This window comes from Saccharopolyspora shandongensis (assembly GCF_900106995.1).
GTDB classification, from domain to species: domain Bacteria; phylum Actinomycetota; class Actinomycetes; order Mycobacteriales; family Pseudonocardiaceae; genus Saccharopolyspora; species Saccharopolyspora shandongensis.
This window is the reverse complement of sequence record NZ_FNOK01000004.1, coordinates 172,598-227,530: the sequence shown is the minus strand read 5'-3', so window position 1 is coordinate 227,530 and position 54,933 is coordinate 172,598. Positions and strand designations below refer to the sequence as shown.

Annotated in this window: 60 protein-coding genes, 1 tRNA gene and 2 pseudogenes (2 of these 63 only partly in view); 43 read left to right on the top strand and 20 right to left on the bottom strand. The window is 68.1% G+C overall.

All coding sequences use genetic code 11. The features are described from left to right. Positions 1-376, top strand: partial view of a UdgX family uracil-DNA binding protein gene (locus BLW84_RS06005; RefSeq protein WP_093262204.1) — the 3' portion only. The gene continues 254 nt to the left of window position 1, outside the view; the window shows 376 of its 630 coding nt (coding positions 255-630); its start codon lies beyond the left edge, outside the window; the stop codon is at positions 374-376. On the opposite strand, the gene BLW84_RS06000 is transcribed toward BLW84_RS06005, so the two are convergent. Further along, complete coding sequence (locus BLW84_RS06000) at positions 359-1,693, bottom strand: phenylacetate--CoA ligase family protein (protein WP_245760959.1); 1,335 nt, start codon at positions 1,691-1,693, stop codon at positions 359-361. The two genes, BLW84_RS06005 and BLW84_RS06000, sit on opposite strands and share 18 nt — an antisense overlap. Positions 1,694-1,842: 149 nt before the next feature. Here BLW84_RS06000 and BLW84_RS05995 point away from each other — a divergent pair. After that, positions 1,843-1,915: transfer RNA gene (locus BLW84_RS05995), tRNA-Ala, on the top strand. 82 nt (positions 1,916-1,997) lie between these two features. Here BLW84_RS05995 and BLW84_RS48905 read toward each other — a convergent pair. Then, positions 1,998-2,339, bottom strand: coding sequence for a tyrosine-type recombinase/integrase (locus BLW84_RS48905; protein WP_281247367.1), 342 nt, complete (start codon positions 2,337-2,339; stop codon positions 1,998-2,000). 24 nt (positions 2,340-2,363) lie between these two features. Beyond that, the gene (locus BLW84_RS48900; protein WP_245760958.1) at positions 2,364-2,828 is read right to left on the bottom strand and encodes a site-specific integrase; all 465 of its coding nucleotides are present in this window, start codon (positions 2,826-2,828) and stop codon (positions 2,364-2,366) included. Positions 2,829-2,845: 17 nt separating this feature from the next. Here BLW84_RS48900 and BLW84_RS05985 point away from each other — a divergent pair. Continuing rightward, positions 2,846-4,055, top strand: a pseudogene (locus BLW84_RS05985) (IS30 family transposase). A 448-nt stretch (positions 4,056-4,503) separates the two neighbouring features. Beyond that, positions 4,504-4,695: a helix-turn-helix domain-containing protein gene (locus tag BLW84_RS05980; protein ID WP_093262202.1), complete on the top strand. Its 192-nt coding sequence runs from the start codon at positions 4,504-4,506 to the stop codon at positions 4,693-4,695. Positions 4,696-4,962: 267 nt separating this feature from the next. Here the strand turns inward: BLW84_RS05980 and BLW84_RS50270 are convergent, their stop codons facing one another. Beyond that, positions 4,963-5,721, bottom strand: coding sequence for a GbsR/MarR family transcriptional regulator (locus tag BLW84_RS50270; protein ID WP_425441680.1), 759 nt, complete (start codon positions 5,719-5,721; stop codon positions 4,963-4,965). A gap of 95 nt (positions 5,722-5,816) precedes the next feature. Here BLW84_RS50270 and BLW84_RS05970 point away from each other — a divergent pair, with 95 nt between their 5' ends. Continuing rightward, positions 5,817-6,953: a serine hydrolase domain-containing protein gene (locus tag BLW84_RS05970; RefSeq protein WP_143060869.1), complete on the top strand. Its 1,137-nt coding sequence runs from the start codon at positions 5,817-5,819 to the stop codon at positions 6,951-6,953. Between the two features lie 549 nt (positions 6,954-7,502). On the opposite strand, the gene BLW84_RS05960 is transcribed toward BLW84_RS05970, so the two are convergent. From BLW84_RS05960 to BLW84_RS48320, 4 genes are all read right to left on the bottom strand, one after another. Beyond that, positions 7,503-8,165, bottom strand: coding sequence for a tyrosine-type recombinase/integrase (locus BLW84_RS05960; protein ID WP_245760957.1), 663 nt, complete (start codon positions 8,163-8,165; stop codon positions 7,503-7,505). Positions 8,166-8,252: 87 nt separating this feature from the next. Next, on the bottom strand, positions 8,253-8,519 hold the full coding sequence (locus BLW84_RS50265; protein WP_093262198.1) for a helix-turn-helix domain-containing protein: 267 nt from the start codon (positions 8,517-8,519) through the stop codon (positions 8,253-8,255). A gap of 165 nt (positions 8,520-8,684) precedes the next feature. Beyond that, the gene (locus BLW84_RS05950) at positions 8,685-9,875 is read right to left on the bottom strand and encodes a YncE family protein (RefSeq protein WP_177226306.1); all 1,191 of its coding nucleotides are present in this window, start codon (positions 9,873-9,875) and stop codon (positions 8,685-8,687) included. A gap of 324 nt (positions 9,876-10,199) precedes the next feature. After that, a complete protein-coding gene (locus BLW84_RS48320; protein WP_093262196.1) occupies positions 10,200-11,183 on the bottom strand; it encodes a helix-turn-helix transcriptional regulator in 984 nt (327 codons plus the stop codon). Positions 11,184-11,466: 283 nt separating this feature from the next. Between BLW84_RS48320 and BLW84_RS05940 the strand changes: the two genes are divergently transcribed. From BLW84_RS05940 to BLW84_RS46005, 3 genes are all read left to right on the top strand, one after another. Beyond that, positions 11,467-12,915: an amidase gene (locus tag BLW84_RS05940; protein WP_093262410.1), complete on the top strand. Its 1,449-nt coding sequence runs from the start codon at positions 11,467-11,469 to the stop codon at positions 12,913-12,915. A gap of 78 nt (positions 12,916-12,993) precedes the next feature. Next, positions 12,994-13,410: an amidohydrolase family protein gene (locus tag BLW84_RS46010; protein ID WP_143060868.1), complete on the top strand. Its 417-nt coding sequence runs from the start codon at positions 12,994-12,996 to the stop codon at positions 13,408-13,410. Further along, on the top strand, positions 13,397-13,558 hold the full coding sequence (locus BLW84_RS46005; RefSeq protein WP_245760956.1) for an amidohydrolase family protein: 162 nt from the start codon (positions 13,397-13,399) through the stop codon (positions 13,556-13,558). Before BLW84_RS46010 ends, BLW84_RS46005 begins: the two co-directional genes overlap by 14 nt. Positions 13,559-14,012: 454 nt before the next feature. Here BLW84_RS46005 and BLW84_RS05930 read toward each other — a convergent pair whose 3' ends face one another. The 3 genes from BLW84_RS05930 to BLW84_RS05920 all read right to left on the bottom strand — a co-directional run bounded on the left by BLW84_RS05930 (position 14,013) and on the right by BLW84_RS05920 (position 16,633). After that, positions 14,013-14,630 (bottom strand): polysaccharide deacetylase family protein, encoded by a 618-nt coding sequence (locus BLW84_RS05930; RefSeq protein WP_177226305.1) that lies wholly within the window; start codon positions 14,628-14,630, stop codon positions 14,013-14,015. 132 nt (positions 14,631-14,762) lie between these two features. Continuing rightward, complete coding sequence (locus BLW84_RS05925) at positions 14,763-15,743, bottom strand: aldo/keto reductase (protein WP_093262190.1); 981 nt, start codon at positions 15,741-15,743, stop codon at positions 14,763-14,765. Beyond that, positions 15,743-16,633, bottom strand: coding sequence for an EamA family transporter (locus BLW84_RS05920; protein WP_093262188.1), 891 nt, complete (start codon positions 16,631-16,633; stop codon positions 15,743-15,745). The genes BLW84_RS05925 and BLW84_RS05920 overlap by 1 nt, the downstream gene beginning before the upstream one ends. Here BLW84_RS05920 and BLW84_RS05915 point away from each other — a divergent pair. The 6 genes and pseudogenes from BLW84_RS05915 (at position 16,547) to BLW84_RS05890 (ending at position 22,967) form a co-directional block, all read left to right on the top strand. Continuing rightward, positions 16,547-17,203, top strand: coding sequence for an Lrp/AsnC family transcriptional regulator (locus BLW84_RS05915; protein ID WP_342743105.1), 657 nt, complete (start codon positions 16,547-16,549; stop codon positions 17,201-17,203). The two genes, BLW84_RS05920 and BLW84_RS05915, sit on opposite strands and share 87 nt — an antisense overlap. Positions 17,204-17,320: 117 nt before the next feature. After that, positions 17,321-17,545: pseudogene (locus BLW84_RS05910) on the top strand (helix-turn-helix domain-containing protein); the annotation flags it as partial. 343 nt (positions 17,546-17,888) lie between these two features. Beyond that, positions 17,889-18,752 carry a DUF4097 family beta strand repeat-containing protein gene (locus tag BLW84_RS05905; RefSeq protein WP_245760955.1) on the top strand — a complete coding sequence of 288 codons (864 nt, stop codon included), beginning with the start codon at positions 17,889-17,891 and terminating at the stop codon, positions 18,750-18,752. A 107-nt stretch (positions 18,753-18,859) separates the two neighbouring features. Next, positions 18,860-21,136, top strand: coding sequence for a S9 family peptidase (locus BLW84_RS05900; RefSeq protein WP_093262183.1), 2,277 nt, complete (start codon positions 18,860-18,862; stop codon positions 21,134-21,136). Positions 21,137-21,291: 155 nt separating this feature from the next. Beyond that, the gene (locus tag BLW84_RS05895) at positions 21,292-22,227 is read left to right on the top strand and encodes an ATP-binding cassette domain-containing protein (protein WP_093262181.1); all 936 of its coding nucleotides are present in this window, start codon (positions 21,292-21,294) and stop codon (positions 22,225-22,227) included. Beyond that, positions 22,224-22,967: an ABC transporter permease gene (locus tag BLW84_RS05890; RefSeq protein WP_093262179.1), complete on the top strand. Its 744-nt coding sequence runs from the start codon at positions 22,224-22,226 to the stop codon at positions 22,965-22,967. Before BLW84_RS05895 ends, BLW84_RS05890 begins: the two co-directional genes overlap by 4 nt. On the opposite strand, the gene BLW84_RS05885 is transcribed toward BLW84_RS05890, so the two are convergent. Beyond that, entirely contained in the window at positions 22,951-26,091 is a 3,141-nt protein-coding gene (locus BLW84_RS05885) for an AfsR/SARP family transcriptional regulator (RefSeq protein ID WP_093262177.1), read from the bottom strand. The two genes, BLW84_RS05890 and BLW84_RS05885, sit on opposite strands and share 17 nt — an antisense overlap. Positions 26,092-26,314: 223 nt before the next feature. On the opposite strand from BLW84_RS05885, the gene BLW84_RS05880 reads away from it, so the two are divergent. Continuing rightward, entirely contained in the window at positions 26,315-27,541 is a 1,227-nt protein-coding gene (locus BLW84_RS05880) for a cytochrome P450 (protein ID WP_093262176.1), read from the top strand. A 92-nt stretch (positions 27,542-27,633) separates the two neighbouring features. On the opposite strand, the gene BLW84_RS49815 is transcribed toward BLW84_RS05880, so the two are convergent. Further along, positions 27,634-27,768 (bottom strand): hypothetical protein, encoded by a 135-nt coding sequence (locus tag BLW84_RS49815; RefSeq protein WP_281247364.1) that lies wholly within the window; start codon positions 27,766-27,768, stop codon positions 27,634-27,636. Positions 27,769-27,787: 19 nt separating this feature from the next. On the opposite strand from BLW84_RS49815, the gene BLW84_RS49810 reads away from it, so the two are divergent. The 5 genes from BLW84_RS49810 (at position 27,788) to BLW84_RS05860 (ending at position 30,589) form a co-directional block, all read left to right on the top strand. Further along, entirely contained in the window at positions 27,788-27,922 is a 135-nt protein-coding gene (locus BLW84_RS49810) for a hypothetical protein (RefSeq protein ID WP_281247363.1), read from the top strand. A 164-nt stretch (positions 27,923-28,086) separates the two neighbouring features. Continuing rightward, positions 28,087-28,461: an SAV_915 family protein gene (locus tag BLW84_RS05875; protein ID WP_093262174.1), complete on the top strand. Its 375-nt coding sequence runs from the start codon at positions 28,087-28,089 to the stop codon at positions 28,459-28,461. Then, positions 28,462-28,758 carry a hypothetical protein gene (locus BLW84_RS05870; RefSeq protein WP_093262172.1) on the top strand — a complete coding sequence of 99 codons (297 nt, stop codon included), beginning with the start codon at positions 28,462-28,464 and terminating at the stop codon, positions 28,756-28,758. It begins immediately after the preceding gene. 26 nt (positions 28,759-28,784) lie between these two features. Then, on the top strand, positions 28,785-29,975 hold the full coding sequence (locus tag BLW84_RS05865) for a hypothetical protein (protein ID WP_143060867.1): 1,191 nt from the start codon (positions 28,785-28,787) through the stop codon (positions 29,973-29,975). A gap of 80 nt (positions 29,976-30,055) precedes the next feature. After that, positions 30,056-30,589, top strand: coding sequence for a hypothetical protein (locus BLW84_RS05860; RefSeq protein ID WP_093262168.1), 534 nt, complete (start codon positions 30,056-30,058; stop codon positions 30,587-30,589). A 138-nt stretch (positions 30,590-30,727) separates the two neighbouring features. On the opposite strand, the gene BLW84_RS05855 is transcribed toward BLW84_RS05860, so the two are convergent. After that, the gene (locus BLW84_RS05855; RefSeq protein WP_093262166.1) at positions 30,728-30,976 is read right to left on the bottom strand and encodes a hypothetical protein; all 249 of its coding nucleotides are present in this window, start codon (positions 30,974-30,976) and stop codon (positions 30,728-30,730) included. A 150-nt stretch (positions 30,977-31,126) separates the two neighbouring features. Between BLW84_RS05855 and BLW84_RS05850 the strand changes: the two genes are divergently transcribed. Continuing rightward, positions 31,127-31,486 (top strand): VOC family protein, encoded by a 360-nt coding sequence (locus BLW84_RS05850; protein ID WP_093262406.1) that lies wholly within the window; start codon positions 31,127-31,129, stop codon positions 31,484-31,486. Between the two features lie 279 nt (positions 31,487-31,765). Here the strand turns inward: BLW84_RS05850 and BLW84_RS05845 are convergent, their stop codons facing one another. Together BLW84_RS05845 and BLW84_RS05840 are read right to left on the bottom strand one after the other, a co-directional pair. Beyond that, positions 31,766-33,145 carry an MFS transporter gene (locus tag BLW84_RS05845; RefSeq protein WP_245760954.1) on the bottom strand — a complete coding sequence of 460 codons (1,380 nt, stop codon included), beginning with the start codon at positions 33,143-33,145 and terminating at the stop codon, positions 31,766-31,768. Between the two features lie 197 nt (positions 33,146-33,342). Further along, positions 33,343-34,230, bottom strand: coding sequence for an alpha/beta hydrolase (locus BLW84_RS05840; RefSeq protein WP_093262164.1), 888 nt, complete (start codon positions 34,228-34,230; stop codon positions 33,343-33,345). A 76-nt stretch (positions 34,231-34,306) separates the two neighbouring features. Between BLW84_RS05840 and BLW84_RS05835 the strand changes: the two genes are divergently transcribed. From BLW84_RS05835 to BLW84_RS05825, 3 genes are all read left to right on the top strand, one after another. Continuing rightward, on the top strand, positions 34,307-34,939 hold the full coding sequence (locus tag BLW84_RS05835) for a TetR/AcrR family transcriptional regulator (protein WP_093262162.1): 633 nt from the start codon (positions 34,307-34,309) through the stop codon (positions 34,937-34,939). Between the two features lie 31 nt (positions 34,940-34,970). Continuing rightward, positions 34,971-35,336 carry a hypothetical protein gene (locus BLW84_RS05830; RefSeq protein WP_093262160.1) on the top strand — a complete coding sequence of 122 codons (366 nt, stop codon included), beginning with the start codon at positions 34,971-34,973 and terminating at the stop codon, positions 35,334-35,336. 86 nt (positions 35,337-35,422) lie between these two features. Then, positions 35,423-36,031, top strand: a complete 609-nt coding sequence (locus tag BLW84_RS05825; RefSeq protein ID WP_093262158.1) for a uridine kinase family protein — start codon at positions 35,423-35,425, stop codon at positions 36,029-36,031. On the opposite strand, the gene BLW84_RS05820 is transcribed toward BLW84_RS05825, so the two are convergent. Next, positions 36,028-36,393 (bottom strand): hypothetical protein, encoded by a 366-nt coding sequence (locus BLW84_RS05820; RefSeq protein WP_093262156.1) that lies wholly within the window; start codon positions 36,391-36,393, stop codon positions 36,028-36,030. The two genes, BLW84_RS05825 and BLW84_RS05820, sit on opposite strands and share 4 nt — an antisense overlap. A gap of 173 nt (positions 36,394-36,566) precedes the next feature. Here BLW84_RS05820 and BLW84_RS05815 point away from each other — a divergent pair, with 173 nt between their 5' ends. The 3 genes from BLW84_RS05815 to BLW84_RS05805 all read left to right on the top strand — a co-directional run bounded on the left by BLW84_RS05815 (position 36,567) and on the right by BLW84_RS05805 (position 38,986). After that, entirely contained in the window at positions 36,567-36,992 is a 426-nt protein-coding gene (locus BLW84_RS05815) for a Fur family transcriptional regulator (protein WP_093262154.1), read from the top strand. Positions 36,993-37,025: 33 nt separating this feature from the next. Continuing rightward, positions 37,026-38,489, top strand: a complete 1,464-nt coding sequence (locus BLW84_RS05810) for a catalase (RefSeq protein WP_093262152.1) — start codon at positions 37,026-37,028, stop codon at positions 38,487-38,489. Positions 38,490-38,599: 110 nt separating this feature from the next. Next, the gene (locus tag BLW84_RS05805; RefSeq protein ID WP_093262150.1) at positions 38,600-38,986 is read left to right on the top strand and encodes an ankyrin repeat domain-containing protein; all 387 of its coding nucleotides are present in this window, start codon (positions 38,600-38,602) and stop codon (positions 38,984-38,986) included. Positions 38,987-39,039: 53 nt separating this feature from the next. Here the strand turns inward: BLW84_RS05805 and BLW84_RS05800 are convergent, their stop codons facing one another. Continuing rightward, entirely contained in the window at positions 39,040-39,624 is a 585-nt protein-coding gene (locus tag BLW84_RS05800; protein WP_093262148.1) for a TetR/AcrR family transcriptional regulator, read from the bottom strand. Positions 39,625-39,711: 87 nt separating this feature from the next. Here BLW84_RS05800 and BLW84_RS05795 point away from each other — a divergent pair, with 87 nt between their 5' ends. Together BLW84_RS05795 and BLW84_RS05790 are read left to right on the top strand one after the other, a co-directional pair. Then, positions 39,712-40,380 (top strand): FMN-dependent NADH-azoreductase, encoded by a 669-nt coding sequence (locus BLW84_RS05795; protein ID WP_093262146.1) that lies wholly within the window; start codon positions 39,712-39,714, stop codon positions 40,378-40,380. Then, positions 40,377-40,700 carry a DMT family transporter gene (locus tag BLW84_RS05790; protein ID WP_093262144.1) on the top strand — a complete coding sequence of 108 codons (324 nt, stop codon included), beginning with the start codon at positions 40,377-40,379 and terminating at the stop codon, positions 40,698-40,700. The genes BLW84_RS05795 and BLW84_RS05790 overlap by 4 nt, the downstream gene beginning before the upstream one ends. 57 nt (positions 40,701-40,757) lie before the next feature. On the opposite strand, the gene BLW84_RS05785 is transcribed toward BLW84_RS05790, so the two are convergent. Then, a complete protein-coding gene (locus tag BLW84_RS05785; RefSeq protein ID WP_093262402.1) occupies positions 40,758-41,498 on the bottom strand; it encodes a PQQ-binding-like beta-propeller repeat protein in 741 nt (246 codons plus the stop codon). On the opposite strand from BLW84_RS05785, the gene BLW84_RS05780 reads away from it, so the two are divergent. The 10 genes from BLW84_RS05780 to BLW84_RS05735 all read left to right on the top strand — a co-directional run bounded on the left by BLW84_RS05780 (position 41,476) and on the right by BLW84_RS05735 (position 50,295). Beyond that, positions 41,476-43,293: a RiPP maturation radical SAM C-methyltransferase gene (locus BLW84_RS05780; RefSeq protein ID WP_093262142.1), complete on the top strand. Its 1,818-nt coding sequence runs from the start codon at positions 41,476-41,478 to the stop codon at positions 43,291-43,293. The genes BLW84_RS05785 and BLW84_RS05780 overlap by 23 nt on opposite strands. Continuing rightward, complete coding sequence (locus tag BLW84_RS47255; protein ID WP_177226303.1) at positions 43,290-43,889, top strand: DUF5825 family protein; 600 nt, start codon at positions 43,290-43,292, stop codon at positions 43,887-43,889. The genes BLW84_RS05780 and BLW84_RS47255 overlap by 4 nt, the downstream gene beginning before the upstream one ends. A gap of 23 nt (positions 43,890-43,912) precedes the next feature. Then, positions 43,913-45,130: an MFS transporter gene (locus BLW84_RS05770; protein ID WP_093262138.1), complete on the top strand. Its 1,218-nt coding sequence runs from the start codon at positions 43,913-43,915 to the stop codon at positions 45,128-45,130. A gap of 86 nt (positions 45,131-45,216) precedes the next feature. After that, positions 45,217-45,729 (top strand): toxin-antitoxin system HicB family antitoxin, encoded by a 513-nt coding sequence (locus BLW84_RS05765; protein ID WP_093262136.1) that lies wholly within the window; start codon positions 45,217-45,219, stop codon positions 45,727-45,729. Positions 45,730-45,803: 74 nt separating this feature from the next. Next, entirely contained in the window at positions 45,804-46,664 is an 861-nt protein-coding gene (locus BLW84_RS05760) for a DUF4097 family beta strand repeat-containing protein (protein ID WP_093262134.1), read from the top strand. Positions 46,665-46,870: 206 nt separating this feature from the next. Next, entirely contained in the window at positions 46,871-48,064 is a 1,194-nt protein-coding gene (locus BLW84_RS05755) for a cytochrome P450 (RefSeq protein ID WP_093262132.1), read from the top strand. A gap of 106 nt (positions 48,065-48,170) precedes the next feature. After that, on the top strand, positions 48,171-48,605 hold the full coding sequence (locus BLW84_RS05750) for a type III secretion system chaperone family protein (RefSeq protein ID WP_093262130.1): 435 nt from the start codon (positions 48,171-48,173) through the stop codon (positions 48,603-48,605). Positions 48,606-48,646: 41 nt separating this feature from the next. Then, positions 48,647-48,889, top strand: coding sequence for a hypothetical protein (locus BLW84_RS05745; RefSeq protein ID WP_093262128.1), 243 nt, complete (start codon positions 48,647-48,649; stop codon positions 48,887-48,889). A 173-nt stretch (positions 48,890-49,062) separates the two neighbouring features. Beyond that, positions 49,063-49,518: a MarR family winged helix-turn-helix transcriptional regulator gene (locus tag BLW84_RS05740; protein WP_093262126.1), complete on the top strand. Its 456-nt coding sequence runs from the start codon at positions 49,063-49,065 to the stop codon at positions 49,516-49,518. 6 nt (positions 49,519-49,524) lie between these two features. Beyond that, positions 49,525-50,295, top strand: a complete 771-nt coding sequence (locus BLW84_RS05735; protein ID WP_093262124.1) for a protein phosphatase 2C domain-containing protein — start codon at positions 49,525-49,527, stop codon at positions 50,293-50,295. Here the strand turns inward: BLW84_RS05735 and BLW84_RS05730 are convergent. Further along, positions 50,261-50,752, bottom strand: coding sequence for a Pycsar system effector family protein (locus tag BLW84_RS05730; protein ID WP_143060865.1), 492 nt, complete (start codon positions 50,750-50,752; stop codon positions 50,261-50,263). The two genes, BLW84_RS05735 and BLW84_RS05730, sit on opposite strands and share 35 nt — an antisense overlap. Before the next feature lie 145 nt (positions 50,753-50,897). On the opposite strand from BLW84_RS05730, the gene BLW84_RS05725 reads away from it, so the two are divergent. The 4 genes from BLW84_RS05725 to BLW84_RS05710 form a co-directional block, all read left to right on the top strand. Continuing rightward, entirely contained in the window at positions 50,898-51,581 is a 684-nt protein-coding gene (locus tag BLW84_RS05725; RefSeq protein WP_281247362.1) for a Crp/Fnr family transcriptional regulator, read from the top strand. A 99-nt stretch (positions 51,582-51,680) separates the two neighbouring features. After that, positions 51,681-52,628, top strand: coding sequence for a hypothetical protein (locus BLW84_RS05720; protein WP_143060864.1), 948 nt, complete (start codon positions 51,681-51,683; stop codon positions 52,626-52,628). Beyond that, positions 52,618-54,675 carry a hypothetical protein gene (locus BLW84_RS46000; RefSeq protein ID WP_143060863.1) on the top strand — a complete coding sequence of 686 codons (2,058 nt, stop codon included), beginning with the start codon at positions 52,618-52,620 and terminating at the stop codon, positions 54,673-54,675. The genes BLW84_RS05720 and BLW84_RS46000 overlap by 11 nt, the downstream gene beginning before the upstream one ends. After that, positions 54,669-54,933 carry the beginning of a hypothetical protein gene (locus tag BLW84_RS05710; protein ID WP_143060862.1) on the top strand. 1,139 nt of this gene lie beyond the right edge of the window, so only the first 265 of its 1,404 coding nucleotides appear in the window; it begins with the start codon at positions 54,669-54,671; its stop codon lies beyond the right edge, outside the window. The genes BLW84_RS46000 and BLW84_RS05710 overlap by 7 nt, the downstream gene beginning before the upstream one ends.

Genomic DNA, 54,933 nt, shown 5'->3' with positions numbered 1-54,933 from the left:
CGCCGTCTACGTCACCAACACCACCAAGCACTTCAAGTTCGAGCGCACCAGCGGGAAGCGGCGCATCCACCGGAAGCCGTCCCAGGCCGAGGTCGACGCGTGCCGCCCGTGGCTGGACGCCGAACTGCGGGTCGTCGCGCCGCGGCTGGTGATCTGCCTCGGGGCGACCGCGGCGCAGGCGATGCTGGGCACGTCGTTCCGCGTCACGAAGGAACGCGGCACCGTGCTGGACCTCCCGGACCGCGACGCCCACGTGCTCGCCACGATCCACCCGTCGGCGATCCTCCGCTCCGAGGACAGGGAGGCGATGTACCAGGGGTTCGTCGCGGACCTGCGGGTGGCGGCGCGGGCCCTGCGCTCACTCGATGCCGGGTAGCGGGCTGACCCCGTGCTCCCACCGCACCAGGCGCTGCGCCTTGCCGGTGGCGACCCGCGGAACGTGGTCGAGCACCCGGACGATGCACGAGATGTCGAGCCGGGCGAGCAGCGCGGCCGTCAGCTCGCGCGCGAGGAGCTCGGTGTCGCCGTTCGGATCCCGCGGCTCGACCGCGACCCGCAGTTCCGGGCGCGACCGGTCCCGGCGGTCCTCGACGATCAGGTAGTGCGGCGCCACCCGCCGATCGGCCAGCAGCACGGCCTCGATCTCCGACGGGAAGACGTTGACACCGCGGATGACCACCATGTCATCGGTGCGCCCCACCACCCGGCTCATCCGGCGCAGCGTCCGCGGCGAACCGGGGGCGGGCCCGCTCAGCGACGCCACATCGCCGGTCCGGTAGCGCAGCAGCGGGGTGCCGGACTTCGTCAGCGTCGTGAACACCAGCTCGCCGACCTCGCCGTCGGGCAGCGGCTCGCCGTCCGGGCCGACGACCTCGGGGAAGAAGTGGTCCTCGGCGATGTTGAGCAAGCCCCCGGAGTCCAGCGACTCGCAAGCGACGCCCGGCCCGATCACCTCGGCGAGCCCGTAGATGTTGAGCGCCCGCAACCCCAGGAGCCCCTCGATGCCCTGCCGCATCTCCGCGGTCCAGGGCTCGGCCCCGAACAAGCCCACCCGCAGCGACAGCTGATCGGCGGTGATCCCGGTCGAGGCGAGCGCCTCGCCGAGGTAAGTCGCGTACGAAGGTGTGCAGCACAACACGTCAGGACGCAGATCGAGCAACAACCGCAGCTGCCGATCGGTCGCGCCGCTGGACACCGGGAGCACGGTCGCGCCCAGTCGCGTCGCCCCGTGGTGCACGCCGAGACCGCCGGTGAACAGGCCGTACCCGTAGGCGCAGTGCACGGTGCTGCGTCGCGTCACGCCGGCGCCGCCCAGCGCCCGGGCCATGACCTGCGTCCACACCTCGATGTCGTGCGCGGTGTAGGGCACCAGCGTCGGCCGGCCCATCGTGCCGGACGTGCCATGCACGCAGACGATGTCGTCCTCGGCCGCTGCGCGAAGCCCGAACGGGTACTGGTCCCAGAAGTCCTGCTTCGAGACGAACGGCAACCGGTGCAGGTCGTCGAGCCGCACGTCGGAGCCGGCCGAGACGCCGCGCTCCCGGAGCCGCCCGGCCTGCAGGCCCCCGGCAGCCAACAGCCGGTCGACCAACTGCCGCAACCGGCGTTCCTGCAGCTCACGGCGTTGCTCGGAGGTGACCCCCTCGGCCTCGGGAGCCACCAGCGGAGGATGCACGCGCTGTGCTGTCGCCACGACCCACGGTCTAGCAGCTCGACCGAGCCCGTGGGTAGATCCATCAGGGGGGACCCCCCTGAAAACTCCGCCGAAGGCCTGTTGTACTGTTATGGCACACGAGATGAGCGGGGCGGAAACGAACCGAACACCTCGGGAAAACAGCATAAGGGGCTGTGGCGCAGCTGGTAGCGCACTTGACTGGCAGTCAAGGGGTCACGGGTTCGAATCCCGTCAGCTCCACCCATTTCAGAGGGCCGATTACCGAGGAGAAATACCAGGTAACCGGCCTTTTTGATGCTCGATCGATGATCACGTTGCTGCGCTAAACGGCTCGGAGCTGGGGACCACTTGGGGACCGGCGCAGGTGTTTGGAGAGCAAAGCGCCGGCATCGGTGACCGATTGCTCGTTGCTGTGTAGGTACCGCTGTGTGGTCGTGAGCGACGCGTGACCGGCGATCTTGCGGAGGTCGTGCACCTTAACTCCGGCATCGGCAAGCCATGTCAGCCCCGTGTGTCGCAGGTCGTGCCGACGCAGGTGCTCGTAGCCGAGCTTGGTCACCACCTCATCCCAGTGCGTCGCGTCGCGCAGCACGGCGGTGGTGATCCGGCCGCCGCGTGGCCCGGTGAACAGGCGCGCGTCGGGGCTTCCGTCGGTCTTGGCGATTCGCCTGCTGACCAGTTCGCGGATCTACTCGATGATCGGAACTGTCCGAGCGCGCTTGCCTTTGGTTCCCTTGTCGACGAGCCCGCCGGGTGCCGTGGTGGTCTGCCGCCGGATCTTCCACTTCCACTCCGTGGTGTCGAGGTCTTTGACCCGGCAGCCGGACACCTCGCCGATGCGGGCGGCCGTGCAGGCGGCGAAGAGCACCACGTCTCCCCAACCCACGTACTCATTGGACGAGCGGGCGACAAGCGCGTCGGCTAGACGCTTCAGCGACTTCCAGTCCGGAAGTGCAAGGGAACGCGGGTCATCGAGTTCGTCTTCGGCCTGTCGAAATTCGTGCTGCCAGCCCGTGACGCGCGCCGGGTTGATGTCAATGATGCCGTCGCGCACGGCCTGTTCCATGACGCGAACGAGCACGGCAAGGGTGTTCTTGATGGTGGAAAGGCTGTGCTCGTCGGCGATCCAGCCGTGAACAGCTCGATCGACCACGCCGTTCAGGGGTTGCAGTGTTCGAGATCCGCAAGGACCGGTCACCTCAGGGCCGTAAGAAGTTGCTTGCTGAGCGTCAGACTTATCTTGATCTTGTGGCGCAGGGTGTGGGCACGGCTGAGGCGTGCCGGATCGTAGGGATCAACCGCAAGACCGGGCACCGGTGGCGATTCGGTCGGGCAAGTCAGGCGGGGCGGAAGACCACCAAGTCTTCCGCCCCGCCGTCACGTCCAGTCCCTGCCCGGCCCGAGGTGTCGTCCCGGTTCCTGTCTCAGGACGAGCGGCTGGTGATCGCCGACCGGCACCGGGCAGGAGTCGGTGTGCGAGCCACCGCCCGCGAGCTGGGTCGTGATCCTGGCACGATCAGCCGGGAGTTGAGACGGAACAGTCATCCCGGCAGCGGTGACTACCGGCCGTACGCCGCCCAGATCCGCGCCGAGGCTCGTCGTACCCGGCCGAAGACCAGCAAGATCGCTGCCAACCCCGAACTACGCGAGCGCGTGCAGGGCATGCTCGATGACCAGGCAGCCCGGAGCAAATCAGCCGCCGGCTGCGCCGGGACCATCCCGACCGCCCGGAGCTGCACGTGACCCACGAGACGATCTACCAGGCCCTCTACGTCCAAGGACGCGGCGAACTGCGTCGTGAACGCACCGGCCGCACCGTGCGTAAACCCCGCCGGACCGGCGAGCAACGCCAACCCCGTTTCACCGCCCCGATGGTGATGATCAGCGACCGTCCGGCCGAGGCCGAGGATCGGGCCGTACCCGGCCACTGGGAAGGCGACCTGATTATTGGTGGTGGCGGGACGTCCGCGATCGGCACCCTGGTCGAGCGCACCACTCGCTAGCTGCTAGTGCACCTGCCCGGACGCCACGACGCCGAAACCGTCCGGGACGGTCTCATCGCCACCATCCAGACACTGCCCACCCAACTGAAACGGACCCTGACCTGGGACCAAGGCGTTGAGATGAGCCGCCACCACGAGTTCACCATCGCCACCAACATGCCGGTCTACTTCTGCGACCCGCATTCGCCCTGGCAACGTGGCAGCAACGAAAACACCAATGGCCTGCTCCGCCAGTATTTCCCCAAAGGCAGCGATCTCTCCGTCCACACCCCGGACGACCTCGCCGCCGTCGCCGTCCAACTCAACCGCCGCCCACGCAAAACGCTCGGCTCACCCCAGCCGAGCGCTTGGCTAAACTCCTGACCGAAGCCAGTTGATCACTTGTGTTGCAACGACCCCTGGAATCCGCCCAGATCAGTTCTGAGGGGCCTTGCTTGTAGCGATCGCTATTCGGTTGCTCTGCGGAATGATCGGCCGGGAGATGTCCCCTCAAGAGGCGCTGAGATCGCCGTAGAGGGCATTGTCACGCTCGGCCGAAGTTCAGGGTTCGCGTCGTCATGGCGCAGCACGGACGCGAGCTCGACAAGTTGGTCAGCGAGGAGGTGCCGCTCGTCCTGCGTGTATCGGCCGCCTCCCAGCTCGAACGCGGCTTTATCGAGCTCCCACTGTGCGGTGCGAAGCAGGACGGCAAGCGCGGTGCGTCCAGAGGTCATGTGCCATCTCCCTAAACAGGACATTGAGGCCAGGCAGGCCAGGATGTAGGCCAGTGAGGCCGCTGAGGCCAGACAGGCAGCACAGGACAGCACCCGGTCATACGTTCAGGGCATGCGGCTGCTCTCATCCGGTGAACTGGCGAAAGAGCTTGGGATCTCTCGCCGGTCGATCAGCCGCTACGCGGACGAGGGCCTCATCTCGGTCGCCTTGGTGACGCCAGGTGGTAAGTACCGATTCGACCTTGAAACGGTCCGCGAGGAACTCCGCCAGCTCGCTAAGAAGCACCGCGAGGAGCGCAGCTAGCGCCAGTCGCTGCCAGTTCAGCCGCGAGGACGGGCTGCTCGACTGGCTGACCCGCTTCTACGTGGTCGCGTTCGCGCCGACCCGCTTCGAGATCCCGCGCCCGGCCGACGCCACGGCCGGTGGCAAATCGTCTGCAGCTCCTGCTGGGCTGGCGAGTACGGCATCACCAAACGGGCCGCGGTGCGCGAGCTCGCCGCGTACCACACCCGAGCCGACTGCGAAGAACGAATGGGGCACGCGCGGTGTTCGAGTGCGCAGCGCGAGCTGTCAGCGGGTGAGGATGTGACGGTAACGTTGGGCCACGGCGATGGTTTCGCGTCCCACCTGCTCGAAGAATTCGCTCATGGCGTCCATCCGGGCTCCGGCCGGAGTCGAACGGCCGAGGGCTTCGGCGTTTTGGCGGGCGACCTCGGCGATGTTGGTGTTGAATTGCGCGCTGGCCAGGAGTGACCGGTACCAGATCTCCTGGTCGACGATGTAGTGGTCTCGTCGTTGGCGGTGATCTCGTTCCCGTCCGATCAAGTTCATTGTCTCAAGCTCGGCGACGGCTTTGGAGATGGAGGCCGGGCTTACCTGCAGGCGTTGGACGAGGTCGGTGGCGGTGAGGCCGCCGCTATGCGTGGTGCAGAGGCAGGCCAGCACGCGTGCGGACATTCGCGTCAGCCCCGACGCGACGAGAACGTCGGTGAGCTTGTCCTCCGCCTCTTGCGTTCCGGCCGCAGGAGGTCGTTGTGGTGATTCGACTGCTTGGGGGCATTGACGCCGAGCGCGCTCTCGCGTCGCCTCGTGCGCCTGATCCGGGCGATAACCGCCGGCGCCGCCGTTGCGGTTCACCTCGCGGCTGATCGTGGACGTCGGCCTGCCCAGTCGCCGGGAGATCTCGGCGAACCCGAGCCCTTCCGCCAGGCCGTGGGCTATCCGTTCGCGATCCTCACGCGTCAACCGGCCTTCCGGCACCAGCCGCACCCCCTTGCTGCGCATTCCGTTCTTGCATTCAACCACACTCACTGCAACAAGCTGTTGCATTCATCGTCATAGTCATCGCAACAATGTCTTCTATCAGCGAATTTAATGTTGACCCTTTCGCAAACGCAACGTAGCGTTTCTTCGCGTCGAAACGATTGAAGACGACCGAAAGAGACCCAATGGCAGCGACAAGCAACCCCGGAACCACCCACGAGGCGGTGCAGCGCGTATTGGACGGCGCAGTGTCGTCGGGCGCGACGCCGGGCATCGTGACCGAGGTCTGGCAGGACGACTCCCGCTGGTTCGCGTCCGCAGGCAAAGCCGACATCAGCACCGGCCGCGAACGCGCACCGCAGGAGTTGTTCCGTATCGGCAGCGCCGCCAAAGCGTTCACCGCCGCCACCACGCTGAAATTGGTCGGTGAAGGCGTGCTCAGCCTTGACGACACGGTGGAGAAGTGGCTACCCGGCTTGCTCGATGACAGTCAGTACGACGGCGACAAGATCACGCTGCGGCAGCTGCTGAACCAGACCAGCGGCGTCTCCAACTTCAGCATGGACCCGGAGTTCTTCGCCGGTGGCCAAGGCGATGCCTGGTACGAACGCCGGTTCAAGGTCTTCACACCCGAAGAACTGGTGCGGATCGCACTACGGCATCCGCCCGACAACGCCCCCGGCGAGGCGTTCCGGTACTCCAACACGCAGTACTACCTGGCCGCGATGATGGTGGAGAAGGCTACCGGCGAATCGTACGGCGACGTGCTCGATCGGCTCATCCTGCGGCCGCTCGACCTGACCCGGACGTCGCTGCCCACCACGCAGACGGTCATCCCCGGACCGCATCCGGTGCACTACTCCCGGCTGTACGCGGAAGACCCGGCGGCGCCGCTGCACGACGCGACCGAGTCGAACGAGACAACCGCCTGGAGCGCGGGTGGCATGATCTCCTCGACCGGTGACCTGCTCACGTTCTTCGCTGCGCTGTTCTCCGGCCGGATTCTCAAGCCGGCGCAGATGGAGGAGATGGTCACGACCGTGTCGACCGACGGTTCTGGGTGGCTGCCCAACACCCGCTACGGGCTCGGCGTGTGGGTTGAGCAGAAGCTCCAAAGCGGCGTGCCTGTGTGGGGCAATGGCGGCGCGGACTACGGCACGTTCACCCTCGTCATGGGCAGCCGCGACGGCACGCACCTGGTCGCCGGTCACGTGAACACCGACTTTTCCCCCCAAGCCTATGCGGCGTTCCTGGCCATCCTCGACATCGAGTTCGGCAGCGACGAATACACCGGTTGACCGCGGCGTCGGGTGCAGTCGGATGACGGTACTGGGCATGTACCGCCGGGCCGGGTCAAGGACCGTCACCGCTGTCACTTTGTCACTCGGCATCATCTGACCTGCATAAATCGAGGTGACAACTCGTCATCGTGGTGTCACCGTTCACCGATTTAAGGGCTGAAACAGTGGAGTGGGGGGTGCGCTAGCGTCGCATGTTTCGCGCGTTGAGAGCGCCGTAGAGCCGTTTTGCCTGGGAATCTGAATCTCACCTCGGTGGAGAGCGTGCTGTAACAGGGGGATCACAGCACGATCCGGGGCGCTCGCTGGCGGTACACATCGTCGAGCCAGACGACGGCCAGAACCTTCCGAAGGGTGGCCGGCTGGTATTCGACGTCCCAGCTGCCCCCTCTGTTTCAGCTCTTTGCGGTGGATCGGTGGGGACAATTTGGGGACCAGCGGGGGACCGCAAACCTGGCGACGGGTGCGAAACGTGCAGGGCGGCGCAACCTATGCGAATGCCGATCGGGGCCGTTTTCCCAGGCTGCGGAACCCAGTGAGAACTGGCAGTCAAGGGGTCACGGGTTCGAATCCCGTCAGCTCCACCCAATTCAGAAGGCCGGTCACCACGGAGAAAATCCAGGTAACCGGCCTTCTGGCTGTTCGGCGGCTGATCTTGCCAGCGGCTCGCACGACTCGAAGTTGTGGACCATCTGTGGACCGCCGGAGGTGTTTGGACAGCAAAGCGCCGGCATCCGTGACCGACTGGTGACTGGTGTGCAGGTACCGCTGGGTCGTGGTCAGCGACGCGTGACCGGCGATCTTCCGCAGGTCGTGCACCTTCACCCCGGCGTCGGCGAGCCAGGTCAACCCCGTGTGCCGGAGGTCGTGCAGCAGCAGGTGCTCGAACCCGAGCTTGTCCACCACCTCGTCCCAGTGCGTTGCGTCGCGCAGAACCGCGGTCGTGATCCGGCCACCGCGAGGCCCGGTGAAGAGGCGCGCATCTGGGCTTCCGTCCGTCGCGGCGATGCGCCGGCGGACGAGCTCGTGGATCTCCTCGATGAGCGGCACCGTACGAGCGCGCTTGCCCTTAGTGCCCTTGTCGACCAATCCGCCGGGCGAGGTGGTGGTCTGCCGCCGGATGGTCCATTTCCATCCCGTGGCGTCGATGTCCTTTACGCGGCAGCCGGAAACCTCACCGATTCGCGCCGCAGTGCAGGCCGCGAAGAGCACAACGTCTCCCCGCCCGCCGTACTGGGCGTCTCGGTGCTGATGTCGGAGGCCGCCACTCGCCGCGCCAGCTCCATCGCGTCGGTCTCATCACTGGGATGCACCGCACTGGCGGCCGGGATACCCCTGGTGGCCGGCTGCGGGGTGGTGGCGTTGGCCCAGGGCCCGCAGCTCGCCGCCGGCGCAGAGGAGCGCGTCTAAGGCGTCCACCGTCGCGGGCTCCGGACGCTGCCGGTCGTTCTCATACCTGGAGAGATTGCCCTGGTCGAGGTGAAGCTCCTGAGCAAGTTGAGCCCGGGACAGGCCGGCCGCGCGTCGATGCCGCCGCAAGGCCTGCCCGAAAAACTCCTCGGACATGGATGTCTACCTTCCCGCCGGCGCCCCCAGAGCGTCCCCTGGGGGCTTATACCTCCGGCGGGAGGCAAGATCCAGCATGCCAGCACAGACAGGCCCCGATCGAGGACAACGCCAAACTGACGATCTTTCGAACACAAGTTCAACGATGCGGCTGATCGGGCCCCGTCAGCGGAAGTTGCTGGTGTGCCCGAGGGAATACCGACCTGGCTGCGGCATGTAGGTCAGTCCGTGCGGACCGGCGCCGACCCGGATGCGGGCCAGCAGGTGACCGGTGTCGGTGTCGAACACGTAGACCTCGTTGTGGTACCGGCCGGACAACCACAGCTGCTTGCCGTCGGCGGAAAGCCCGCCCATGTCCGGGCTGCCACCGCCGGGGATGTGCCACTTGCCGATGGGCTGGTTGGTCCTGGTGTCCAGGACCGAAACGGAGCCCTCCCCGCGGTTGGCGACGAACGCCCGCCGCGAATCGCGGGAGAAGTAGATCCCGTGCGCGCCCTTGCCGGTGGGAACGAAGCCGACCTGCTGGCTCGCCGCACCGTCGAACAGGTACACGCCCCCGGCCATCATGTCGGCCACGTAGAACGTCCCGCCATCCGGCGCGAGCCGACTGTCCTGCGGCATCCCGTTGGGCACGCGGTCGAGCTGGAAGGTGCGCACCTGCCTGCGCTCGGCGACGTCGAGCACGATCATCTTGTTGGCGAACTCGCACGTCACCAGCGCGAGCCTGCCGTCGGCGGTGAAGTCCATGTGGTTGACCCCGGCGCAATCCGGCACGGGCAACTCCACCTGCCGTTGCCAGGTGTGCGGATCGTAGAAATCCAGGCGCTTGTAGAACTCGGCGACGACGATGGCCGAGCGGCCGTCCGGGGTGAAGTACAGGTTGTACGGGTCCTGGACCTGCAGCGGGGTGCCGGGCTTGCCGGTCTTCGGATCGATCGGTGTGAGCGTCCCGGCCGGCACCTTGTCCGCGGTCACGTAGAGGGTCTTCAGGTCGTAGGACGGAACGACGTGTTGCGGCTCGTTGCCCCCGGGAAACGTGTCGACGACCTTGAAGGTGTTCGGGTCGATCACCGATACCGTGTCGTCCCGGCTATTGGGCACGTACACCAGGTTGCGCACCCCGTTCATGGCTTCCGACAGCTGGCCGGGGCGGGTCGCCGCGTAGACATCACGGGAGTCGAGCCGGGGTGGCATCCCCGCCAGGGCGTCGGCCCAGGGCGGCGTCGGGGCCGCCGGAACCGCCGCGGGAGCGGCCACGTCGGCGTGCACCTGGCGGTCCGGTTCCGGGTCGCTGCAGGCCGCCGCCATGAGCCCGAAAATGCCCATCACCACTAGCAACGCTTTCCTGAGCCGCATGGCCGGGACGCTACAAGCCGCCGGAAGAAAACCGCGGACAACCACACTCCGAACCCGGCACAAGACCTTAAGGGGTGATGACGGGACAGTTGGCTTCGTTTCCATGATGCCGTGCAATCAGCGCGCGACCGCTTCCAGAGACAGGCTCAAGGAGCTCCGCACGCCGCTGCGCTAGTTCTGCCTGCTGCGCGTAGGCATCGACAGCCCGTTTCACCAGGCTCACTAGGGCAGTAATGGCTCCCAACACTGCCGCGACCAGCCACGAAGGTCACGACAAGTTGGCCGCCTTCAAGCCTGGGTGGCGCATGCTCCGATGGCCCGCAGTCAGTGATTCGCGACGCGCAGGGCGTCAACGGTGTCGAGCTCGCGCTCGAAGGCGGTGCGGGCGAGCGTGGTGCGATTGGGGCAATCGAGCTTGATGAGCAACGACTCGACGTGGCTTCGCACGGTGCGGACCGCGATGCCCAGCGCCTGGGAGATCCGTTCGTTGGACCACCCCCGGGCGACCAGGCCGACCACGTCGAGTTCGCGACCGGTGAGGCAGCCGAACGCAGGAACTCGGCCGCACCGGACGAGAACCGCGCCCGGCCGGCGCACCGCGCGGACGTGCCACCAGGTGCCGTCAGCGGCACGGTGATGAAAGCCGACGCGGCCCGCCGCGCTGGCGACGGCGGATCGCGCGGCGAGGTAGAGCTCGGTACGGGTGAGCGGCGCCAGGCCAAGATCTCCGGTCCTGACCTCGACCAGGTCCCGCGTGATCCAGAGGACCACGTCGGCCCCGGCGTCGCCGGCCTCGGCGCCGGGGTCGATGAGCCCGGCGAGATCGCGCGACAACATCGTCAGCGCGAGCCGTGACTCGTTGTCGAGCGGTGTGGCGTGCGTCGAGCTCATCGTGACGAAGCCCGGAATCGCCGCACCGGCAGTGGGCGGCGCCAACGGCAGAGTCAGTCCTTCGCGAAAATCGTTGGGCAGTATCGCTTCTCGATACGTACGGGTTTCGCGGAAGTCGAACGGCACGTCCACGAATCGCAGCGGTGTACCCCATCGCACGGCGAGCTGGTGGACCGGGCACGTCCGGCTGTAGGTCGTCGTGATGTAGGCGAGGGTCTCCGCCGGATAGCCGAGGTTGACGAGGGTGGTGTGCGTGGCGCCGCCGGCGTGTGGGAATCCGCGGGCGACCAGCGCGGCACAGGCGAAACCGAGCTTGTCGCGCACAGCGCGGAGGGGGACCTCGGCGGGAACGTCGCCGCGGCCTGCCGCGCGGATCTCCTCTGCGAGCCGGGCCCACCACTGCAAGTCCGCGGCCATGCCGAACCTCCGATGCCGAACGGATCCTGACCGCGGCCACACCGCGATGTCAAGCACGAGGAGTCGCGTTGTAGAGCGATGTCAGAACCTCGTTGATGTCGATCTCGACGCAGTTGTGTCCCACTTCAAGACGCCCGCCTGCCCTGCGTCGACTGCCGGACACAGACCCGAGGCGCGGGAGCGGAACGGCTTTTCGGCCGATGTGCGACACCTCACAGGCTCGTAGTTTCCGGTGATCCGGCCGGCCAACGAGCCACACCCGGCATGGCAGAAGGAGACCTTGGTGAACATCGACGAATACACCGCCCTCGACGCGACCGCCCTGGCCGCGGTCATCGCATCCGGGGAGATCACCGCCGATGAGGTCGCCGCACTGGCCACCGAGGCCATCGCCCGTGTCGACGAGGAAGTGAACGCGGTCGCCGAAGGACCATTCGACCGTCCCCTCGACTACGCCGCCGACGGCCGGTTCGCCGGCGTTCCGTTCGCGATCAAGGACCTCGTCTGCCATGCGGCAGGGGTGCCGACGCGCATGGGGACGCGCCTGCTCGGCGAGGGGTTCGTGCCTCCGGCGGACACGCATCTGATGGCACGCTTCCGCGCGGCCGGCCTGGCGACGTTGGCCGTGACGACGACCCCGGAGTTGGGCTTCAACGGCAACTCCGAAGCATTGGCCTATGGCTCGACGCGCAATCCGTGGAACACCGCCCACAGCGCCGGCGGGTCCAGCGGCGGCGCAGCGGTGCTCGTCGCCGCGGGGGCGATCCCGATCGCGCACGCCAACGACGGCGGCGGATCCATCCGGGTGCCTGCCGCCTGCAACGGACTGGTCGGACTGAAGCCCAGCCGGGGCAGGGTGCCCTCCGGCCCGGACTCGGCCGAGGGGCTCTACGGGATGGGCGTCGAGCTAGCGGTGACCCGCACGGTCCGGGATACCGCGGCACTGCTCGACGAGGTGGCTGTGAGCTATCCGGGCGATCCGTTCGTCATCGCCCCGCCCGCGCGTCCGTGGGCCGAGGAGGTGGGCGCCGACCCAGGTCGGCTGCGGATCGCCGTGCACACCGAGTCCTGGGCGGGCAGCCACGTGGACCCGGAGGTGGCCGGGGCGGTCGATGTCATCGCCGAGGTGCTCGAGGCGGCCGGACACCACGTCGAACGCCGGACGCCGAACATCGAGTGGGAGTCGCTCCTGAACGCGAACCACGTGCTGTGGTCGTCTTTCCTGGCCGGATCCGTCGCCGGGATCGAGGCGTTGACCGGCGCGACGGCAGGCCCGGCGAACCTCGAACGCACCACCTGGGCATGCGTCGAGTACGGCCGCACGGTGAGCGCGATCGACCTCGGCGTTGCCCTGGCGGCCGTCAACACCGTCTCGCGCGAGGTCGGCCGGTTCTTCACGGAGTACGACCTCCTGCTGACACCCACCATGAACACCCCCGCACCACTGCTGGGCCACCTCGACGCGAACGCGGACCTCAGCTCGTTCGAGTGGACCACGCGGATCTTCGACGCCTGCTCCTTCACCTCGCTGTTCAACCAGACCGGCACTCCCGCGATCAGCCTGCCAGTCGCCCAGTCCGCGCGGGGTCTGCCCATCGGCGTCCAGCTGGCCGGTCCGGCCTGTTCGGAAGCGGTGCTGTTGCGGGTCGCCGCCCAGCTGGAGGACGCGGTGCCGTGGACGGACCGGCGTCCCGCCGTCCACGCGGCCACCCTCATGTCGCCCGCCACGTAGGCACCCGATCACCGACAACCCCCTACTCCCCTGAGCGACGAGGATCCCGGCGCCCTGTCGGGTTGTGCGAAGGAAGCCATGACGAAGACACCAGGCCTGATCGTTGTCCATGCCAACGTGTTCACCTGCGATGCGGCAGGAACCACGGCCGAGGCGCTCGCCGTCGCAGACGGCGAGTTCACCGCAGGCGGAAGCTCCGAGGAAAGCATGCGCCTGGCCGGCCCGGAAACGGTCGTCTTCGACGCGGGCGGCGGGATGCTCATGCCGGGAATCTGCGACGTCCACACCCATCTCGGCCTGGGCGGGGCGGCCGCGGCGTGGGACCTGCAGATTCCGCCGCACTACGGACCCGACGAGATCTGCGAAGCGATCGAGGCGCGGGCGGCGGAACTGGGACCAGCTGAGTGGATCGTCGGCGGGATCGTCGGTTCAGTCTCTCCGGGAAGCGCTGATCAGCTTCACCCGACGCCCGGCCGAAGCGATGGGTCTCGGTGAGCGCGTCGGCAGCATCGAGGTGGGAAAGTCCGCGGACTTCCTCGTCCTCTCCCAGAACCTGTTCGACATCGACGCCCGCCGGATCCACGAGACGAACGTGCTGGCGACCTACCTACGCGGCACGCGGGTCTACGACGCGAACTCGTGACCGGTCGCTGACCGCTCGATCCCGCGCGCCCGGGCGATCTTCGCACCGTCCGGTGCGAAGATCGCCCGGGTTCGCCGGGTCGCGAAGCTTTGCTGCGAGTTCATCGGTTCCACGGTCCACGGCCGAACCCATCCCGATATGCCTCGGCTAACGGGCCGTGAACCCCGGCGGCAGTCCGTGATCGACGTGTCGAGGCTTCTTCCGGACAAACACCGAAATCCGGGTAACCACTACCCGCCGGTCGGGCCATGACGGTGTCGGTGCCAGGTGAACGTGCCTGGTTGGCCGGATGCGACATCCGCACGGGACGGGGTGAGCGCCCCGTCCCGGCGAACGCGCGCTCGAGTTGGCCGTCGACCACACCCGGTCCCCGGCATCGAGATTGGACTCGGCCGGAGATCGCAACCTGAGGGGAGTGCGGTCGAGGACATCGACCGCACCACCTCGCGGAGGCTCACAGCGTGGCCGGGAAATCGTCGTAGTAACCCAGCGTCGCCAAGTCGGCCAGGATATCGCCCATGGCCGTGACGGTTTGGCTCCGATCACCACCGCCATCGTGCATGAGGATCACGCCACGATCGGCGAACTGCTGCTTGTAGTTGTTGAAGATCTCGTCGACGCCGGGAGAGCTCCAGTCCTGCGTGTCCACCGACCAGCCGATCGGCTGCATGCCCTGGTTGGCGGCGAACTGCTGGGAGAACGGCGTCCAGTGGCCATAGGGGGCGCGGAAATAGGGAATCGGCACATCGGGCACGATCGCATTGATGGCGTCGGTGGTCTGTTGCAACTCGGCCCGTTGCTGCTCCTCTGTCAGGGTTTGCAGGTCACTGTGGTCCCAGGTGTGGTTGCAGAGCCGGTGCCCTTCATTGACGATGCGCTGCACCAGGTCCGGGTACATCTGAGCGCTCTGGCCGATGAGGGAGAAGGTCGCCCGCACCTGACGATCTCTGAGCAGATCGAGAACCTGTGGCGTGTAGGTGGGATCCGGGCCATCGTCGATGGTCATCGCGAAGTACTTCCCGGGTGTCGCGGTGTAAGAGACGATGTCCGGGGTGGCGGAGGCCGTGCCCATTGCTGTCACAGTCTGCGGACTATTCCTTGCCGGCATGGCGACTCTCCATCGGGGGAAGGGAAATTACCAACTGTGGTCGGCGGCCCCGCATCGGCCCTGGTTTCGTCTTGCCTCGGGTGGGGTCTGCGCCGGTTAGTGGTGGCCGAGCACGGCGTGCGGCCGGTACGGCGCCTGCAGCGTGGTCACCTCGTCCTCGCTCAGGCGTATCCGCACTGCGGCGACCGCGTCCTCCAGGTGTTTTGTCCTGGTTGCTCCGATGATCGGCGCGGTTACCCCGGGGCGGCCGAGTAGCCAGGCCAGCGCGATCTGCGCCGGCGGCAGGTCGCGCTCGGCGGCGACTGTGCGCACCGCGTCGACCACGTCGAAGTCGTCGTCGGCGTACATGGCGTCCGCGATGTGGTCGGAGCCCGATCGCACGGTAGTCTGTCCGCCGCCGCGTTCGCGGGAGCCGGTCAGCAGTCCGCGTGCCAGTGGGCTCCACGGGATGATGCCGACGCCCTGGTCGAGGCAGAGCGGGATCATCTCCCGTTCCTCCTCGCGGTAGACGAGGTTGTAGTGGTTCTGCATCGAGACGAACCTCGTCCAGCCGTGCGTCTCGGCGACGTGCTGCGCCTTGGCGAACTGCCAGGCGAACATGCTCGACGCGCCGATGTATCTGGCCTTTCCGGCGGAGACCACGTCGTTGAGCGCGTTCATGGTCTCCTCGATCGGAGTCTCGTGGTCCCAGCGGTGGATCTGGTACAGGTCGACGTGGTCGACGCCGAGCCGGTCGAGCGAGGCGTCGATGGCGGCCATGATGTGCTTGCGGGACAAGCCCTTGTCGTTCGGGCCGGGGCCCATCGGGAAGTAGACCTTGGTGGCCAGCACGTAGTCGTCGCGGCGGGGGAACAGCTTGGCGAGCAACCGCCCGGTGATCAGCTCGCTGATCCCGTCGGAGTACATGTCCGCGGTGTCGAAGAACGTCACCCCCGACTCGATGGCCTGCCGGACGATCGGCTCCGCGGCGTCCTCGCCGAGCATCCACGCCCACGAGTCGGGACTGCCGTAGCTCATCATGCCGAGGCAGATCCGGGACACGGTGAGGCCGGAGGTGCCCAACCGGATGTATTCCATCAGTTCTCCTTGCTTTCCCGAGGTTCTTTGTGGACCGAGACACCCCCGGCGATCAGCGCGATGCCGGTCAACTCCTGGATGGTGGGGACCTGGGTGAGCACCACGATCCCGATCACCGTCGCGACCGCGGGCAGGATGCTCAGCATCAGTGCGAAGGTGTCCCGGCGTAACCGGGCCATGGCGAGTTGGTCGGTCACGTAGGGGATGACCGACGAGCAGATGCCCACGCTTGCTCCGGCCAGCAGCGCCGCCGGGCTGGTGAAGGCCGGGGCCGCGGCGCCGATGCACAACGGTGTCGCGACCACTGCGGCGATCAGCATCGCGGCGCCGAGTTGGTCGATCCCGGAGAGCCCGGCGCCGGTGTTGGCGATCCGGTGGCCGAGGACCACGTAGAGCATGAACAGCGCGCAGTTGACGAAGGCGAAGACGAACCCGAAGGGCTCACCGGCGAGCTGGATGTCGGTCAACGCGACCACTCCACCCACGGCGAGCACGAGGGCGATCACGTTGCGGCCGTTCCGCACACCGATCGCGGCGAGCACGATCGTGCCGAGGAACTCGATCGCCCCGACGGTTGCCAGCGGCAGCCGCGCGATGGCCAGGTAGAACGTCGCGTTCATGGCCGCGAGCACCACACCGAGCCCGAGCAGCACCCACCGCTGCTCCGGCTTGAGGCGCCGGATCAGCCGCCACGGCCTGCGCCACACCGCGAACATCACCGCGGCGCTGGCGATCCGCAGCCAGGCCACGCCGAGCACGTCCACGCGGGCGAACAGCAACACGGCGAAGGCCGGCCCGAGGTAGTGGAAGATCGCGCTGATGCCGAAGTAGGCCGGTGCCGGTACCCACGGCGCCGTTCGCCGCGGAGCGAGCCCGGACGGTGTCGTCATGCGGTGTATCTTCCAAAGCAATACCCACAGTCGGAATGGCACTATCCAGGAAGATGGCGTGAGTTGTCTGGAAAATCAAGGCCAAATGGCCCAGATTCCTTCACTGAGCGATCGCGGCTGCTGGACGAGGTGAACGTGCGGCTGCTCAACGAGTTGCACAGCGATCCGCGGCTGACCATGTCCGAACTCGCCCGCCGCGTCGGCATGTCGGCGCCGGCGGTCACCGAGCGGGTGCAGCGCCTGGAACGGCTCGGCGTGATCACCGGCTTCCGGATGGAGGTCGACCCGGCCGCCCTCGGCATGCCGGTGACCGCGCTGGTGCGCATCCGGCCCGGACCCGGCCAACTCCCCAAGGTCGTGGCAGCGGCACGGGACACGCCGCAGGTGGTCGAGTGCTACCGGATCACCGGCGAGGACTGCTTCCTGCTCAAAGTGCACGGGCCGTCGATCGGTCAGCTCGAGGACGTGCTCGACCGGTTTCTCATGTTCGGGCAGACGACCACCTCGATCGTCGTGTCCGAGCCGGTGCCGCGTCGGCCGCTGCCCATTCCCATCGTGGAGAAGCGATAGCGCGCGCTCAGCCGAGCCATGCCGGTTCTCCCGGGCCTCGACGGCCAGTGGTCGACCTCGGTTGAGCGATTTCTGGGGGCGTCCTCGCTAACGTCCAGGGCATCCCTGGGGGGTGGAATGCTGAACGAGCGCCTGCGTGATGCCTTGCTGCGCAACGGAATCACGCCGGAACAGGTTGCCGAGGCGACCGAGGTCGACCCCAAGACGGTCGAACGGTGGATCACGAAGGCCAGGCCTCCCTACCGCAAGCACCGCCACGTGGTGGCCGCGATGGTGCGAGAGTCCGAGACGTACCTCTGGCCCGATGCTGAATCGGCTCCGGTTCGGCAATTTGAAGCGGCCCTACCCGTGGCCTCTGCCTGCGGTTAGTGGCCGCGGCCCTCGGGACGGCCGTCGACGTCTGCATCGAACCCTGGCCGACCAGCTGGTTCCGATCGCTCGCTTGCTGCGCGAGGCACTGTGGGAGCTGGCCTCCGGCATGCCCGCGTCGAAGCAGTGATAGCCCTTGCCGCACAACGTCTTCAGCTCGGATGTGGGTTTGTTTGCCTTGTCCGGAAGGAAAAAGCGACCCTCGTTGGGTGGATCACGGTCGGCTTGCCTGCGTGAGCAGGGGTTTTGTTTGTGTCAGGGGTGGCGTCAGGGCTGTGACCGTTCCGTGTCAGCGCGGGCCGTGATCGTAGTTGGCATGACAGCTACGACTCCGCTGGAGGCCACCGCCATGCAGACCTTCGACACCCCTCGGCCGATCTCTGCGACCGTCGACATCACCTTCGGGAGCATTCGTTTCGTCGCCGGTGACCGCTCCGACACCGTTGTCGAGGTTCGCCCCGTCGACCCTTCCTGGGAGCTCGACGTCAAGGCCGCCGAGCAGACCGGCATCGATTTCGCCAACGGGAAGCTGGTCGTCAAGCAGCCGAAGTTGCGCAACCTGTGGACCACCAAGTACGGCGCGGTGGAGGTGCTGGTCGAGCTGCCGACCGGGTCGGACGTGCGGGGTGACACCGCGAACGGCGGGTACCTCGTCGAGGGCTCGGTCGGCTCGTGCCAGCTGAAGACCCCCACCGGGGACATCCGGGTCGAGCAGGCCACCGGCGCTCGGCTGCGGACCACCGCCGGCAAGATCACCGTGGACCGCGTGTCCGGCCAGGCCGACGTCAGCGGGAACGGGGGCATCCGGCTGCGCCAGGTCGACGGCGGCGCGGTGGTCAAGAACATCGGCGGTGACATCTGGGTCGGCGAGGTCGCCGGCGACCTGCGGGTGAGCTCGGCCAACGGCGGCATCACCGTTGACGTGGCGCGTGCCGCGGTCGACGCCAGGACCGCCAGCGGCGACATCCGCGTCGGCGAGCTCGGCAGCGGCGCGGTCGACCTGTACACCCCCACGGGTGAGGTCGAGGTCGGCGTTCCTCGGGGCACCGCCGCCAGGCTGGACGCGCACACCTCGGCCGGACGGGTGCACAACCGCCTGGAAGCCTCCGAGCCGACCGACCGAACCGTCAAGGTGCGCGCCCGCAGCCACGGCGGCGACATCATCGTCCGCCCCGCCTGACACCTCTCCTCGCTCGCGAGACGGCCCGCGTCCCTTCTTCCCCTGCCGTGATGGCACCACCGTGGCATCGCCATGCCCGGAATCGACGCCGAAAAAGGACAGAACAGATGACCACCACTCAGGACTACCAGGCCGCGGAGCAACTCCTGCGCCGAATGGCCCGCCCTGGCGAGCTCGTCGTCGGGGACAAGATCAGGCCGCAGTGGATCGACGGAGGAGCCCGTTTCTGGTACGGGGTGAGCAACGGGGTCGGCAAGCGGTTCGTGCTGGTCGACCCGGCCGCGGGCACCCGCGAGCCGGCCTTCGACCACGCCCGGCTCGCCGCCTCGCTGACCGCGGCCTCCGGGCAGCAGGTCGACCCCGAGGCGCTGCCTTTCAGGGCCATCGAGCCGGCCGGGAACGCCGTGGAGTTCGACGCGTTCGGCGAGCATTGGCGCTGCCGCCTGGACAGCTACGCCTGCGAGCGGGCCGAGGGCGTGCCGCCGGGCAATCCGCTGGAGGTGCCGTCACCTGACAAGAAGTTCGCGGTGTCCCAGCGGGGGCACGACCTGTGGGCGCGCTCCCTCTCCGATGGCCGCGAGTGGGCGCTGACCACCGACGGCGAGCCCGCCTACCGGTACGGGTCCGGCCCGGACTGCACGAGAAACCCCACCCTGCTGCGCAAGTTCGGCCTACCGCACCTCCCACCGGCCGTGGCCTGGTCGCCCGACTCGACGCGCGTGCTGGCGCACCGGACCGATGAGCGCGGCGTCCGGCAGACCCACCTGGTGGAGGCCCGGCCCGCCGACGGCGGCGCCCCGGTGCTGCGCACCCAGCGGTACGCCTACGCCGGGGACGAGGAAGTGCCGCAGGCCGAGCTGATCGTGCTGGACGTCGCCGAGGGCACGGTGGTCCGCGCGCAGGCCGAGCCGCTGCTCATGTCGCAGCTGTCGCCGATCATGGTCAAGTGGGCGTGGTGGGCGGACGACAGCTCGGCGGTGTACTACCTCGGCCAGCCCCGCGACCTGCGCACGCTCACCCTGCACCGGCTGGACCCGGCCACCGGCGAGGTCACCACTGTGCTCAGCGAGACCGGGGCCACCCGCGTGGAGCCGAACCAGTGGATGACCTCGGCGCCGATCGTGCGGGTGCTGGCCGACGAGGTGCTGTGGTACTCGCAGCGGGACGGCTGGGGCCACCTGTACCGGTACGACCTGCGCACCGGCGCGCTGCTCGGGCAGGTCACCTCCGGGCGGTGGGCGGTGCGGCAGATCCTGCACGTCGACGAGGCCGAGCGGGTGGTGTACTTCATCGCCGCCGGGCTGGTCGGGGAGGACCCGTACCGGCGCACGGTGTGCCGGGCCAACCTGGACGGCACCGGCTTCGCCAAGGTCACCGACGACGAGCTGGACCACATCGTCACGGCGCCGGACACCATGGCGTACTTCATCGACTCCGCGTCCACTGTGGATACACCGCCGGTGTCCAGCGTCCGCGACTGGACCGGTCGGGTGCTGGTCGAGCTGGAGCGCGCCGACATCGGCAAGCTCACCGCCATCGGCTGGACGCCACCGGAACGGTTCCGCGTCAAGGCGGCCGACGGGGTGACGGACATCTACGGGGTGCTGTACCGGCCGCGGGGGTTCGATCCGGCCCGGCGCTACCCGGTGGTGGACAGCGTCTACCCCGGCCCGCATCTCACCCGGGTCGACCCGTGCTTCGACCCCGGCGGGATGGGCGCCGACGCGGAACCCATCGCGGCGCTGGGCTTCGTGGTCGTCGCGATGGACGGGCGAGGCACCCCCGGGCGGAGCAAGGCCTTCCACGACGCCTCCTACGGCCACGTGGCCGATGCCGGATCCCTGGCCGACCACGTCGCCGCGCTGCGGCAGCTGGCCGAGACCCGGCCGTGGATGGACCTGGACCGGATGGGCGCGTTCGGCCACTCCGGAGGCGGGTTCGCCACCGTGCGGGCGATGCTGGACTTCCCCGAGGTCTACAAGGCCGGAGTCGCCCTCTCCGGCTCGCACGACTCGCGCTACTTCATGCAGGGCTACGCGGAGGCATACGACGGCGCGGACAACCCCGAGGCATGGGCTCGGTCATCCAATGTGGACATCGCGGATCGGTTGGCGGGCAAGCTGCTGCTCATCCACGGCGAGATGGACGACCAGGTCCACCCGGCCCACACGCTGCGGCTGGCCGACCGGCTCATCGCCGCAGGCAAGGACTTCGAGCTGCTCATCGTGCCCGGGGCCGAGCACCTGTTCATCGACTGCCTGCAGTACGTCCGCACGCGCGGCTGGGACTTCCTGGTGCGCGAGCTGATGGGCACGCAGCCGCCCGCCTACCGCCCCGCACCCATCACCATCGACCCCGAGTTGCTCGGCGAGTTCTTCGCCTGAGCCGAAAACCCGATCCCCACCGGCGATCATTCCGGGCCGAGCAGGCAGGTTGCCTGCTCGGCCCGTTGTGCGTGCTCAGGCGTGCGCACGCCGTGTCAGGGGTCGTGTCAGGCCGACGGCAGGTCGGTGTCAGGTCGGCCGATGACAGTGATCGCATGACGGATTCAGCGATCACGGCCTCCGGGTTGCGGAAGGCCTACCAGGACAAGACAGTGCTCGACGGCATCGATCTGGACGTCCGCGCGGGCACGATCTTCTCCCTGCTCGGTCCGAACGGGGCCGGCAAGACGACGACGGTGAACGTGCTGACCACGCTGGCGAAGGCCGACGGCGGGACGGTCCGGGTGGCCGGGCACGACCTCGCGACCGAGGCCAAGGCGGTGCGCGCGGCGATCGGGGTCACCGGCCAGTTCGCGGCGGTGGACGAGCTGCTGACGGGGCAGGAGAACCTGCAGCTGATGGTGGACCTGAACCCCGCCAACGGCGGCAAGCGGGTCGTCGCGGAGCTGCTGGAGCGCTTCGATCTGGTCGAGTCGGCGCGGAAGCCCGCGTCGACCTATTCCGGGGGCATGCGCCGGAAGCTCGACCTGGCCATGACGCTCGTCGGCAACCCGCGGATCATCTTCCTGGACGAGCCGACGACGGGCCTGGATCCGCGCAGCCGTCGCACGATGTGGTCGATCATCCGCGAGCTGGTGGGCGATGGCGTGACCATCTTCCTCACCACCCAGTACCTCGAGGAAGCCGACCAGCTCGCCGACCGGATCGCGGTGCTCGACCACGGCCGCCTCGTCGCCCAGGGCACGCCCGACGACCTCAAGCGCCAGATCCCCGGGACGCACGTCCGGCTCCGGTTCACCACCGTCGCCGAACTCCACGAGGCCGCGCGGCTCATCGCCGACTCCACGCGGGACGACGAGGCGCTGACCCTGCGGGTTCCCAGCGACGGCGGGACGAAGTCGCTGCGGGCCCTGCTGGACAGGCTCGACGAGCACTCGCTCAACGCCGAAGGCTGCACCGTGCACACGCCGGACCTCGATGACGTTTTCCTCGCCCTCACGGGCCGCACCGCGGAGGTGGTCGCGAAATGAAATCCCATTCGATGGTGATGTTGCGTCGCAACTTCAAGCACATCACCCGGAATCCGACCTCGGTGTTCAACGCGGTCCTGATGCCGGTCGTGGTCATGCTGATGTTCGTGTACATGCTCGGTGACGCCTTCAGCGTCGGTGTCGACTACGTCGACTACGCGACGCCGGGCATGCTCCTGCTGGCCGTCTGCTACGGGCTGGGTTCCGTGGCGACGTCGGTGAACTCCGACATGACCAAGGGCATCATCAACCGCTTCAAGGTCATGGACGTCTCCCGCGGTGCGGTGCTGACCGGTCACGTCATCGCCAGCCTGCTGACCAATCTGGTCGCCATCGCGGCGATCATCGGAGTCGCCTTCCTGCTGGGATTCAGCCCGTCGGCGAGCCTCCTCGACTGGCTCGGCGTGGTCGGTGTCGTCGCGCTGCTCGGTTTCGCGGCGGGCTGGCTCACGGTCGCCTTGGGAATGGCCGCGAAGTCTCCGGAAACGGCGGGCCTGTCCTCGGTGCCGCTGGTCATGCTCCCGTTCTTCAGCAGCGCGATCGTGCCTGCGGAGAAGATGGGGCCCGGCCTCCGGGAGTTCGCGGAGTACCAGCCCTTCACGCCGATCATCGAAACCCTGCGCGGGCTTCTCAACGGCACACCGTCGTCCGGCTACGCGATCGCCGCGATCGCCTGGTGCGTCGGGATCGCTCTCGTCGGGTACCTGTGGGCGTCCGCCACGTTCAACAAGCGAGCGTGACCGCGACCAGCTCGCGCCAGCTCGCCTGCGCCCCCTCCTGCGTCACCTCGGTGAACCGCGTGTCACCGAGGTGGCGCCGCGCGGCCTGCTCGATCCGGCCCACATCCGGGTGGGAACGATCCGGCAGACCGCGCACACCGGCGCTCGCCGCGAGCAGCCGCGCGGCTTGCTCGTACTCCTGCTGACGCAGCGCCAGGTCCGCGATCCCCACGATCACCTGCGCGATCCCGAGTGCGTTCCCCGCCTCGTCCGCCGCCTGGGCGGCTGCGGCGCGGTGTTCGCGGGCCTCGTCGAGATCCTCGGCGAGGTAACCGAGCAGGTCGTGCCTCGTCGCGCGGATGCTCGCCCGCTCGGCGTTATCGCCCAGCATCGCCGTCGCGACGTCGAGTTGCCGGTGTGCCTGCTCGGCGTCGTCGCTCCAGCGGGCGAACTGCGCCTTCGACAGGGCCAGCTCGGTCAGCGCCCCAGGCCAGGCGACCCGTTCCGCGGACCGCTGCGCCTCTGCCATGGCAGCCGCACTCGACTCCTCGTCCCCCGCCAGCCAGTACAACTGGGCCTGCCGCGACCGCATCGGCACCACGTCCTCGGCGGCGCCGACCTCGGTGACGACCGCGATCGCCTGCTCGTAGTACGTGCACGCACTGGCGAACTCGCCGCGCACGGCGATCCGGTCCGCCAGCTCGGTCAAGGCGAACGAAATCCCCCACCGTTCGCCCAGTGCGCGAAACTCGGTGAGCGCCGTCTCGAGATGGGCATCCGCATCCCGGTCGCCGTGGCCGAGCATGATCCGCATCTTGCCCAGCTGCAGCCGGGCGAGAGCGCGCGCCCAGGGATCCTCGTCGGTGAGCAGCGGTTCCCACGCAGGAACGTACGCGTCCGGCGTTTGCACCAGGCGTTCCAGCGCGGCGACGAGCCCTACCGCCGGGTGATGGCTTCGGACGCGTCGGCTGATCTCGTACACCTCGTGGATCAACTCCGCCGCCTGGAACTGGTCGCTCTCCCGCCCGGAGGTCATGAACCCCGTGGCAAGCGCGTACACGATGCCCCGGACCTCATCGGCCACCTCGCCGGGCATGGCGATGGCCGCCATGAGCAGCTCGTTGCCCTCGACCTTGTGCCCGCCGAGCCACCAGTACCAGCCGGCGGTCGCGGCGAGCCGCATCGCCCCGTCCGCTTCACCGGCGGCGAGCGCACCGCGCATCGCGGCGCCGATGTTGTCGTGCTCGGCCTCGAGCGCGGCGAGCCATTCCAATTGTTCGGCGCGGCGGAGGTGCGGCTCCGCGATCCCGGTGAATTCGGTGAAGTACGCGAGATGCGCCCGGCGCGTCAGGTCCGATTCCCCCGCCTCCGCGAGACGCTGCCCGGCGTACTCCTTGATCGTGCCGAGCATCCGGTAGCGCGGCGCCCGGTCGCCCTCGGTGACCACCAGCGACTTCTCGGTCAGCGCGGTCAGCAGCTCGAGCACCTCATCCGGCTCGACCGCATCGCCGGCGCAGACCTGTTCGGCCGCTTCCAGACTCGCGCCACCGGAGAACACCGAGAGCCTGCACAGGACTGATCGTTCGGCGTCGGTGAGCAGCTCCCAGCTCCAGTCGATCACCGCGCGCAGCGTCCGGTGCCGGGGCAGCGCGGTCCGGCTGCCGCCGGTCAGCAGGCGGAACCGGTCGTCGAGCCGGTTGGCGAGCTGATCGAGCGACATGGTGCGCAGCCTGGCCGCGGCGAGCTCGATCGCCAGCGGCATGCCGTCCAGCGCCTGGCAGATGCGCGCCATGGTCGACATCGTGCGGGCGTCGATCGCGAGGTCCTTGCGCACCGTGCCGGCTCGGTCCCGCAGCAGCCGGACGGCCGGCGAGGACTCGATCTCGCCGGGGCCGGCGTCCTCCCCGGGCAGGACCAACGGCGCGACCGGCCACAGCGCCTCGCCGGTGATGCCGAGGGATTCCCGGCTCGTCGCGAGGATCCGCAGCCGCCGGCACTCCCCGAGCACCCGGTGGGCGAACGCCGCGGCGGACTCGATCACGTGCTCGCAGTTGTCCAGGACCAGCAACATCTCCCGCTCGCGGACCGCGGCGATGAGCCGGTCCGTCGGCTCCGCATCCGGTGCGTCGCCGAGCAGCGCATCCCGCAGCCGGAGCGCGGCGAGCGTCGCTTGCGCCACGTCACCGTCGGCGCCGATGGCCGCGAGCTCGACCAGCCAGGCCCCGTCCGGCAGGTCGCCGAGCAGCGTGCGCGCGGTTTCCGCGGCCAGCCTGGTCTTGCCCGAGCCGCCCGGCCCGATCAGGGTGGTGAGCCGATGGTCGGTGACGAGTTCGCGGACCGCGGCGACATCGGCGTCCTTGCCGACGTAGCTGGTCAGCTCGGCGCGCAGGTTGGTCTTCCGAGTCTCCTCCCGCCGGCCCAACTCGCCCCGCAGCAGCGAGACGTGCAATGCGGACAGCTCCGGCGAGGGGTCGACGCCCAGCTCGTCGGCCAGGATTTCCCTCGTGCGCTCGTACACGAGCAGCGCCTCGGTGTCGCGACCGGTCGCGACGAGGGCGCGCATCAACGCGGCGACGAGCCGTTCCCGCACCGGGTGCGCGGCCACCAGGTCGGTCAGTTCCGTGACCAGCTCCGCGCCGTGGCCGAGGTCGATCTCCGCATCGAACCGGTCCTCCATGGCTGTCAGGCGCAGCCCCTCGAGCCGGGTGACCGCAGCGTCGAACGCGGCGCTATCGGACAAACCGACGTCCTGCATGGCCGCACCGCGCCACAGCGCGAGGGCCTCGCGCAGCCGCCGCACCCCCTGCGAATCCGCGTCATCGCGGGCGTGGGCCACGAGGCGTTCGAACCGCACGGCGTCGACGGCGTCGGGTTCCGCCTTCAACCGGTAGCCGTTCGGCTGCCCCTCGACCGACCCTTCCGGCAGCGCTTTTCGCAGCCGGGAGACCAAGCGTTGCAAGGCGTTCGCCGCGTCGGCGGGCGGGTTCTCGCCCCAAATCCAGTCGACGAGCGTCGCCTTCGGGACGACGTGACCCGGTTCGAGGGCGAGGGCGATCAGCAGTGCGCGCAACCGGGCGCCCGGCACGTCGGCTGGGACGCCGTCATCCGTGCGAACTTCGAATGAGCCAAGCATCCCGATGTGCACCCGGCCGATTTTGCCATGGGTGATCGGCAGGGCTCCGGCTGATGACGCAGCGCAGGAGGTGGGCGGGTAGGTGTTGATGCGTTCGGCGTAGCGGGTTGCCGTGCCGTTCGACGACGTTGCGCTGCTCGTCGAAGGCCGCCGTCATCGGTGTCAGAGCCGTGTCAGGCGCATGTCAGGTCCGGCGGCGATCGTGATCGCAACAACCGCCGCGAAAGGAAAGCCGATGACTCGAACGGTTCCCGTCCCGCAAGGCCTCCCCATGGAGCGGAATGCGGGCCCCTTCGACCCGCCCCGCGAAATCTCCCTGCTGCGCGAGGCCCGCCCGGTCAGCCCCATGCTCTTCCCCGACGGTCACGAGGGCTGGCTCGTCACCGGCTACGAGGCGGTCCGCCAGCTCATGGCCGACACCCGGTTCAGCTCCCGCCAGGACATCGGCGTGATTCACGTGCCGTACGAGACCCCCGGCATGCCCGCCGCGACCGAACCTTCCCCGCAGATGCCGGGCCTGTTCATCGCCATGGACCCGCCGGACCACACCCGGTTGCGGCGCAAGCTCACCGGCGCCTTCACCGTCAAGCGCATGAGGATGCTCGAAGAGCAGATCATCGCCGTCACCGAGCGGCAGCTGGACGAGCTGGCGCGCCTCACCCCGCCGGTCGACCTGGTCAAGGAGTTCGCGCTGCCGGTGCCCTCGCTGGTGATCTGCGAACTGCTCGGCGTGCCCTACGCCGACCGGGAGAACTTCCAGGTCAACTCCGCCCAGTTCATGGTCAGGGACCAGACGCTCGAGCAGAAGGTGGTCGCGATCGGCGCGATGAACGCGTACCTCGCCGAACTGGTCACGCAGAAACGCGCCGACCCCGGCGACGACATCCTGTCCGACCTGGCCCGCCACGACGACCTCACCATCGAGGAGCTGACCGGCGCGGCCTTCCTGCTGCTGCTCGCGGGTCACGAGACCACCGCCAACATGCTGTCGCTGGGCACCTTCGCGCTCCTGGAGCACCCCGAGCAGCTGGCCGAACTGCGCGCCAACCCGGATCTGCTCCCGGATGCCGTCGAAGAGCTCATGCGCTACCTGTCCGTCGCCGACATCTTCTTCCGCTACGCCACGGAGGACATCGAACTCGGCGGTGAAACGATCCCCGCGGGATCGACCGTGGTCGTCTCGCTGCTGGCCGCCAACCGCGACCCGCAGCGCTTCGACAACCCCGACACCCTGGACGTCCACCGCAAGGCCCGCGGTCACCTGTCCTTCGGCCACGGCATCCACCAATGCCTCGGCCAGCAGCTGGCCCGCATCGAGATGCGCGCCGGTTTCGACGGACTGCTGCGCCGCTTCCCGACCCTCGAACTCGCCGTCCCCGCCGACGAGGTGGAGCTCAAGACCGACATGAACATCTACGGCGTCCACGAACTCCCGGTCACCTGGGCGGAAAAGGCCGGGTAGAGCCGTCGGCTCAAGAGCGCCAAGGCACGCCGGCGAGGCGCCAGTGCGCCTGGCTAAAGTCTGGGGCGCGCATCGTAGCTCCCTTGTTGCGGTCACAGCTCCCCGGCGATCTTGTTGATGAGCTCAAGCGACTCTGCCGGGTTCAGCGCCTGCTCTTCAAGAGCGCTGTAGTACGGGATATATGAAGCAATTTCATCGGGGTCCTCGACCACCCAAATTCCGGCCATGCTCGAAAGGAGCCACCGTATGCCCGCCCCGCGTGACGATCAGCCCGAGGTGACCAGGCTGCCGATCCCGGTGCCCGTCGAAGTCGACCCCGTGGCCATCGGAGTCGGAGCTGAGGTCGATCAAGACCAGGACGAAGTCGAAGACCATGGCTGAGTAGTTTTCGCTTTTCCAGTCCGAGGCCGACGCGGTAGAGATGATCTGCGGAGTCGGCCTCGGGTCGCGTGAGCTGATTGAGTGACGTTGCAGCACAAGAGATTTCAATACAAGATCATCTGAGTATCGTTTCCCGCCTGGGCAAACCACGGTAAGGGGGAACGTTGGTTTACGGAGATCGCGACCTGCGCCCGGATCAGGACGACGTGGCGCCATCGGTGATCGGTGCTGAATTCGTCGCACCGCTGAATGGTGACGAGGAGCTGCCGGCGACCGTGTACCTGTCGACTGAGCGGGTCAACAAGGACGACAAGGATGTCACGCTGGAGTTGCGCGACACGGCGGACGGCCACCGAGCACTTCTTGCGTTCACGTCACTGAAGCAGCTCGTTGCCGGGTGTGGGGACGGTCAGCCGTGGGTCGCTGTGCAGGGCGGGCAGGTCGAGGAAATCAAGAGCCGTAGCGGCGCCGACGTCGTCCTGTGGGATGCCGCATTGCCGCCCGAAGAACGTCGCACGAGGTTTCAGCAGGGGGACTGAATGACAGATCTGAAGGCGGACCCGGCGCTGTTGGAAGCGCTGGCAAGCCGACTCCGCAACGCGAGCGCGGACCTGGAAAGCCAAGCAGCGCCCCCGCCGGATCCGCAGGCCGGCATCGTCACCGGCGCCGTGCAGGGTGCGCTTGCGCTTTTGACCGGTGCATTGGGCAATCTCTCGATCGGCATGGGCGCGATCGGTGACGCGACGGCCGAAAGCCGAGCCGTTTACGTCGAACACGACTACGGGCACGCTGCCGCCATGCAGGCAGCCGAGCTCAACGCCGAGCAACCGCAATAGACCTCGCTGGGGAAAGGTCGCTGAACATGCCGCTGAATACCGAAGTCAAAGGAGATCCAGACAGCCTGACCGCCGTCTGTGACTGGGCGAACACGCAGTCCGACGGCGCCGAGGAAGCAGCACGGCAAATCCAGCTCACCAGCGCAGAGTCGGAGTCAGGTTGGCGCGGAGCAGCAGCGGACGGTTTCCGTGCCGTGTTGATCGCGGCAGGCATGATGGCCGGCACCGAGGTCCGGGCCCTGCAAGACACCTGCAGCGCGCTGCAAACCCACGCCGACGACCTGAACACGGTCAAGGCGATGATGCAACGAGCACAAGACGTGGCCGCTCTCGGCGGCCTGCTGGTCCACGGATTCAAGATCGAAGAGCCAGGGCCTGCGCCGGCCGATCCGACGCCACTGCCCACAGGGCGGCCGGCCACCCCGGAGGAGACCCAGGAGCATGCGGCGGCTGTCGAAGCCCAACGGGCCTTTGACCGGAAGGCGCAGGCGTACGCAGAGGCCAGCCAGATCGTGAAGGAAGCGCGGGATAAGGAATCGCAGTCCCAACACGTACTGGTGCGGTTCCTGTCGGGTGTCCTCGACCCGGCGAAACTCTCGCTCACGCTTACCGATATATGCGCGGGCTTCATCGGCGCGACCGCGGTTCGGAACAGCCAGTACAAGCGGTTCGCCGACGATGCAATGACGAAGGCCGAGCGCGCCGCGAAGCTGACGACAAGCCAGAACTTGAGCTTGGCCAACCGCGGCAAGGCCACGGCGATTCAGATCACGAACGACCTCAAAGCCAAGGACGCCCTCGATCAAGCCGTGGCTACTCGCGCGGCGCGGGTGATCGACCGGTTTCCGCCTAGGGTGCAGGCCACGCTCCGCGGGCTCGACGTGAAGCTCATTCCCAAGGGGTTCACACCTGCTAGCCCCTGGCTGCAAGGTGCGTCGAAGTTCGGAAAGATCATTCCTGGCCTGGGGCTTCTTGCCACGGCTGGTGGCATCGGTTACGACATCAGCCAGGGCAAAGACCCGACCATCGCGGTCGCCAGCGGAACGGGCAGCCTGGTGACCGGGGCGATCGTCGGCGCGGCGATCGGCGGCCCACCCGGAGCCATCGTGGGCGGCGTCGTCGGCGTCGGCGTCGGCTTCGCGATAGACGAGTTCGGCGACGACCTGATCAACATCGGCAGGCGTCTGGAAGACATCAACCCGAAGATGACCAGGTAGGGAACGTGGCCGAATCACTTCCCCCGCGCCCTCACCCTCGAACTGGCGATCCTAGGCCGCCGAAGGCGCCCCGGATCACCGTGTGGACCAAGCTGCCGCGGAGATCGTCGAAGCTGGCTCGGTACCCGAAGGCGCCGGAAGGACGGGGCCCGATACTGGAGTGGTATCAGGCGACGATCGACTCGGCGATCCTGTCCGGCCTGGCCGTATCGGCAATCATGTTCGTCCTGATGTGCCTCCGGGACTGGGGCTTCGACTGGATGAGCACTTGGTGGCTCTGGATTTTCGTCGTCGCACCGGTGATTCTCTGGCCACTGTGGATTCTGGCTTTCCACTCGTCCGGGATCTCGGCCGGCGCCGACTGGCTCGCGGTCAAAAAGGGCTACATCGACACCTACGAGCTCACCGAGGCCAGAGTCGAAGGCGCCAGCGGAGGACTCGCCTGGACCCTGGAACTCACGGACAAGAAGGGTGTGGAGTTGTCAATCGACGCAGCCGACATCGAGGCCAACCAGGCACTCTGGGATCTCGTCTACAACGGTATCCGCTACTCCGTCCAACGCGGCAGCGCCAAGACCAACCCGCGCGCGCTGGACAAGCTGCGGCTGCGGTAATCAATAACGTCGATGCTTGAGAATTGATGGCTCTTGCTGCGGGCGGTGTCAGCTGGTGGAGGCGTCCTTCCAAGAGCGCGCGCTTCTCCACGATGTTCAAAGCCATCCGGGGGCTGGTGTTGGTGCCGGCGGAATCCGCTAGTAGGGGAAGACGTCGCGGTAGTACTTGCCGGGCGGTGGCTCGTAGGCGGCGTCGAACCAGTCGTGCGCTATCGACAACCTCCCGGACAAGCGGGACAGGATCGCTTCCGCGGCACCCAATATCGCGGGGAACAGGGACTTCAGCCCGGGGCAGGTGGTGTCCGCCGCGAGGAGCAGTGCGCGGAAGTAGAACTCGACCGACTCGTGCGCGTACCCGGCGAGCTGGTAGCGACTCGTGACCAGCACGGCGGATCTGCTGCTCGGATGCGTCCGCAAGCGCGACAAGAGCCGGGAAAGCCGCTGACGCCGGGGTGCCGTTCCCCGGCCCGGCCTGCCTGTCGGTGGGGCTTCCATTCGTTCAAGTCGGCGGGGGAGCGGGGTTGGGAGGGTGTGCTGATGATCAGGAGAATCCTTGCTTACGCGGATGGCGACGACCTCGTTGCGTCTCGGGACTTCTACGTCGAGGTGCTCGGGCTGGAGGTCGCGATGGAAGATCCGGTGCTCGGCTTGCGGTCGCCGGCCGATCCCGCGGCTCAGGTCCTCATTCCTCCGCCGGGGATGGAAGACCCCGCGCCGCGCTTCGGGATAGACGTCGGCGAACCGGCGGCGGTCGATGCGGCTCACGCCGAGGCCCTGCGTCGCGGATTGCGCGTCGTCCACCCGCTGACCAACGAGCCTTGGGGCGTGCGCCGCTTCTTCGTGGAGGACCCGAGCGGAACGGTGGTCAACGTGCTCGCACATCTGCCTCGACGGTGACCGCGGAGGCCAGTGAGGAAGCCGGTGCGGTGCCGATCGGGTCGAGCTCGTTCGTTCGGCACCGCCACCGGTGACCCTTGCGAATCCATCGGCGGGAAAGCCGGCTCTGAGAACCCAGAACAACAGCGCCCGCAATCCATCTCGATCGGCGGTGAGATCCGTGGCGGCTTCTTCGCGTCGGACATGGCCGGCGCCCCGGAGTCAGTGACCGGCCCCGTCAGGGCCGACGCGGATTCACATCGACCCTGACTCCTCGGCGTTCATGTCGTAGTGCGGGCGCTAGGGCATCGTCATCCGCCGGGCGATGAGCCATGCCGCGATCAGCCCGGCGGTGGCGAGGGAACTCGCGACGACGAAGGGGTCGGTGCTCGTTGCCGGGGTTGGGGCGAAGGCGATGCCGATGTAGAGGGCGATTCCCGTCGAGCCGCCGAGTTGGTCCGCCGCTCGCTGAACTCCCGATGCCACTCCCGCATCCGCTTCGGTCACACCGGTGACCGCCGCGTACTGCAGGCCGACCAGGCCGAAGCCCATGCCCGCCGCGATCAGCACCATCGCCGGAATCGTCGCCGCTGCGCCCGCTCCGCCGGACGACGGGATCGCGATCGCCGCCATTCCCGCTGCGGTCAAGGCGATTCCGGCTCCGGCGCATGCCCGGGCGCCCCAACGCTTCAGCAGTCGCGGCACGAACGTCGCGGCCGCGACCAGCGAGATCGCCAGCGGGAGGAGCGTCAGCCCCGCCTCGAGCGGGGTGAGGAGGGCGCGTTGCTGGAGGTGGAGGGTGAACAGCATGAACGACGTCGACAGCGCCGCGCTGAGCAGCGCGGTGGCGAGGTTGGCCAGCACCCGCGTCTTGTTGCGGAAGAACGTCAGCGGGATCAGCGGCGCCGCTGATCGCCTTTCCACCACGACGAAAAGCGCCCCGGACACCGCCGACGCGATCAGGGCGACGACCATGAGCCATGGCGTCGTGCCGCCTTCGCCCGCCTCGATGACGCCGAACGCGAACAGCAGCGGAGTGAGCGTCAGCAGCAGCGAACCCAGCAGGTCGAGCGGAACGCGTGCGACGGCACCGTCCGCCGGGATCAGCGCGATGGCGCCGATGATCACCAGCACCACGAATGGAACGCTGACGAGGAAGATCCACCGCCAACCGTAGAGTTCCGTGATGACCCCCGAGAGCACGAATCCCACCACGAGACCCGTGCTCCCCACCGCCGCCCACACGCTCAGCGCGCGCGAGCGGCGAGGACCTTCGGGGAACATCAGGACGATCGTCGCCATCGCCGCCGGCAGCGCGAACGCCTCGCCCACGCCCTGCAGAAGCCGCGCCACCACCAGCAACGGGAAAGACGACGCGAGGCCGGCGAGCAGCGAGGCGGCCCCGAAGAGCGCTGTCCCCGCGATCAGGACGCGTCGTCGGCCGAGCACGTCGCCGAGGCGGCCGCCGAGCATCAGCAGTCCGCCGCCGGTGATCGTGTACGCGACGACGACCCAGGTCAGCTCGCGGGCGCTGACGCCCAAGCTCGCCCCGATCGACGGCAGCGCCACGTTCACCACGGTTACGTCGATGGCGATGAGGAACTGCAGCGTGGCGAGGCAGCCGAGAACGGACCACGCCCGGATGTCAGCCCGGCGTGGATTGGAAATGTCTGAGGTCAAGAGGGTGCTCCGATACCCGAGAGGAATCTGAGCAGCACGAAGAGGCCGCTCCGGTCCAAGACGTGGAGCGGCGGAGCGTTAGGAGAGCACCGCCGCTAGCGGAGCGTCCTCGTGACAGCGGCAGCGGCCGTGGCAGAAGCGCCAGACATGCTGCGCACGCTAGCACCTCCGCGAGCGCGGGCCACAACGGTTTTTCGCTACTTCTCCGGCTTGAGGTGCTCGGTCAGGAAGTCGATCTGATCCGCGACGGCCTGCCCGACGGCCGGTGGGTGGTAGATCGTGAAGTGGTCGGCGTCGTAGTGCTTGAGCACCGCGCGAGGTGCGGTGGCGGCGACCTTCGCCGCGATCGCCGGATCGATGAGGTTCTCGCGGTCGCACGCGCACACCAGCAGCGGACAACGCACGCGCGCGGCTTGCGCGGACGCGTTGTAGAACAACATGCCCAGCCCCGAGCTGGCGGTGATCCGGTTGTCGAACCGGTAGCCGGGCGGCGTGACCGACTGCCAGCCCTCCAGCGCCCCGGGCTGGTTGACGAACGCCGGCTCGCCGGGCCGGCCCACGAGCCGCACGTATCGCCGGGGAAGGCGGAGCGCGGTGCGCACCAGGTCGGAGATGATCGGCACGGTGAACCGGGCGAGGTGCCGCACTCCCGCCCGGGCGACGACCGCGCGCCCGCTGAGCACCGGGCATTGCACGACCGCGGCGGCTAGCTCGGGATGGCGAGCGGCCGCCGCGATCACGTGGCTTGCGCCGAAGGACGTTCCCCACAACGCCATCCGCTCGGGATCGAGTTCCGGGCGGGAGCGGGCGAACGCGAGAGCGGCGTCGACGTCGGTGGCGTACCGGCGCCGGCTCACCAGTTGGCGCGGCCGGCCGCCCGACTCGCCGAGGTGGCGGAAGTCGAACGCCACCACGGCCAGGCCCGCATCGGAGAACCACTTCTCGTACTGGCCGAGCATCATCTCGTGCGTTGCCCCGCCGCCGTGCACCAGCACGACGACCGGATGCGGTCCCGGGCCGGCCGGCAGCGTCAGCCACGCCGCGCACCGGTCGTCGCCGGCGGGGAAGGTCGTGCGGATCGTCATCGCGCCTCGCTTTAGGTACGTTGTACGTGAACGGTGCCGAGTTAAACACGTACGACGTACTTAATCAAGGAGGAGCATGCCCGCACCCAGGAAGTTCACGCGGGAACAGCTGCAGGCCGCCGCCCTGGCGCTGGTCGACGAGCAGGGGCTGGCCGGGTTGACCATGCGCAGCCTCGCGACGGCGCTGGGCACCGGCCCGATGACGATCTACAACTACGTCGACGGGCGCGAAGGGCTGGAGCAGCTGGTCACCGAGGCCGTGATGGCCCAGGCGAGCTGGGCGGCCGAACCTCCCGGCGACTGGGCGGACGAGGTGCTCGCGGTCGCGGGGGGGATGTGGCGCGCCGTGCGCGCTCACCCGCACGCCATCCCGCTGATCCTCACCCGGCGCAGCCTCGACGTGGCCACGCTCGCGCCGGCCGAGGCGCTGTTGCAGGCACTGGCGCGCGGCGGCCGGTCCGGGGCCGAGCTTCTCGTGGCGTTCCGCGCGGTGTCCGGATTCATCACGGGTTTCGCGCAGGCCGAACTCGCCGGTCCGCTGTCCGCGGCGCGCGGCGAAGATCTCTCGGCGATCACCGATCGGGTCGAAACCCTGCCGCCGGAACGCTTTCCGAAGCTGATCGAGATCGCGCGCGCCGCTGCGGAGAGCGAACCCGAGGCCGAATTCCGCGCTGGGCTGCGGATAATCCTGGCGGGACTCAAGGCATAGGGCGGCGCGCCGGCGTTGGTAGCCTTCCGGTATGCCTGTTTCCGGGGCCGTGCGAGAGCGGATCCGCACCTTCTTGGATGCGGATGACGAGATCCGGTACGTCTTTCCCGCCAGCATCCTGATGAGCATCCAGTCGAGTGTCCTGGTCGTGGTGAGCCGCAAGTCGATCACCGTGTTGTCGACGGGTTTCTGGTCGACGAAGGCGCCGAAGTCGGTCGTGGCGCGGCTTTCCCGCAACACCGTTCTCGGCCCGGTGGACGTGCAGTCCACGCCGTACTTCCGCCTGGACGGCGTCGACTACGAGATCGACGACGAGTACGTCGCCGTGGTCAACGCCGCCGACGCGGAAATCGCGTCGCCGCAGGACCTTCCGCGGGATCCGCTGCCGGACCTCTGAGTCCGCGGTGCCCGGTCGCCCGGCCGCGCTTCGGATCCCTGATACTCCGGTGGTTCGGTTCGGCTGGTCCTGGTTGGGGTTCTTCATTGAGTGTTGGGTCTGCGGTGCTGGCCGGGCTCGTGCGGCGGGTGCGCGACGGTTCGCCCCGGCTCGGTTCTTCCGGCCGGGAGGGACGGCTCGTCATCGTCGACGGGCCTGCCGGTTCGGGGAAGACGACGCTCGCCGCTCAGCTCGCTGAGGCGCTGCCCGCTCAGGTCGTGCACATGGACGATCTTTACGAGGGGTGGAGCGGGATGATCGGTGGCGTTGAGCGGCTCGGTGCGCAGGTGCTCGATCCGCTGGCCGCCGGTCGGGACGGTCGGTACCAGCGTTACGACTGGGACGCCGGTGCGTTCGCGGAGTGGCACGACGTTCCGCGCGCGCCCTACCTCGTCGTCGAGGGCTGCGGGGCGGGTGCGCGGCGGTTCGCCGACCTCACGACGCTCCTGGTATGGGTCGAGGCGGAGGACGCGGAGCGCCTCGCCCGCGGCGTCGAGCGCGATGGCGATGACTTGCGCGACCACTGGCACGCCTTCATGGCCGCCGAGCGCGCGGTCTACCAGGCCGAGGGCACTGCTCGGCGGGCCGACGTGCGCCTCGACGGGTGGGGCGCGGTCACCTGGCCCGCGGCGGGCCTGCAGGCGCGGGGAGCCTAGGCGTCGAGGTACCGGTGGCGGTCGTCGGCGGGCGAGATCAGGACCCGGCCTTCGCGGATCTGCCATTCGCTCGTGCCGTCGACCTCGTGGCTCGCGAGGAACAGGCCCCGGACTCGGTCGCCGTCCTCGTCGGAGGCGGGGATCCGGGCGATCTCGGCGAGCTGGTCGAGCAGCCAGCTCACCGCGAGCTCCCGGATGTCGCCGCCGTAGAAGGCGTAGCAGGTCCAGTTGAACTGCTGCCGGGGCAGGCCCCAGCCGCGCGAGTAGTGGTCGTCGTCGTGCGCGGAGATGATCTCCCGGATGGCGGCGAGCTGCTTCTGGTCGCACTCCAGCCAGCCCCTGATCGACACGTAGACACCCACTCGTCAGCCCTCCATCACTCGCCCGGGTCATTGTGATCTTCGGGCATGGCCGGCCCGTTCGGCCAGGTCACGACTGGTGCGGGCGCTCGCGCACCGGATCGGTCGCCGCTGCCGGAGGCACGCCGGGGAGTCTTTATTTGATTCGTTCCAGAAAAGCTGGTAGGTATGGAGGCATGCCGTCCATCGATGCCGCCGCCCTCCTCAAGGAGGCGTCGTTGCGGGTGACCCGTCCGCGGGTCGCCGTGCTCACGATGGTCTCGGACAATCCCCATGCGGACACCGACACCATCGCGACGGCGGTCCGCCGCGAGCTGGGTTCGGTGTCGACCCAGGCGGTCTACGACGTACTCCGCGCGCTGACCGAGGCGGGCCTGGTCCGACGCATCGAGCCGGCCGGTTCGCCCGCCCGGTTCGAGACGCGCGTGGGCGACAACCACCACCATCTGGTGTGCCGCAACTGCGGTGCCATCGCCGACGTCAACTGCGCGGTCGGCGAGGCTCCCTGCCTGCACACCGAGGATCCGCGCGGATTCGTGCTCGACGAGGCCGAGGTGACCTTCTGGGGCATCTGCCCCGACTGTCTCTCCCGTGCCGAGTGAGCCAGCAACCAACCCACCACCGAGGAGCGAGTTTTGCCCGAGAACAACCAGAAACCGTTGACCACGGTGGCCGGTGCGCCGGTCCCTGACAACCAGAACTCCCTGACCGCCGGTCCGCGCGGCCCGATGCTGCTGCAGGACGTCTGGTTCCTGGAGAAGCTGGCGCACTTCGACCGCGAGGTCATCCCGGAGCGCCGGATGCACGCCAAGGGCTCGGGTGCTTTCGGCACCTTCACGGTGACCAACGACATCACCCAGTACACCAAGGCGAAGATCTTCTCCGAGATCGGCAAGAAGACCGACCTGTTCATCCGGTTCTCGACCGTCGCCGGTGAGCGCGGCGCGGCCGACGCCGAGCGCGACATCCGCGGCTTCGCGCTGAAGTTCTACACCGACGAAGGCAACTGGGACGTCGTCGGCAACAACACCCCGGTGTTCTTCTTCCGCGACCCGCTGAAGTTCCCGGACCTCAACCACGCGGTGAAGCGCGACCCGCGCACCAACCTGCGCAACGCCGAGAACAACTGGGACTTCTGGACCAACCTCCCCGAGGCGCTGCACCAGGTCACGATCGTGATGTCGGACCGCGGCATCCCGGCGTCCTACCGCCACATGCACGGCTTCGGCTCGCACACCTACAGCTTCATCAACGCCGACGGCGAGCGGTTCTGGGTCAAGTTCCACCACCGCACCCAGCAGGGCATCAAGAACCTGACCGACGCCGAGGCCGAGGCGCTGGTCGGCAAGGACCGCGAGTCCCACCAGCGCGACCTCTTCGACGCGATCGAGCGCGGCGACTTCCCGAAGTGGAAGCTGTACGTGCAGATCATGCCGGAGGCCGACGCCGACACGTACAAGTACCACCCGTTCGACCTGACCAAGGTCTGGTCGAAGAAGGACTACCCGCTGATCGAGGTCGGCGAGTGGGAGCTCAACCGCAACCCCGACAACTACTTCGCCGACGTGGAGCAGGCCGCGTTCACCCCGGCGAACGTCGTGCCGGGCATCAGCTTCTCGCCCGACAAGATGCTGCAGGGCCGGCTGTTCTCCTACGGTGACGCCCAGCGCTACCGCCTGGGTGTGAACCACCACCAGATCCCGGTCAACGCGCCGAAGAACCCGGTGAACTCCTACCACCGCGACGGTGCCATGCGCATCGACGGCAACCAGGGCGCCACCCCGGGCATCGAGCCGAACTCCTACGGCCGCTGGCAGGAGCAGGCCTCCTACCGCGACCCGGTGCAGGCCGTGGGTGCCGTCGCCGACCGGTTCAACTACCGCGAGGACGACGACAACTACTTCGAGCAGCCCGGCATCCTGTTCCGCAACATGTCGCCGGAGCAGCAGCAGGTGCTCTTCGAGAACACCGCGCGGGCGATCGACGGCGCCTCGCAGGCGACCATCGAGCGGCACATCGCCAACTGCACCAAGGCCGACGCGGCCTACGGTGAGGGCGTCCGCAAGGCGATCGAGGCCCTGGCCGCGAGCAAGGGCTGACGCCGCCTAGGTCTTCGACCTTGGACAGCAGGAACGGCGGTCACGGGAAGCCGTGGCCGCCGTTCCCGTCCGGAACCGAAATTCTCCGACGTGATCAGGAAGAGCTGCTGATGAGCCACGGTGGACTGACCCCGGAGCAGGCCGAGCGCGTCGTGGCGATCGCCATGGACCTGGCCCGGGAAGGCGAAACCGCGCAGCTGGCGGAGTTCGTCGACCACGGACTCCCGGTCGACGTGACCGACCAGGGCGGCAACACCCTGCTCATGCTCGCCGCCTACCACGGGCACGCCGGCACGGTGCGCGCGTTGCTCGACCGCGGCGCGAATCCCGACCTGCGCAACGAGCGGGACCAGGCGCCCATCGCCGGCGCGCTGTTCAAGGGCGCCGATGAGGTGGTGGCCGTGCTCCGCGAGGCCGGCGCGGACCTCGACGCGGGCACGCCCAGCGCGCGGGCCGCCGCCATCATGTTCGGCCGGGAGCACCTCCTCGCCGACTGAGGCGCGATCTCGTCGTGCCGTTCAAGTTGATTTTATTTGCCCTGCAAGGGTTTTCATAGGATTCGGCGGGCCAATGCTGCCAGCGCCGCTTTGATCCGCTTCGCCTCCATGCCCAGGGTTTCGTGCTGGTGCCGGAAGACCTCGGGGGCCAGCGGCGCCAGCAGGGAGTCCGTCAGGGACTCCGGGTCTGCCAGGGAAGATTCCGCGAGCAGCGAGCGGACGTGCGCTCGCCAGAACCCGTAGGCGCCCGTCTCGAACCGGGATCTGCCCACTTCGGTGCCCAGGACCAGGTGGATGTGCCGTTCCAGCAGGTCGACCATGGCCTCGTAGAAGGCCGCCAGGCGTTCGGCCGGCGGCGCGCCCGGTCCCAGCGGCGGGTCACCGCGCAGCAACTTCTCCTGCAGTGCCCGCTCGTGCTCGTCCAGCAGGGCCGTGGCGATGGATGCGCGATCCGGGTAGCGGCGGTAGAGAGTCGCGCGTCCTACTCCGGCTGCCTTCGCGATGTCCTCCATCGTCACGCTCTGGGCGCTGCGGGTCGCGAACAGCTCCTCCGCCGCGGCCAGGATGTGCGCGCGGTTGCGGGCCGCGTCCGCGCGCTCCCGCCCGCGCTGGTTCGGTCGCAGCAGGTCACCGTCCATGAGGGCAGCCTAGGGAATATCCGGACATCGCGTCCAGTTATGGTCGGCGACACAACCGGACACGCTGTCCATTTGAAGGGGTCGACCATGCTGCTCCACCTCGACACCAGCGCGCGAAGCCGCTCGTTCTCGCGGGCCCTCACCGAGCGGTTCGCGCTCGCCTGGCGGGCCGCCAACCCCGGTCGGGACTACGTCCACCGCGACCTCGCCGCGGAGCCGGTGCCGCCGATCGGGCAGGCGTGGACCGAGATCTGCGACAACCTCCTGCGGCACGGGATCACCGAGCCCGACCGCTACCGCGAAGCCGTTCGCACGCCCGAGCAGCGCGCCGCGTGGGACGTGCTCGAACCGCTGCTGGCCGAGCTGCTCGCCGCCGACGTCGTGCTCATCGGCAGCCCGATGTACAACTTCTCGATCCCCGCGGCGCTGAAGCTGTGGATCGACCAGGTCACGTTCCCGCGGATGTCCCTGGTCGGCCGGGCCTTCGTGGTCGTGAACGCGCGCGGTGGCTCCTACCTCCCGGGCACTCCTCGGGAGCCGTTCGACTACCAGGAGCGATACCTGCGGGACTTCTTCGCCGGGCACTTCGCGGTCGACGACGTCACCTTCATCAACTCCGAACTCACCAACGCGCTGGTCGATCCGCAGATCGAGCACCTCGCGGAGCAGCAGCGCGCTTCCGCGATGTCGGCGGAGCAGCGGGTGGACGCGGTCGTCGCGGAGCTGTCGGCGCGGCGCGCGGGAGGCGCGCGGTGAACTGGCTGCTGCTGATCGCCGCGGGACTGGTCGAAGTGGCTTGGGCGCAGAGCATCAAGCCCACCGAGAACTTCACCAAGCCGCTGCCGACGTTGCTGTGCCTCGTGCTCTGCGCGGCCGCCGTCTACCTGCTGTCGCGGGCGATGAACACGGTGCCGGTCGGCACGGCGTACCTGGTCTTCACCGGGATCGGGGCGGCGGGGGCGATCGTGCTCGGCATCTTCCTCTACCGGGATCCCGTCAGCCCTGGGCGGATCCTGGCGCTCGCGCTGATCGTGGGCGGTGTCGCGCTCGCCAGGGTGAGCGAGACGGCCCAGTAGAACCGGACGCGGCCGACGAGTGCGCCACGTCGTCGGCCGCGCCCGGCGGATGCTCTCCTACGTGGCGACCGCGTACAGGTAGTCGTCGTTGCCGCCGACGTACACCGCGCCATCGACGACGGTCGGGGACGACCACACGAAGTCGCCCACGTCTGTTCGGATACGCCGCTTTCCTCGGCCAGCGCGGACCTCGACGAACGCAAACCGGCCCGGGCCCGGGATTCCGTTGCCTGCCGCTGCAGTTCCACGAGCGCTCGGGCCAAAGCGGTCGATCTCCCCGCCTTCGATGTCGGCTCCATCCTCCGCCTTCCTCGCTGCGGCAGATGAGGTAGCGGCCGGTGCCTCATTGGCCGAATCCGCCGTGACCGCGCTGATCGTCGCGCTGTTCCAGAGCATGTAGACCGGCAATGCGACAACGGGCGCAAAAGCATCCGGCGATCGGTTGCAGACCCGCTCGCCGGTGGGAAAACCGAGAAAACTGCGGATGGTTCGCGTTCTCCGCTCGGGGCGATCGGGTGAATTCCGGCTTGCGCGCGGTGCCCGGCGGTCGGCATCGTTGGGCGACTCGGGCCTCGTCCTAGGGGAGGACATCGTTTCGGCCGACGGGTTATCGGGGGAGGGGGTGAAGTCTGTGAAGAAGACGACCGTGCACAACGACCCCAAGGCGATCGGCGGGACCGGCACCTCGGGGGTGCGGGTGTCGAAGTGACGCCGGCGGAGCCGGTGGGGCGCCGCCCCACCGGCCTCCGGCCCGCCCGGAAGGTGACCGGATCGCATGGACGTGACGCTGGTGAACATGCCGTGGGCGTCGGTCGGCTACCCGTCGCTGGCCTGCGGAATCCTGAAGACCGCCGTCGAACGGGGTGGGGCGCACCGCGTTCGGGTGGTCGACGCGAACCTCGACTTCTTCGACTGGATGCACCAGAACCTGGGCACCCGGCTGCGCGAGTACGACTTCTTCTCGCTGGACTCCTACTTCGAGGGCTGCGGTGACTGGGTCTTCACCGCCGCCCTGCACGGGGTGCGCGGCTGGCGCGCCGCGGAGTTCCGGGAGGCGATGACCGGGCGCATCGACGCGGACCGGCTGGAGCTGTGCCTGCGGCTGCACGACCTGGTGCCGGACTGGATCTCGGCCTACGCCAAGGAAATCGCCGACACCGCGGGCGGCCTGATCGGTTTCACCACCACGTTCCAGCAGAACACCGCTTCGCTGGCGCTGGCCCGCGAGCTCAAGCTGCTGGACCCCGCGTCGCGGATCGTGTTCGGCGGCGCCAACTGCGACGGCCCGCAAGGCGCCGCCTGGCACCGCAACTTCGAGTTCGTCGACTTCGTCGTGCGCGGCGAAGGGGAACTCGCGCTGCCCGCGCTGGTCGAACACCTCGACCGCGGCGGTGACCCGGCGCGCGTACCAGGCCTGTGCTGGCGGGACGGCTCCGGCGAGCACGTCAACGAGCTGACCACCGCGCCGCTGCCGCCCGCGCAGATCGCCGCCCCGGACTTCGACGGCTACCTGGAGCGGTTCGCCGGATGCGCCGCCGCTTCCGAGACCGAGCCCAAGCTCGTGGTGGAGGGCGCCCGCGGCTGCTGGTGGGGCGAGAAGCACCACTGCACGTTTTGCGGGCTCAACGGGTCGTCCATGCAGTTCCGCAGCAAGAGCCCGGACCGCTTCCACGACGAGCTGGTCGGCCTCGCCGAGCGGTACCGGGTGCTGGACATGTACCTGGTGGACAACATCCTCGACATGGAGTACCTGCGCACCGTGCTGCCCCGGCTCGAAGCCGCCGGCTACGACCTGCGGCTGCAGTGCGAGATCAAGGCGAACCTGCGCTTCGACCAGCTGCGCCAGCTGGTGCGGGCCGGGGTGGTCCAGGTGCAGCCCGGGATCGAGAACCTCAGCAGCCGGGTGCTGCGGCTGATGGACAAGGGCGTGGACGGGTGCCAGAACGTGCGGCTGCTGCGGGACGCGCGGTCGCTGGGGCTCACGGTGATGTGGAACTACCTGTACGGATTCCCCGGCGAGCTCGACTCCGACTACGCGTCCGTCGTCGGGCAGCTCCCGGCCCTGAGCCACCTGCCGCCGATGGACGGGGCCAGCCGCATCGCCCTGGAGCGCTTCAGCCCCTACTTCGACGACCCGGCGCTGGGCTTCGCGGCGCGGGAACCCGATCCGCAGTACTTCCTGAACTACGACCTGCCCTCCGGGGAACTGCGCGACCTCGCCTACCTGTTCAGCACCGAGCCCGCCGGTATCGGCGGCCGCGCGGAGGCCGAGCTGCTGGCGGCGGTGGACGCGTGGGCGGAACACCACCCGACGAGCGTGCTGGAGCACGTGGAGCTGGACGACGAGGTGGTGGTGATCGACGTCCGGCCCGGGTTCGGCCCGGACGAGCACGTGCTGACCGGCACCGATGCGGAGCTGTTCCGGGCGCTGGACCGGCCGCGCTCGCTGCCGAACCTGGAATCCGGGTTCGGGCCGCGGGTGCGCGACCGGCTTGACCGCTGGCGGCACCGGGGCCTGCTCTTCACCGACGACGGCCGCTACGTGCACGTGGTCCCGCAGGCCAACAACCAGCAATTGCTCCGGCTCGGATGACTGCGAGGCAGCAGGTGCAGATCGAGATGTTCCGCCACTACCTGGGCGTGTTGGGCGGGGAATCCCTTGGCGCGCAAGAGGTTTCCGCGGATCCGGTCGGCCAGGCGCGTCGGCTGTTCGACGGCGGGGTCCGCAAGGTCGTGTTCACCGGGCCGGTCCGGCTCGACGAGCCGGGCTCCCGCGCCGCGCTCGACCTGCTGCGGGAGCTGGCCGCGTGGGGCGTGCGCTGCGAGTGGCGCGCGTCCGGTCGGCCGCCGGCCTGGCAGGCGTTCTCCCACCTGCCGCCGCCGAGCGGAGGTGCCGATCTCGACCCGTGGCGGGCGGCGTACTTCCCGGCGAAGTGCGTCTTCCGGGAAGGGCCGGGCTTCATCCAGATCCGGGACCGGCGCAGCGGCGCGCTGGAGTGCTACACGGTGGACGAATCCGAGCTGATCGCGGCCGTCCGCAGGCTCGCGGCCGGCGCCGACCCGGACGCGTGCGACCCGGCCGCCACCGCGTTGTTCGCCGAGCACGGCCTGCTGGTCCGCGCGGGCGGGCTGCGCTGGTGGGCGCCGGCCCGGCTGCGGCGCTGGCCGGTGCCCGCGATGGTGGTCTGAACGGCGCGGGGAGGCGGCTTGCGATGGTGGGTGGTCCGGCAGCGGGTGTGCGCTCCCGGCCGTTCGGGCTCCTGCTGGGTGCTTGGGCCGTTTCGTCGGTCGGCGACGGGATCCGGGCTGCGGCGCTGCCGCTGTTCACGGCGGTGAGCACGCGCGATCCGGTGGCGGTTTCGGCGGTTGCGGCGGCGACCGTGCTGCCGTGGCTGCTGGTCGCCTTGCCCGCGGGCGCGGTGGTCGACCGGTGGCGGCCGCGGCACGCGCTGATCTGCGCGCACGCCTTCCGCTGCGCGGTCACCTTCGCGCTGGCCGCCCTGATCCACACCGGCAAGGCCGGGCTGCCCGCGTTGCTGGTATGCGGTTTCCTGCTCAGCAGCGCGGAAACGTTCGCCGATTCGGCGGGGCAGACGCTGCTGGTGTCGTTGGCCGGGTCGGCGGAGCTGGAACGCGCCAACGGCCGGTTCGTCAGCGTGGAGACCGCCGGTGTCGAGATCGCGGGACCGTTGGCGGCGGCGGCGCTGTTCGCGTGGGATCCCGCGCTGTGCTTCGCGGCGAACGCGCTCGCGCTGGGGCTGGCGCTGCTCCTGGTGATCGCCGTGCCCGGCCAGGCGGCACCGGTCCAGGAGCGCGATGCGACGTCGTTGCGCGCGGAAGTGCTAGCGGGGCTGCGCTTCCTGGTGCGCAGCCCGGGCTTGCGCGCGGTCGTCGGCGTCGTCGGTGTGACCGCGCTGCTCACCAGCGGCGTCAACGCGGTGGCGTTCCTGTTCGCGATCGAGTCGCTGCGCCTGCCTGCGGCGTCCGTGCCGACGCTGCTGGTCTGCACCGCGATCGGCACGTTGCTGGCCGCCCCGGTCGCGTCCCGGCTGGCCGGCCGGCTGGGTGGCGGATCGGTGATGATCGGCGCCTTGTTCGTGCTGGCCGCGGGAATCGCGCTGCTCGGTGTGGTGCGGGCACCGGGCGGAGCGTGGCTCGCGTACTTCGTCATGGGCCTGGGCGCGGGCGCGTGGAACGTGCTGTCCGCGGCCAACCGCCAGCGCCTGACGCCGCGGCGGATGATGGGCCGGGTGACCAGCGCGCACCGGGTGCTCGCCTGGGGCCTGATGCCGCTGGGCGCGGCGCTCGCCGGGCCGCTCGCCGAAGTCACGTCGCTGCGCGCGGTGATCCTCGGCGCGGCATTGCTGACGGCGGCGGTGGCCATCGCCGCCGCGCCGCGCCTGCGCGGCGTCAGCCAGCCGAAACGCTGATCGTTGTCGAGGCCGCACCGCATGGTGTGGCGCACCGAGTGCCACCGGTGGTTGCACAGGTGCCACATTGGTGCCATGATGATGCCATGGATATTGGGGTGTATGTCGACGGCATCCGGCGGGAGCTGGCCGTCGCCGCCGAAGTCGGTGGTGACGATGCTCGGGAGCTCGCCGAGCGGCTCACGACACCACTGGAGTCCGCCCTCCGGCTGACGCTGCTGGACGCGCTGTCGTCGGCTGCCGACGAGATCACCCGCGAGCTCGCGCCGGGGTCGGTGGACCTGCGGTTTCGCAGCGGGGAACCGGAATTCGTCGTGACGACGCCACTGGTGGCCCACGGCGAGGCGGCCGACGACGGCGAGAACGCGCAGGCAGAGGTGCGGCCGGTCCTGGAGGCCGACGAAGGCGCCATGTCGCGGATCAACGTCCGGATGCCCGAAAAGCTCAAGGCCCGCGTCGAGGAAGCGGCCGCGCGGGAAGGCCTGTCGGTCAACGCGTGGCTCGTCCGGGCCGCCGCCGCTGCGGTGGAACCCGCCGGGCGGCCCGCCGGGCGCAGCAGCGGCCGGCGCGGACAGCGCTACACCGGGTGGGCGCGCTAGCGGCGCGCTCCGACCCGCACACCACACGTCCTACCAGCGAGGACGCTCACCGAACACGATCTGAGGGGACAACCATGCCTACTTTCGATACTCCGGAACCGATTTCCGCCACGATCGACGTCGTCCTGGGCGACGTGCGGATCGTCGCCGCAGACCGGGCCGACACCGTCGTCGACGTGCGGCCGACCGACCCGTCGCGGAAGGCCGACGTGAAGGCGGCAGAGCTGACCCGCGTCGAGTTCTCCGATGGTGAGCTGCTGGTCAAGGCGGAGAAGCGGTGGCGGCACTACGGCCCGCGCGACGGCGGCTCGGTCGAGGTGCTGATCGAGCTGCCGACCGGGTCGCGGGTGCGCGGCGAGTCGGCGCAGGGGGACTTCCGCGGCGAGGGACGGCTCGGCGAGTGCCGGTTCCGGACCTCGGTCGGCGCCATCCGGCTCGACGCCACCGGCCCGCTGAACGCGAAGACCGCCACCGGAGCGGTCGCCGTCGACCACGTGGCTGGCGCGGTCGAGGCCGCCACCGGGTCGGGCGAGCTGCGGATCAGGCGCATCGACGGCGCCGGGGTGTTCAAGAACTCCAACGGGGAGACCCGGATCGGCGAGATCGGCGGTGAAGCGCGGTTGAGCGCGGCCAACGGCAGTATCACCGTCGAGAAGGCGCGCGACTCCGTCCGCGCCAAGGCCGCCAACGGCGACATCCGGATCGGCGAAGTCGCGCGCGGCACGGTGGCGCTGGACGTGTCGGTGGGGGAGCTGGAGGTCGGCATCCGCGAGGGGACCGCCGCGTACCTGGACCTGAACACCACGATCGGTCGCGTGCACAACTCGCTGAACAGCGTCGACGCGCCGGGAGAGGCGGAGGAAACCGTCGAGGTCCGCGCCAGCACCGTGAGCGGTGACATCATCGTGCGCCACTCCTCGCTCGTCGACGGATGACCGGCGAGTAGGCGCCGAAAAGCACCACGCCGCCGCGCTTTCCGGCGGTGACCTTCGCCAGGACCGAGTTCCTGCGCCACGATTCCGGCCCTTGATGCGCCCGATGTTCACGCGGATGCGCATCCTGCTGCCTTCGCTCCGGCCTGGTACCAGTCCTGATCGGACGCACCCGTTTTGGTTCCACCTCAACGAAAGGGCGAAAAACCATGGTGATCGATGCTGCCCGGATTCCAGTGGATCCGCAGCACTTCTGGTTGCGCGGCGAGAAACCGGCCGCCCCGGTCGACTTCGACGAAGCGCGGGGCGTGTGGAACGTCTACGGCCACCGGGAGGCGGTCGAGGTCCTCGGCGACCCGAAGACGTTCTCCTCCGACATCGTGCGGGTCATGCCGATCGACCTCGACCCGGCCTTGCTCGAGGGCGACCTGACGCAGCTGGACCCGCCGCAGCACCGCAAGCTGCGCCGGCTGGTCAGCCACGCGTTCACCCCGAAGATCGTGGCCGACCTCGAACCGCGGATCGCCGCGCTGACGCACGAACTGCTCGACGCGGTGGCCGACGAGGGTCGGTTCGAACTGGTCGCGGATCTCGCCTACCCGCTGCCGGTGATCGTCATCGCCGAGCTGCTGGGCGTGCCCAGCAGCGACCGCGACCTCTTCCAGAAGTGGGTGGAGGAGGTGCTCAGCGGCGGCCAGCAGCTCTCGGTCTCCGCCCAGGGAGAGGAGCAGCTGCGCGAGATGAACGCGTCGCCCGAAGGCATGCGGGAGATCAACGACTACCTCCTCGGGCACGCCGCGGAGCGGCGGCGGAACCCCCGCGAGGACCTGCTGACCCAGCTGGTGCAGGCGCAGGTCGACGGCGAACGGCTCACCGACAACGAGGTGGTGAACTTCGCCGGCCTCCTGCTGGCCGCCGGGCACATCACCACCACGATGCTGCTGGGCAACACGGTGATGTGCCTGGACGCGCACCCGGAGCAGGCGGCGCGGGTGCGGGCGGACCGCGCGCTGGTGCCGGGCGCGATCGAGGAATCGCTGCGCCTGCTGGCCCCGTTCGCGCTCACCTACCGGGCGACGACGACCGAGGCGGAGGTCGGCGGCCGGCGGGTGCCCGCGGACCAGGTGCTCTCGGTGTGGCTCGGGGCGGCCAACCGCGACGACCGGGTGTTCGCCGCTCCGGACGCCTTCGACCCGGCCCGCGATCCCAACCCGCACATCGCGTTCGGGCGCGGCATCCACTTCTGCCTGGGCGCGCCGCTGGCCCGGCTGGAGGGCCGGATCGCGATGGACATCCTGCTGGACCGCTTCCCGGTGCTGCGCACGGATCCGGCGAACCCGCCGGTCCTCATGCCGGGCACGGACATGATCGGCGCGACCTCGCTGCCCGTACTCGCCGAATAACGCGTTCGGTTGCTCGCAGCCGGAAAACGGGTCGGCGCGGTGGGGTGGCGTGGCAAGATCGCCGTCGAAATCCATGCCGGTTCGCGGCCGATTGCTGGGAGGAACCGTGGCGACCTGGGAAGATCTTCTCGAATTCGTCCGGACCGAATACCGGGTCGTTCCCGGTGAAGTGGAGGAAGGCGAGCCCGAGTACCGGATCATCGAGGACAGCGAGGACGAGATCCGGCTCCTCGTCGAGTACGAGGACGACCGCAGCCAGATCGTCATCGTCGGCCACGAGCGGCTCGACGGCAGCGAGGACTGGGTGCAGGTGGTGTCGGTGATCGGCCGGGCCGAGGGCGTCAACCTGCGGAAACTGCTGGAAGAACTGGGGCAGACCTCGGTCGTGTGCGGGGCGCTGATCATCGGGGACCACGTCGTGCTCCGGCATTCGCTGCCGCTGCTGAACCTCGACATCAACGAGTTCACCGATCCGCTGAACTTCGTCGCGGAAACCGCGGATCATCTCGAAGAGCTCTTCTTCCGCAACGACGAACACTGACCCGATTCGAGCATTTCGGGGCATTTGGGTTTAATGGGGGAATGGGATTCTTCCAGAACTCGAAAGCCGATCTCGGTGCGATGGCCGCCGCCGCTCTCGATGGAGGGCGGCGGCGGTTCACCGTTCGCCTGGTGGCGCTGTCCGGCAGCAAGGACGACGCGATCGATCCGTGGTCGGAGCGAATCGAGGCGATCGAGGAGAAGGGCTGGGAGCTCGACCGGTTCTCGGTGGCGCCGAACGAGAAGGGCTGGGTCGAGGCGTACGTGGTGTTCAAGCGGAGCTGAGCGGCCGCTCGATCCGTTGGTTTCGTGGCGGGCTGGGGATGCCCTGGCGGCAGGTGCCTGAGTTGATGCAGGTGAAAGTGGGTAGTTGCAGGCGCGCGATAAATGCTTGCACACGCTTCATAGCCGCGCAGGCTGCTATAGTCGCAGGAGATACGCATCACGGGAGGTGTGCGGTGGGGATCGCCGACGACGCCGTCGAGATTCGGGCGCACGGCTGGCGCACGCTCGCCGCGCTCCACGGGGCGCTCGAAACCGCGCTGGAGAAGGCGCTGCAGGCCGAGCACGGGCTGTCGGTCGTCGAGTACACCGTCCTGGACGCCCTGAGTCGCCAGGACGGCTGGCACATGCGCATGCAGCAGCTCGCCCGCGCCACGGCGCTCAGCGGCAGCGCGACGACCCGGCTGGTCAACCGGCTGGAAGATCGCGAGCTGCTGACCAGGATCCTGTGCAAGGACGACCGCCGCGGCATCTACACCGAGCTGACCGACGCGGGCCGGGCACTGTGGGAGCGGGCCCGCCCGACCCACGACGAAGCCCTGGAGAAGGCGCTGGTCGAGGCCGGGCAGGTCCCGGAGCTGGCGCCGCTGGTGGCGGCGCTGCACGAGCTGCCGCAGCGGCCCGGCGACTGACCGGACGTGCGAGCGACGCAGGCGACGATCGCCACGCCCGGCCGGCCGAACGAGGACTACCTGGTCACCGGGCCCGATTGGGCGTTCGTCCTCGACGGCGCGACCGCTCCGTCCGGAGTGGACAGTGGCTGCGTGCACGACGTGCCCTGGCTGGTGCGCCGGCTCGGCGGCGAGCTGGCCCAGCGGCTCGCGGCGTCGGACGGCACGGCCGTCGACCTGCTGGCCGACGCGATCCGCGCGACCTGCGCAGCGCACGCGGACACCTGCGACCTGCACAACCCGTCGAGCCCCTCTACAACGGTGACGCTGCTGCGGGTGCGCGGCGACGACTTGGAGTACCTGGTCCTCGCCGACAGCCCGATCGTGCTCGACGTGGCGGGCGAAGCCCGGCCGATCATCGACGACCGGATCGACCACCTGCCCGGCTACACTCTCGAAGTGGTCCGCGACCTGCGGAACCAACCGGGCGGATTCTGGGTCGCCAGCACGAAACCCGAAGCGGCGCACGAGGCCGTGCACGGTGTGCTCCCGGCGGCGGGCGTGCGCCGGGCGGTGTTGCTCACCGACGGCGCGTCCCGCTACGTGGACCGCTTCGGCCTCGGCGACTGGACCGACCTGCTGGACCTCGTGGAGCAGGCCGGACCAATGGAACTGCTGCGCCGGGTGCGAGCCGCGGAAGCGGCGGAAACCCGCAGGAGAAGGGGAAAGCTCCACGACGACGCCACCGCCGTGTTCTTGCGGTTCAGCTCTTCATCACGCTCGCCAACAAGGCGATGATCAAGGCGAACCCAAAAAGCCAAATAGCGGGTGTCACGTTCCGAAACTTGCGTTGTGTGACGCGGCTCGTGGCCCAAATCTGCTCGGCTAGAGATTCTTCCAACTTTGCCGTATCGCTGAGCGTCGTGCGGTAGGGCGGCACAAAGTCCCCGGCTTTCGAGTACTGCCTCGCGACGTTGTCGAAGAAGAGAATGGACTGCGATGCCCCGGGGTCTAGTCGAGGCACGAAGACTCTAAGCGCGAACAAGAGGCTAGCGCCGACTGATCCGATGCTGATGAGCAGAAGTCCGGCGTGCAGCCAGTCCGTGAGCCAAAGCTGCTGTGCGGGTAGTGCGCGAACCAAGATGCCAACGAGTACCCCGTCGGCGGCGAGCATCGCTGCAGCCTTGGCGTCTGCGATCTTGATCAAGTCATTGGTGTGTTGAAGTGCCTTCCATGCATGTTCGGTGGCGGTCATGGCATCGAGTCTGCGCTGTTTCAACCGTCGTACCAACGCCATTCGAGTGAGACGATCGTGACGATCCGTGCGGTGTCTGCTCTTTTCGAGCGGAAGTTCGCTGGACCGCTCGCGGTCCGGGGTGCGGAACGGGTACGGACGTTGAGTGCACAACCGAGCAGACAACTCGACACGAGGTTTTCGCGGCTTGCTGGGGGAGCGGCGCTGGGCCGCGCTGGCAGGTAGTGGGGCAATGCGTAGTTACCGCCCTAGGGAGTTCATGCTTCAGCAGGGGGAGAAAGGCGGCTTCCTGCTCGCGCTCACCAGTGGTCGAGTGAAAGTGCTTGCCAGCGAACGAGACGGCTCGGAGGTGCTGCTCTCGCTCCGAGGCCCGGGGGACCTTGTTGGGGAGATGGCGGCCAATCGCCATAGCCACCGGACGGCGACAGTGCAGGCGTTAGATCACTGCACCGCCTGCTTCATGTTGCGGCCGGATTTCGACCGGTTCCTGCTGGAGCAAGATGCGCAGGCCGAGTTTGCCGACTACCTCGTGGCGAAGTTGTCGGAGACTGTTCCGTATCAGATCCACCAGGTGCACTTCAGTCCGAGGCAGCGGATCGCACGGTTGCTGCTGGAAGTAGTGCGTCTGGCAGATCCCAGCCATCCGAACCGCTGGCGTGTGCCTTTCTCCCAGGAAGGGCTGGCCAGCGCGTTGGGGCTCGCACGGAGCACGGTAGCCGAGCAGCTCGGTGTGTTGCGGTCGGGGGGAGTGTTGGGGCCCGGGCCGCGCATCGTCGTTGCTGACGTGCGCGCGCTCGCGGGCCTGGCAGGCGCAGTTACCCGCGAGTGACGTGTATCACTTTAAATCTGTCCGCTCGTGGACAGCCCTTGCCATGCCAATCCGGGAATCTCCCGGTGTCACAAATGCTTGCAACGGAAGGAGAAACCGGTGAACGCGAACCGGAATGAAGTGGCAGAACTGCCTCCGTACCGAGCCTTGGTGGTCGTTGATGTAAAGAACTTCAGTGGCGAGAAGGGGCGGGATCATGAGTGGATCACGCGGCAGATCCCGGTAATTTTGGAGCACGCGCTCGTCAGGTGCGGGCTCGGTGAACTGCGTCGGCAGGTGCGCTTCGAAGGGACGACCGGTGACGGCTACTTCCTTGGGTTCGAGCCGAAGTATCTGCCCTTCCTGCTGAACCCGTTCTTGCCCGAACTCCAGGCCGAACTCGAGTACCAGAACGCTGTCAACCCGGTCAGCGATCGCCAGAAGTTGCGGATGCGGGTGAGTCTCACGGTCGGTCCGATGACCGACTCCGGGCAGAACGGGATCAGCGATGGAAGCGGTGACACGCGCATCGAAGCCCATCGCATGATCGACGCCGAGCCGGTCCGCGACATGCTGACCAGGTCGAACGATACGACGTGCGTCGCAGCGATCATTTCGCAGCGGGTATACGAGGACGCGGTTGTCTCGGGCTACGCAGCGGATGCCCCTGACTTGTACGTGCCGGTCGCCGTCGAGGTGAAGACCTATCGGGGGACGGCCTACTTGCGGGTTCCCAAGCCATCCGGAGACCTATTGTCGCGTGGCTTCACCCCGCCGGAACCGCCTGTCGTCGATAGCTGGGGCGGCACGGCGGAGGACTCAGGGCGTATGAGGGACGGAGGTCCAAGCGGGGTGCTTGAGCAGCGATTCGTGAAGTCGACCGTGGGAATTGGCAACGTTCAAGGCAACGTCGGTACCGCCATCAATGGAGACAACCTCTCGATGCACACCGGCAGTGGGGACCAGTTCAACGCGCCGCTCGGTGATGGGGTGAACATCCTCGGCACCAACCGCGGTCGGATCAGGCACCAGGTTAACAAGGGCGGGGAAGAAGGCGATGGGCGCTGACCGGGCTGCGTTCGTAGGGATCGAGCAGGTCGGCAGAGACGTTGGTACGTCTGTCACTGGAGATGGGGCCCAGGTGCACGGCGGGAGCGGGCACCAGATCAACGGCGGATTGACCTTCATCCTCACGGAGTCGGGGGAGATCCATCGACGGACGTCGCAGCGTACGTTGACTGCCGATCAGCTAGCCCGGCTGAAGGATCGGTTCATTGAACCACCTGGGTACTGGCAAGCCAAGAGCAAGTTGGGTGAGTCGTCCAGAACTGTGCTGCTGAGTGGAAAACCGGGTAGTGGTCGTCGCAGTACGGCACTGATGCTGCTGTACAACTCCGCCACTCCCGACGCTCAGTTCCGTGAGCTGCCGGTCGAAACGGACGAGGAAGAGAAGGATTCGCTCGATCCGGAGTCGGTTCAGCCGGGCGAACGTCTATTGCTTGACATGTCGGCTGAGGAACGGCCGGAGAAGTTCCGTTCCGTGCAGGCGAAGTTGGAGTCCCTGCGAGGCGCTGTGGTGGTGAACGAGGGAGCACTGGTCGTAGTCCTCCCGCCAGACCCGGATCACCTGTTGCTGCCGGAGTTCAGTCGGCTGCACGTACCCATCGGGCGTCCGTCGGGGAAGGCGGTGCTGGACAAGTGCCTCAAGGTTGATCATGTCGAATTCGCCGAGCAGGACTTGGACCACGAGAATCTTAAGGAACACTTGGCAGATGCGGCTTTGCGGGACCTGGACCGGTTATGTCAGCGGATTTTGGAAGCCAAGCACGCGAACTCGTCAGGAGGCTTTGCCGATTGGGTAGAACGGGCATGTGAGGCGTTCGCTAAGCATGGAAAGCAGGTGGCGGGTCAAATCAGGGATAGCTCGGCGCCTCAGCGTGCGATCGTCTTAGCGGCGGCGATGTTGAAGGACTCGCATGCAGACTCGGTGCAGGCTGCGGCGAAATCATTGCTGACCAGGCTCGAGTATCCCGAAGAAGAGAAGCATGTCTTGGAACGGGATGGTCTGGATGACGTTCTCCGGTCTGTGAAGGTTGTGCCGAACAACTCAAGGAAGGTCGCCTTCGACGCGATCAGTTATGAGAACGCGGTCCGAAATCACTTCTGGGCGAACTTCCCGGAACTCAGGGATTCTCTCCGGGATTGGGTCGGAGATTGCGTGGGTGCGCTGGACCTGGCCGACGATGACTGTGACCGGTTGGTGGTCCGCTTCGCGGAACAAGCACGTCGGGCAGGGCGGATAAACGATCTGTGCGTCCTTGCCGAGCAGTGGACGAAGCAGGCGGATCGACAGCGCCGTCCGCCTCGGTCCGCTCGCTGGGCGGCTGCTGCACTGGCGCATGGGTTGGGGCAGATGTCGTCCCCCAGCGCGGCAGGGGACATCCGGAAGAAGATCTACGAATGGGCGGCTCAACCAAGCCTCACTGTACATCTCGCTCAAGTTTTGGTTTCTGTGTGCGCGGAAGTGATGGCTGAGACGCACCCTGATCAGGCAGTAGTTCGGTTGCGTCTGCTGGCATCGCATAACGCGCAAGAGGTAGCTGGCGCTGCTACAAGCGCAGTTTCGAATCTTGCGCAAGACAATCGGTTCTATCGCCGGTTCCTGTGGTGGATGAACAGTTGGCTAACCCAGCAGTCCAGGACTTCGGATGCGGACTTGTTCCTCGCGACTTCTGATCCGCAGCGTTTGCTGGACACGAGCTCGCGCTCCGCAGCTTTGATCACAAACCGCACGGTCCAGCGCCAACTGGTGGTCGGCTGGCGCGTTGTGTTCATGCGTGAGGTTGACGGGTGGTTGGAGAGGGTCGAGGAGTGGCTCGTGGCCAGCCGTGCTGGCGAGCCTGGCTCGCTTCTGCTGAACGTGTTGGTCGAGTCGACCGAAGGTGAACTCGCAAAGCTTGGTGCGCTCCACGTGTCAAGCCGTGACTGGGCTGCCGCCGGCCCTGATGGCGAGGAACGTGCCGTGCGGCAGCGGACTTATCGAGAACTTGCTCGCAAGATCGACGCCGCACAGGGATTGCAGCTTTCTGATGTCAAGGGGACAGGAAGATGTTGAGCAGTGAACAGAAAACCAGGCTTCGTGTGCTCTCTGTGGTCGTGGCTGCGATCTGGGTTGCTCTTGGCCTCATCTACCAGTGGCCGATGTGGTTGTGGATAGGGCTGGCCTTCGTATCGTTGTTGGCTCCCTCGTTGACCGCTTATGGGGTCGTGGAGTGGCACCTTCGGACGCGGACTAGGAAAGTCCACGACTTCGCTGACGAAGAGGTAGTGGAGGAACCGAAGCAAACGGCGGAAGCTCCAAGCCCGCAGCTGT

Excerpts from the sequence above, each read along its gene's own strand:
- BLW84_RS05980 (WP_093262202.1), top strand. The coding sequence starts at position 4,504 with ATGCGGCTGCTCTCATCCGGTGAACTGGCGAAAGAGCTTGGGATCTCT.
- BLW84_RS50270 (WP_425441680.1), bottom strand. The coding sequence starts at position 5,721 with ATGCAACAGCTTGTTGCAGTGAGTGTGGTTGAATGCAAGAACGGAATG.
- BLW84_RS50265 (WP_093262198.1), bottom strand. The coding sequence starts at position 8,519 with ATGTCCGAGGAGTTTTTCGGGCAGGCCTTGCGGCGGCATCGACGCGCG.
- BLW84_RS05950 (WP_177226306.1), bottom strand. The coding sequence starts at position 9,875 with ATGCGGCTCAGGAAAGCGTTGCTAGTGGTGATGGGCATTTTCGGGCTC.
- BLW84_RS48320 (WP_093262196.1), bottom strand. The coding sequence starts at position 11,183 with ATGGCCGCGGACTTGCAGTGGTGGGCCCGGCTCGCAGAGGAGATCCGC.
- BLW84_RS46010 (WP_143060868.1), top strand. The coding sequence starts at position 12,994 with ATGACGAAGACACCAGGCCTGATCGTTGTCCATGCCAACGTGTTCACC.
- BLW84_RS46005 (WP_245760956.1), top strand. The coding sequence starts at position 13,397 with ATGGGTCTCGGTGAGCGCGTCGGCAGCATCGAGGTGGGAAAGTCCGCG.
- BLW84_RS05930 (WP_177226305.1), bottom strand. The coding sequence starts at position 14,630 with ATGGGCACGGCCTCCGCCACCCCGGACATCGTCTCTTACACCGCGACA.
- BLW84_RS05925 (WP_093262190.1), bottom strand. The coding sequence starts at position 15,743 with ATGGAATACATCCGGTTGGGCACCTCCGGCCTCACCGTGTCCCGGATC.
- BLW84_RS05920 (WP_093262188.1), bottom strand. The coding sequence starts at position 16,633 with ATGACGACACCGTCCGGGCTCGCTCCGCGGCGAACGGCGCCGTGGGTA.
- BLW84_RS05905 (WP_245760955.1), top strand. The coding sequence starts at position 17,889 with ATGACAGCTACGACTCCGCTGGAGGCCACCGCCATGCAGACCTTCGAC.
- BLW84_RS05900 (WP_093262183.1), top strand. The coding sequence starts at position 18,860 with ATGACCACCACTCAGGACTACCAGGCCGCGGAGCAACTCCTGCGCCGA.
- BLW84_RS05895 (WP_093262181.1), top strand. The coding sequence starts at position 21,292 with ATGACGGATTCAGCGATCACGGCCTCCGGGTTGCGGAAGGCCTACCAG.
- BLW84_RS05890 (WP_093262179.1), top strand. The coding sequence starts at position 22,224 with ATGAAATCCCATTCGATGGTGATGTTGCGTCGCAACTTCAAGCACATC.
- BLW84_RS05880 (WP_093262176.1), top strand. The coding sequence starts at position 26,315 with ATGACTCGAACGGTTCCCGTCCCGCAAGGCCTCCCCATGGAGCGGAAT.
- BLW84_RS49815 (WP_281247364.1), bottom strand. The coding sequence starts at position 27,768 with ATGGCCGGAATTTGGGTGGTCGAGGACCCCGATGAAATTGCTTCATAT.
- BLW84_RS49810 (WP_281247363.1), top strand. The coding sequence starts at position 27,788 with ATGCCCGCCCCGCGTGACGATCAGCCCGAGGTGACCAGGCTGCCGATC.
- BLW84_RS05870 (WP_093262172.1), top strand. The coding sequence starts at position 28,462 with ATGACAGATCTGAAGGCGGACCCGGCGCTGTTGGAAGCGCTGGCAAGC.
- BLW84_RS05865 (WP_143060867.1), top strand. The coding sequence starts at position 28,785 with ATGCCGCTGAATACCGAAGTCAAAGGAGATCCAGACAGCCTGACCGCC.
- BLW84_RS05850 (WP_093262406.1), top strand. The coding sequence starts at position 31,127 with ATGATCAGGAGAATCCTTGCTTACGCGGATGGCGACGACCTCGTTGCG.
- BLW84_RS05840 (WP_093262164.1), bottom strand. The coding sequence starts at position 34,230 with ATGACGATCCGCACGACCTTCCCCGCCGGCGACGACCGGTGCGCGGCG.
- BLW84_RS05835 (WP_093262162.1), top strand. The coding sequence starts at position 34,307 with ATGCCCGCACCCAGGAAGTTCACGCGGGAACAGCTGCAGGCCGCCGCC.
- BLW84_RS05830 (WP_093262160.1), top strand. The coding sequence starts at position 34,971 with ATGCCTGTTTCCGGGGCCGTGCGAGAGCGGATCCGCACCTTCTTGGAT.
- BLW84_RS05815 (WP_093262154.1), top strand. The coding sequence starts at position 36,567 with ATGCCGTCCATCGATGCCGCCGCCCTCCTCAAGGAGGCGTCGTTGCGG.
- BLW84_RS05805 (WP_093262150.1), top strand. The coding sequence starts at position 38,600 with ATGAGCCACGGTGGACTGACCCCGGAGCAGGCCGAGCGCGTCGTGGCG.
- BLW84_RS05800 (WP_093262148.1), bottom strand. The coding sequence starts at position 39,624 with ATGGACGGTGACCTGCTGCGACCGAACCAGCGCGGGCGGGAGCGCGCG.
- BLW84_RS05795 (WP_093262146.1), top strand. The coding sequence starts at position 39,712 with ATGCTGCTCCACCTCGACACCAGCGCGCGAAGCCGCTCGTTCTCGCGG.
- BLW84_RS05780 (WP_093262142.1), top strand. The coding sequence starts at position 41,476 with ATGGACGTGACGCTGGTGAACATGCCGTGGGCGTCGGTCGGCTACCCG.
- BLW84_RS05785 (WP_093262402.1), bottom strand. The coding sequence starts at position 41,498 with ATGTTCACCAGCGTCACGTCCATGCGATCCGGTCACCTTCCGGGCGGG.
- BLW84_RS47255 (WP_177226303.1), top strand. The coding sequence starts at position 43,290 with ATGACTGCGAGGCAGCAGGTGCAGATCGAGATGTTCCGCCACTACCTG.
- BLW84_RS05770 (WP_093262138.1), top strand. The coding sequence starts at position 43,913 with ATGGTGGGTGGTCCGGCAGCGGGTGTGCGCTCCCGGCCGTTCGGGCTC.
- BLW84_RS05765 (WP_093262136.1), top strand. The coding sequence starts at position 45,217 with ATGGATATTGGGGTGTATGTCGACGGCATCCGGCGGGAGCTGGCCGTC.
- BLW84_RS05760 (WP_093262134.1), top strand. The coding sequence starts at position 45,804 with ATGCCTACTTTCGATACTCCGGAACCGATTTCCGCCACGATCGACGTC.
- BLW84_RS05755 (WP_093262132.1), top strand. The coding sequence starts at position 46,871 with ATGGTGATCGATGCTGCCCGGATTCCAGTGGATCCGCAGCACTTCTGG.
- BLW84_RS05745 (WP_093262128.1), top strand. The coding sequence starts at position 48,647 with ATGGGATTCTTCCAGAACTCGAAAGCCGATCTCGGTGCGATGGCCGCC.
- BLW84_RS05730 (WP_143060865.1), bottom strand. The coding sequence starts at position 50,752 with ATGACCGCCACCGAACATGCATGGAAGGCACTTCAACACACCAATGAC.
- BLW84_RS46000 (WP_143060863.1), top strand. The coding sequence starts at position 52,618 with ATGGGCGCTGACCGGGCTGCGTTCGTAGGGATCGAGCAGGTCGGCAGA.